The organism is Methylobacterium currus (genome assembly GCF_003058325.1).
GTDB lineage: Bacteria > Pseudomonadota > Alphaproteobacteria > Rhizobiales > Beijerinckiaceae > Methylobacterium > Methylobacterium currus.
In genome coordinates this window covers 3747478-3803733 of record NZ_CP028843.1, presented here as the reverse complement: position 1 = coordinate 3803733, position 56256 = coordinate 3747478, and the positions used below count along the sequence as shown (strand labels likewise).

At 71.2% G+C, this 56256-nt stretch carries 50 protein-coding genes, 2 tRNA genes and 2 pseudogenes (1 of these 54 only partly in view); 27 read left to right on the top strand and 27 right to left on the bottom strand.

Annotation, left to right across the window (positions count from 1 at the left end; genetic code table 11):
• The 7 genes from tolB to ruvB form a co-directional block, all read right to left on the bottom strand.
• On the bottom strand, positions 1–1238 hold the 5' portion of the coding sequence (gene tolB / locus DA075_RS17740; RefSeq protein WP_099954335.1) for a Tol-Pal system beta propeller repeat protein TolB. It extends 103 nt beyond the left edge of the window; 1238 of the gene's 1341 nt are visible here — the first part of the coding sequence; its start codon is at positions 1236–1238; the stop codon falls past the left edge of the window.
• Between the two features lie 45 nt (positions 1239–1283).
• A complete protein-coding gene (gene tolA, locus DA075_RS17735) occupies positions 1284–2816 on the bottom strand; it encodes a cell envelope integrity protein TolA (protein WP_099954334.1) in 1533 nt (510 codons plus the stop codon).
• Between the two features lie 19 nt (positions 2817–2835).
• Positions 2836–3279, bottom strand: a complete 444-nt coding sequence (locus tag DA075_RS17725) for an ExbD/TolR family protein (RefSeq protein ID WP_099954333.1) — start codon at positions 3277–3279, stop codon at positions 2836–2838.
• Between the two features lie 31 nt (positions 3280–3310).
• Complete coding sequence (gene tolQ / locus DA075_RS17720) at positions 3311–4027, bottom strand: protein TolQ (RefSeq protein WP_099954332.1); 717 nt, start codon at positions 4025–4027, stop codon at positions 3311–3313.
• 184 nt (positions 4028–4211) lie between these two features.
• Positions 4212–4616 (bottom strand): tol-pal system-associated acyl-CoA thioesterase, encoded by a 405-nt coding sequence (gene ybgC / locus DA075_RS17715; protein WP_099956654.1) that lies wholly within the window; start codon positions 4614–4616, stop codon positions 4212–4214.
• A 268-nt stretch (positions 4617–4884) separates the two neighbouring features.
• Entirely contained in the window at positions 4885–5832 is a 948-nt protein-coding gene (locus DA075_RS17710) for a metallophosphoesterase (RefSeq protein WP_099954331.1), read from the bottom strand.
• Positions 5825–6871, bottom strand: a complete 1047-nt coding sequence (gene ruvB / locus DA075_RS17705; protein ID WP_099954330.1) for a Holliday junction branch migration DNA helicase RuvB — start codon at positions 6869–6871, stop codon at positions 5825–5827. The genes DA075_RS17710 and ruvB overlap by 8 nt, the downstream gene beginning before the upstream one ends.
• 143 nt (positions 6872–7014) lie before the next feature.
• Here ruvB and chrA point away from each other — a divergent pair, with 143 nt between their 5' ends.
• Complete coding sequence (gene chrA / locus DA075_RS17700; RefSeq protein ID WP_232388569.1) at positions 7015–8403, top strand: chromate efflux transporter; 1389 nt, start codon at positions 7015–7017, stop codon at positions 8401–8403.
• 9 nt (positions 8404–8412) lie between these two features.
• On the opposite strand, the pseudogene DA075_RS17695 reads toward chrA, so the two are convergent.
• A pseudogene (locus DA075_RS17695) lies at positions 8413–9066 on the bottom strand (glutathione S-transferase family protein).
• A gap of 346 nt (positions 9067–9412) precedes the next feature.
• Between DA075_RS17695 and DA075_RS17690 the strand changes: the two are divergent.
• The gene (locus tag DA075_RS17690; protein WP_099954328.1) at positions 9413–10642 is read left to right on the top strand and encodes a polyhydroxyalkanoate depolymerase; all 1230 of its coding nucleotides are present in this window, start codon (positions 9413–9415) and stop codon (positions 10640–10642) included.
• Between the two features lie 320 nt (positions 10643–10962).
• Entirely contained in the window at positions 10963–11262 is a 300-nt protein-coding gene (rpsU, locus tag DA075_RS17685) for a 30S ribosomal protein S21 (protein WP_099954327.1), read from the top strand.
• A 100-nt stretch (positions 11263–11362) separates the two neighbouring features.
• Here rpsU and DA075_RS17680 read toward each other — a convergent pair whose 3' ends face one another.
• Complete coding sequence (locus DA075_RS17680; protein ID WP_099954326.1) at positions 11363–11743, bottom strand: response regulator; 381 nt, start codon at positions 11741–11743, stop codon at positions 11363–11365.
• Positions 11744–12231: 488 nt separating this feature from the next.
• On the opposite strand from DA075_RS17680, the gene DA075_RS17675 reads away from it, so the two are divergent.
• Complete coding sequence (locus DA075_RS17675) at positions 12232–13023, top strand: class II glutamine amidotransferase (RefSeq protein ID WP_099954325.1); 792 nt, start codon at positions 12232–12234, stop codon at positions 13021–13023.
• 873 nt (positions 13024–13896) lie between these two features.
• Positions 13897–15138, top strand: coding sequence for a glycosyltransferase (locus tag DA075_RS17670; protein WP_244936180.1), 1242 nt, complete (start codon positions 13897–13899; stop codon positions 15136–15138).
• A 212-nt stretch (positions 15139–15350) separates the two neighbouring features.
• Here the strand turns inward: DA075_RS17670 and DA075_RS38540 are convergent.
• A pseudogene (locus DA075_RS38540) lies at positions 15351–15584 on the bottom strand (methyl-accepting chemotaxis protein); the annotation flags it as partial.
• The gene (locus DA075_RS36640; protein WP_099954323.1) at positions 15557–16036 is read right to left on the bottom strand and encodes a hypothetical protein; all 480 of its coding nucleotides are present in this window, start codon (positions 16034–16036) and stop codon (positions 15557–15559) included. The gene DA075_RS36640 and the pseudogene DA075_RS38540, both read right to left, overlap by 28 nt.
• Positions 16037–16106: 70 nt before the next feature.
• Between DA075_RS36640 and DA075_RS36635 the strand changes: the two genes are divergently transcribed.
• The gene (locus tag DA075_RS36635; protein WP_099954322.1) at positions 16107–16310 is read left to right on the top strand and encodes a hypothetical protein; all 204 of its coding nucleotides are present in this window, start codon (positions 16107–16109) and stop codon (positions 16308–16310) included.
• Positions 16311–16501: 191 nt separating this feature from the next.
• Here DA075_RS36635 and DA075_RS17650 read toward each other — a convergent pair whose 3' ends face one another.
• From DA075_RS17650 to DA075_RS17640, 3 genes are all read right to left on the bottom strand, one after another.
• Positions 16502–17992 carry a carboxypeptidase M32 gene (locus DA075_RS17650; RefSeq protein WP_099954321.1) on the bottom strand — a complete coding sequence of 497 codons (1491 nt, stop codon included), beginning with the start codon at positions 17990–17992 and terminating at the stop codon, positions 16502–16504.
• Between the two features lie 469 nt (positions 17993–18461).
• Positions 18462–19217 (bottom strand): AprI/Inh family metalloprotease inhibitor, encoded by a 756-nt coding sequence (locus tag DA075_RS17645; protein ID WP_099954320.1) that lies wholly within the window; start codon positions 19215–19217, stop codon positions 18462–18464.
• An 18-nt stretch (positions 19218–19235) separates the two neighbouring features.
• Positions 19236–20192, bottom strand: a complete 957-nt coding sequence (locus DA075_RS17640) for a 2-hydroxyacid dehydrogenase (protein ID WP_174800099.1) — start codon at positions 20190–20192, stop codon at positions 19236–19238.
• A 277-nt stretch (positions 20193–20469) separates the two neighbouring features.
• Here DA075_RS17640 and DA075_RS17635 point away from each other — a divergent pair, with 277 nt between their 5' ends.
• The 10 genes from DA075_RS17635 to DA075_RS17590 all read left to right on the top strand — a co-directional run bounded on the left by DA075_RS17635 (position 20470) and on the right by DA075_RS17590 (position 29256).
• Positions 20470–21561 carry an ABC transporter ATP-binding protein gene (locus DA075_RS17635; RefSeq protein ID WP_099954319.1) on the top strand — a complete coding sequence of 364 codons (1092 nt, stop codon included), beginning with the start codon at positions 20470–20472 and terminating at the stop codon, positions 21559–21561.
• Between the two features lie 91 nt (positions 21562–21652).
• Positions 21653–22963: an ABC transporter substrate-binding protein gene (locus DA075_RS17630; RefSeq protein ID WP_099954318.1), complete on the top strand. Its 1311-nt coding sequence runs from the start codon at positions 21653–21655 to the stop codon at positions 22961–22963.
• A 304-nt stretch (positions 22964–23267) separates the two neighbouring features.
• Complete coding sequence (locus DA075_RS17625) at positions 23268–24212, top strand: carbohydrate ABC transporter permease (protein ID WP_099954317.1); 945 nt, start codon at positions 23268–23270, stop codon at positions 24210–24212.
• A 16-nt stretch (positions 24213–24228) separates the two neighbouring features.
• The gene (locus DA075_RS17620; RefSeq protein ID WP_099954316.1) at positions 24229–25119 is read left to right on the top strand and encodes a carbohydrate ABC transporter permease; all 891 of its coding nucleotides are present in this window, start codon (positions 24229–24231) and stop codon (positions 25117–25119) included.
• Positions 25120–25339: 220 nt separating this feature from the next.
• On the top strand, positions 25340–26755 hold the full coding sequence (gene leuC, locus DA075_RS17615) for a 3-isopropylmalate dehydratase large subunit (RefSeq protein ID WP_099954315.1): 1416 nt from the start codon (positions 25340–25342) through the stop codon (positions 26753–26755).
• Between the two features lie 110 nt (positions 26756–26865).
• A tRNA-Leu gene (locus tag DA075_RS17610) sits at positions 26866–26950 on the top strand.
• A 221-nt stretch (positions 26951–27171) separates the two neighbouring features.
• The gene (locus DA075_RS17605; RefSeq protein WP_244936178.1) at positions 27172–27672 is read left to right on the top strand and encodes a hypothetical protein; all 501 of its coding nucleotides are present in this window, start codon (positions 27172–27174) and stop codon (positions 27670–27672) included.
• Between the two features lie 328 nt (positions 27673–28000).
• A tRNA-Leu gene (locus DA075_RS17600) sits at positions 28001–28085 on the top strand.
• Positions 28086–28257: 172 nt separating this feature from the next.
• Entirely contained in the window at positions 28258–28458 is a 201-nt protein-coding gene (locus DA075_RS17595; RefSeq protein WP_099954314.1) for a hypothetical protein, read from the top strand.
• Positions 28459–28584: 126 nt separating this feature from the next.
• The gene (locus DA075_RS17590; protein WP_099954313.1) at positions 28585–29256 is read left to right on the top strand and encodes a glutathione S-transferase family protein; all 672 of its coding nucleotides are present in this window, start codon (positions 28585–28587) and stop codon (positions 29254–29256) included.
• Positions 29257–29290: 34 nt separating this feature from the next.
• Here DA075_RS17590 and DA075_RS17585 read toward each other — a convergent pair whose 3' ends face one another.
• From DA075_RS17585 to fliL, 5 genes are all read right to left on the bottom strand, one after another.
• A complete protein-coding gene (locus DA075_RS17585; protein WP_099954312.1) occupies positions 29291–32719 on the bottom strand; it encodes a tetratricopeptide repeat protein in 3429 nt (1142 codons plus the stop codon).
• Positions 32720–32891: 172 nt separating this feature from the next.
• Positions 32892–34007: a MotE family protein gene (locus DA075_RS17580; RefSeq protein WP_244936176.1), complete on the bottom strand. Its 1116-nt coding sequence runs from the start codon at positions 34005–34007 to the stop codon at positions 32892–32894.
• The gene (locus DA075_RS17575) at positions 34004–34603 is read right to left on the bottom strand and encodes a DUF6468 domain-containing protein (RefSeq protein WP_099954311.1); all 600 of its coding nucleotides are present in this window, start codon (positions 34601–34603) and stop codon (positions 34004–34006) included. The genes DA075_RS17580 and DA075_RS17575 overlap by 4 nt, the downstream gene beginning before the upstream one ends.
• 41 nt (positions 34604–34644) lie before the next feature.
• Entirely contained in the window at positions 34645–35859 is a 1215-nt protein-coding gene (gene fliM, locus DA075_RS17570) for a flagellar motor switch protein FliM (RefSeq protein ID WP_099954310.1), read from the bottom strand.
• Between the two features lie 185 nt (positions 35860–36044).
• Entirely contained in the window at positions 36045–36560 is a 516-nt protein-coding gene (fliL, locus tag DA075_RS17560) for a flagellar basal body-associated protein FliL (RefSeq protein WP_099954308.1), read from the bottom strand.
• A 277-nt stretch (positions 36561–36837) separates the two neighbouring features.
• Here fliL and flgF point away from each other — a divergent pair, with 277 nt between their 5' ends.
• Genes flgF through flgH form a run of 4 tightly spaced genes read left to right on the top strand, consistent with a single transcriptional unit; the run spans position 36838 to position 40194 of the window.
• On the top strand, positions 36838–37584 hold the full coding sequence (gene flgF / locus DA075_RS17555) for a flagellar basal-body rod protein FlgF (protein ID WP_099954307.1): 747 nt from the start codon (positions 36838–36840) through the stop codon (positions 37582–37584).
• Positions 37585–37599: 15 nt separating this feature from the next.
• Complete coding sequence (gene flgG / locus DA075_RS17550; RefSeq protein WP_099954306.1) at positions 37600–38391, top strand: flagellar basal-body rod protein FlgG; 792 nt, start codon at positions 37600–37602, stop codon at positions 38389–38391.
• Positions 38392–38399: 8 nt separating this feature from the next.
• Positions 38400–39446, top strand: a complete 1047-nt coding sequence (flgA, locus tag DA075_RS17545; protein ID WP_099954305.1) for a flagellar basal body P-ring formation chaperone FlgA — start codon at positions 38400–38402, stop codon at positions 39444–39446.
• Positions 39447–39456: 10 nt separating this feature from the next.
• Positions 39457–40194, top strand: coding sequence for a flagellar basal body L-ring protein FlgH (flgH, locus tag DA075_RS17540; protein WP_099954304.1), 738 nt, complete (start codon positions 39457–39459; stop codon positions 40192–40194).
• 385 nt (positions 40195–40579) lie between these two features.
• On the opposite strand, the gene dksA is transcribed toward flgH, so the two are convergent.
• From dksA to DA075_RS17515, 4 genes are all read right to left on the bottom strand, one after another.
• On the bottom strand, positions 40580–40999 hold the full coding sequence (dksA, locus tag DA075_RS17530) for an RNA polymerase-binding protein DksA (protein WP_060847286.1): 420 nt from the start codon (positions 40997–40999) through the stop codon (positions 40580–40582).
• A gap of 159 nt (positions 41000–41158) precedes the next feature.
• A complete protein-coding gene (locus DA075_RS17525) occupies positions 41159–42190 on the bottom strand; it encodes a hypothetical protein (protein ID WP_164712373.1) in 1032 nt (343 codons plus the stop codon).
• Between the two features lie 13 nt (positions 42191–42203).
• A complete protein-coding gene (locus tag DA075_RS17520) occupies positions 42204–43580 on the bottom strand; it encodes an MBOAT family O-acyltransferase (protein WP_099954303.1) in 1377 nt (458 codons plus the stop codon).
• Between the two features lie 180 nt (positions 43581–43760).
• Positions 43761–44177 (bottom strand): flagellar assembly protein FliX, encoded by a 417-nt coding sequence (locus DA075_RS17515; RefSeq protein ID WP_099954302.1) that lies wholly within the window; start codon positions 44175–44177, stop codon positions 43761–43763.
• Between the two features lie 239 nt (positions 44178–44416).
• Between DA075_RS17515 and DA075_RS17510 the strand changes: the two genes are divergently transcribed.
• Genes DA075_RS17510 through DA075_RS17500 form a run of 3 tightly spaced genes read left to right on the top strand, consistent with a single transcriptional unit; the run spans position 44417 to position 46424 of the window.
• On the top strand, positions 44417–45538 hold the full coding sequence (locus DA075_RS17510) for a flagellar basal body P-ring protein FlgI (RefSeq protein WP_099954301.1): 1122 nt from the start codon (positions 44417–44419) through the stop codon (positions 45536–45538).
• Positions 45539–45598: 60 nt separating this feature from the next.
• Complete coding sequence (locus DA075_RS17505) at positions 45599–45961, top strand: rod-binding protein (RefSeq protein ID WP_099954300.1); 363 nt, start codon at positions 45599–45601, stop codon at positions 45959–45961.
• Positions 45954–46424, top strand: coding sequence for a hypothetical protein (locus DA075_RS17500; protein ID WP_099954299.1), 471 nt, complete (start codon positions 45954–45956; stop codon positions 46422–46424). Before DA075_RS17505 ends, DA075_RS17500 begins: the two co-directional genes overlap by 8 nt.
• Positions 46425–46539: 115 nt before the next feature.
• Here DA075_RS17500 and DA075_RS17495 read toward each other — a convergent pair whose 3' ends face one another.
• A complete protein-coding gene (locus tag DA075_RS17495) occupies positions 46540–46878 on the bottom strand; it encodes a porin (RefSeq protein WP_099954298.1) in 339 nt (112 codons plus the stop codon).
• 266 nt (positions 46879–47144) lie between these two features.
• Positions 47145–48350 (bottom strand): iron-containing alcohol dehydrogenase, encoded by a 1206-nt coding sequence (locus tag DA075_RS17490; protein WP_099954297.1) that lies wholly within the window; start codon positions 48348–48350, stop codon positions 47145–47147.
• 314 nt (positions 48351–48664) lie between these two features.
• Here DA075_RS17490 and DA075_RS17485 point away from each other — a divergent pair, with 314 nt between their 5' ends.
• The 4 genes from DA075_RS17485 to DA075_RS17470 all read left to right on the top strand — a co-directional run bounded on the left by DA075_RS17485 (position 48665) and on the right by DA075_RS17470 (position 51983).
• Positions 48665–49876, top strand: a complete 1212-nt coding sequence (locus tag DA075_RS17485; RefSeq protein WP_099954296.1) for an ABC transporter substrate-binding protein — start codon at positions 48665–48667, stop codon at positions 49874–49876.
• 14 nt (positions 49877–49890) lie between these two features.
• Positions 49891–50481 (top strand): glutathione S-transferase family protein, encoded by a 591-nt coding sequence (locus tag DA075_RS17480; RefSeq protein ID WP_099954295.1) that lies wholly within the window; start codon positions 49891–49893, stop codon positions 50479–50481.
• Between the two features lie 112 nt (positions 50482–50593).
• Entirely contained in the window at positions 50594–51526 is a 933-nt protein-coding gene (locus DA075_RS17475; protein WP_099954294.1) for a LysR substrate-binding domain-containing protein, read from the top strand.
• A gap of 4 nt (positions 51527–51530) precedes the next feature.
• The gene (locus DA075_RS17470; protein WP_099954293.1) at positions 51531–51983 is read left to right on the top strand and encodes a CCDC90 family protein; all 453 of its coding nucleotides are present in this window, start codon (positions 51531–51533) and stop codon (positions 51981–51983) included.
• Between the two features lie 378 nt (positions 51984–52361).
• Here the strand turns inward: DA075_RS17470 and DA075_RS17465 are convergent, their stop codons facing one another.
• On the bottom strand, positions 52362–54158 hold the full coding sequence (locus DA075_RS17465) for a hypothetical protein (protein ID WP_099954292.1): 1797 nt from the start codon (positions 54156–54158) through the stop codon (positions 52362–52364).
• Positions 54159–54172: 14 nt separating this feature from the next.
• Positions 54173–56044 carry a flagellar hook-associated protein FlgK gene (gene flgK, locus DA075_RS17460; RefSeq protein WP_099954291.1) on the bottom strand — a complete coding sequence of 624 codons (1872 nt, stop codon included), beginning with the start codon at positions 56042–56044 and terminating at the stop codon, positions 54173–54175.
• Positions 56045–56256 lie beyond the last annotated feature (212 nt).

The window sequence follows — 56256 nt, the reverse complement described above, 5'->3', positions numbered from 1 at the left end:
TTGCCGCCGGCCTGGCCGCCGGGATCGCGGAAGAAGATCAGGTACTGGCCGTTCGGCGCCCAGGTCGGGCCCTCGTTGTGAAACCCTTCCGTCAGCACCCGCTCCCCGCTGCCGTCGGGCTTCATGATGCAGATCGAGAACGAGCCCTTCCGCTGCCGCGTGAAGGCGATGTAGTCGCCCCGCGGCGACCAGGCCGGCTGCGAGGCCGAGCCGTCGCCGAAGGACAGGCGGCGCGGATTCGAGCCGTCGGCGCCCATGATGTAGATCTGCTGCTGGCCGCCGCGGTCGGATTCGAACACGATCTCGCGCCCGTCCGGCGAGAAGGACGGCGAGGTGTCGATGGCGTTGGCGTTGGTGATCCGGGTCTGCGCCTTGGAGGCGAGGTCCATCACGTAGATGCTGGCATTGCCGCCGTCCTGGTCGCTCATCACCAGGCGGCGCCCGTCCGGCGAGAAGCGCGGGCTGGTGCTCATCTCGGCATTGGTCGGGATCACCTGCCGGGAGCCGGTCGAGAGGTTGATCACCTGCACCCGCGGCTGCTGGCCGGTGACCTGGGACATGTAGGTGATGTCCTGCGTCGAGGGCGAGTAGCGCGGCGCCACCACCGAGGCCTCGCCGCTCGTCAGGTAGCGCACGTTGGCGCCGTCCTGGTCCATGATGGCGAGGCGCTTGCGGCGGTGCTCCTTCGAGCCCGATTCGTCGACGAAGGCGACGCGGGTGTCGAAGAAGCCGCCGATGCCGGTGATCTTGGTGTAGACCGCGTCCGAGATCAGGTGGCCCATGCGGCGCGCATTGGCGCCGTCGCCCGCATATTGCTGGCCGATCATCTGCTGGCCCGACAGCACGTCCCACAGGCGGAACTCGGCCTTGAGCCGGCCCGACCCGTCGCGGGTGACCCGGCCGGTGACCAGGCCCTGCACGCCGGTGTCCTTCCAGGCGGAAAAATTCGGCGCGGCGTCGAAATTCGGGTTCTCGGGGAAGCGCGCCTTCTCGACCGGGGTGAAATAGCCGGAGCGCTTCAGGTTGTTGGTCACGATACCCGACAGGGTCGGGCCGAGGCTCGGATCGCCGGAGAAGTCGGCGATGGCGATCGGCATCGGCTGGAAGGCGCCGCCGGGCCCGATGCGCAGGTTGAGCTGCGCCTGCGCGGTGTCGGGGAAGCCCGAGACGAGGCCGGCGGCGAGGCACAGCCACAGGACAGCGGCGAGCGCGTGACGCAATCGCGAGGGGGAGTGCATGGAGGGGACGTCCGTCGTGGGGTGAAGCAAGCGGCGTGAGGATCGTCAGGCCCGCGGCAGCTCGAACTCCGCGTTGATGACCCGCCAATCGTTGTAGAACGGGGCGTACTGGGACGGGATGCGGAACGGCGCGCAGCGCCGCACAGCCCGCACCGCGGCCTCGGCGATCGAGCGATCGACCGCGCTGCCGCCGGCCCGCAGGATGCGCGGATCGGTGGTGAGGGACCCGTCGGGGTTCAGGCGGATGTCGAGCTGCGGCAGCACGATGCCCTGCGCGGCGCCGGGGGGCGCGGAGTAGCAGCGCTCGATCTGCTGCTGCAGCAGGCCGACCAGGGCGTCGCGCTGGCTCGGGTTGAGGCGCTGCGACGTGCCGGTGGCGGCGCCGAGGGCCGCGGTGCGCTGCACCTCGCGGCCGGTGGCGCCGGTGGCGTGCGAGGGTCCGTGCGCCGCCAGCACGTCGCGGATCGCGCCCGAATTGAACTTCTCGGCGAGCTCGGCCTGGCGCCGGGCCTTGGCCTCGGCGGCGGCCTTGGCCTTCGCGTCCGCCACGGCCTTGGCCTTCGCGGCGGCCTCGGCCTTCGCCTTCGCTTCCGCGGCGGCGTGGGCCCTGGCGTCGGCCTCCGCCTTGGCCTGGGCCTTCGCCTCGGCTTCCGCCTGGGCCTTGGCCTCCGCTTCGGCCTTGGCTTCCGCGCGCGCCTTGGCCTCGGCCTGAGCCCTGGCCTCGGCCTTCGCCTTGGCGTCCGCCTGGGCCTTGGCCTCGGCACGGGCCTTCGCCTCGGCCTCCGCCTCCGCCTTGGCTTCCGCACGCGCCTTCGCCTCGGCCTCGGCGCGAGCCTTGGCTTCGGCCTTCGCCTTCGCGGCGGCCTTGTCGGCAGCCGCCTTCTCGGCCGCGGCCTTGGCCTCGGCCAGTTCCTCGCGCCGGATCGCCTCGGCCTCGGCCTTCTCGGCGGCAGCCTTCTCGGCAGCGGCTTTCGCCGCGGCCGCAGCCGCCTTCTCGGCCGCCGCCTTGGCGGCAGCCTTCGCGGCTTCCTTTGCGGCTTCCTTGGCAGCCTCGCGAGCCGCTTCCTTCGCGGCTTCCTTCGCCGCCTCCTTGGCCTCGCGCTCCGCCTCGGCCTTGGCTTCGGCGCGCGCCTCGGCCTCCGCCTTGGCCTTCGCGGCGGCGGCCTTCTCGGCATCGGCCTTCGCGGTGTCGGGGCGCGCGGGCGGCATCGGGGGCGGCTCGGGCTGCTCGAGGGCCGGGCGCAGGGGCGGCACCGGCATCTCCTCGGCGTTGGCGACCTTCATCTCCGGCGGGCGCGTCGGGGGCGTCGGGACGTTGGTCTTGGCCTCGCCGGGGTCGTTCTCCTGCTGCTTGTCGGCGACCCGGTCGGCGCGCGGGCTCTTGGCCGGGGCCTCGCCGTCGCGCTGGCCCTTGGTCAGCTCCGAGAACTGGTTCTCGGTGATGACCTCGACCGGCACGCCCTCCTCGGCCTGCGGCAGCACGTGCGAGGCGGCGGCGAACAGCGCCAGCCCGATCAGCACCACGTGCGCGCCGGCCGAGACCCAGACGCCGGGCTCGGACCTGTCGAAGGGAAACACCACGGAGAACCCCGCCCTACTAACGCTGGTCGGGCTCGGTCACGAGGGCGACCTTCTTGAAGCCGCCGCTCGTCACGATCGCCATCACCTGGGCGACCCGGCCGTAATCGACCCGCTTGTCGCCGCGCACGAAGACCCGCTCCTCGAAGCCGTCCTTGGCGGTGGCCGAGAGCTTGGAGACGATGGTGTCGTCGGAGAGCTCGTCCTCGCCGAGGAAAACCTGGCCGGTCTGGCGGATCGAGAGGGTGACCGGCTTCGAGTCCTGGTTGAGCGGCGCCGCCTTGGTCTGCGGCAGGTCGAGAGGCACGCCGACGGTCATCATCGGCGCGGCGACCATGAAGATGATCAGGAGCACCAGCACGACGTCGATGAACGGCGTCATGTTGATCTCGTTGATCGCGCCGCCCCGCCGGCCGCGCCGACGGCGCCCGCCGCCCTGTGCCGCTCCGGAGGCCATGCCCATCTGGCTCAATCCTTCCTCAAAGGTCGCGGGGTCAGGCCGCCAGCGCCATGCGCTCGTCGATCTGGCGCGACAGGATGGCCGAGAACTCGTCGGCGAAGCCCTCGAGACGCCCCTGCGACTTCGCCACCGAGGCCTGGAGCTTGTTGTAGGCGAGCACCGCGGGGATCGCCGCGAACAGCCCGATGGCGGTGGCGAACAGGGCCTCGGCGATGCCGGGCGCCACGACCGCGAGCGAGGTGTTCTTCGAGGCGGCGATCGACGTGAAGGCCGTCATGATGCCGAACACCGTGCCGAACAGGCCGATATAGGGGCCGGCCGAGCCGATCGAGGCGAGGAACAGGAGGCGCGATTCGAGGCGCTCGACCTCGCGCTGGATCGTCACGTCGAGCACCTTGTCGATGCGCTGGCCGAGGCTGCGGATCGAGCGGCCGGAGCCCTCGTAGGAGCGGCGCCACTCGCGCATCGCGGCGACGAACAGGGCGGCGAGCCCGGTCGCCGGCTTGTCGTTATAGGCGCGAAAGAGCTCCTCCAGCGGCCGGCCGGACCAGAACTCCTCCTCGAAGGCGTCCATCTCCGCCTTGGTGCGGCGAAAGAGCAGCGTCTTGTCGATGATGATCGACCAGCACCAGATCGACGAGCCGAGCAGGCCGAGCATCACCACCTTGACGACGAAGTGGGCCTGCCAGAACAGGCCGAACATCGTGATCTCGGCCACGGGCATCGCCTGGGCGGCGTCGGCGGGATTCATGCGGTTTTCCTCGCGTCCCGGGCCGATGACGGCCCTCGGGCACTCCAACCGGGATCGGGGCTTTTCGTATGGTGGTTCGATCGCGCCCGAATCTGTCGAAAGTATGGGCCGCCGCTCCGCGAAGAGCTTTTGCCCGTCGCGAGTTAAGCCCCCGGCAGGGTTAAGGAATGGTGAGCGCGACCGCTCAACGTCGGGCGAGGGTCCGGCGCAGGGCTTCCGGCAGGCGCACGGCGCGGCCCTCGCGCACGCAGGCCACCACCACCTCGGCCCGCACCAGGGTCTCGTCGCCGCGGCGCACCTCCTGGTCGAGATGCATCGAGGCGCCGCGCAGCTCGCGCGTCGCGGTCAGCACCGTCAGCGCGTCGTCCATGCGGGCGGGCTTGAGGTAGTCGAGGCTCATGCGCCGCACCACGAAGACGAGGCCGTCCGCCTCCCGGTGCAGGTCGGACTGGTCGCCGGCGAGCCCGCGCAGCAATTCGGTCCGGCCCCGCTCCATGAAGCGCAGGTAGCTCGCGTGGTAGACGAAGCCGGAGAAATCCGTGTCCTCGTAGTAGACGCGCACGGGAAGGGCGTGGGCGTCCGGGGGCATGGTCTTCTCTGTGTCGGTCACGCGGCGATCGTCCTCTTGCTCGGAGCCTGTTCGACGAGTCCTGGCGGTACCGCGAAAACCGCGACGATCCCACCCTCAACCTCATCCTGCGCTGCGACCGAGGGGAGCCTCCAAGGCGGGCTCCAGGGATCGCAGAGACGTCCGGAAGCCTCCTTCGAGACCCACTGCGTAGGCACCTCAGGATGAGGGCGTGGGTCGGATGACAGATGCCCGTCGCTTCGCGCAGACTCTCCCGTCGGACGACCTGTCAGACGGCGGCCTCCGCCCCCAGCTCCACCATCACGATCTCCGGCGGCACCCCGAGGCGGATCGGCGCGATGCTCAACCCCAAGCCCCCGGAGATCACGAGGTCGCTCGCCTCGCGGACATGGCCGTAGACGTAGCGGCGGGGGTAGCGCGAGGGCACCACCGGCGACCAGCCGAAGAGCCGCACCTGCCCGCCATGGGTGTGGCCCGACAGGGTCAGCGCCACCCGGGCCGGCACCTCGGCGAAGATGTCGGGCTCATGCGCCAAGAGGATCATCGGGGCGCCGTCCGGCACCGCCGCCAGGGTGGCGGGCAGGTCGTGCAGACCGACCCGCCCACGAGCGGTCCGGCGCCGAACCGGCAGCAGGGCGAGCTGGTCCTCGAGCCCGGCGAGCCAGACCGGGCCGGCCCGGGTCGCCAGCGGCAAAGCCTCGTTCGACAGGACCCGGATACCGTTCCGGGTCAGCGCCGTGCCGGCCTCGGTCGGGCCGGCGCCGCGGCGCAGGGCGGCCGGGTCCTCCCACCAGTCGTGGTTGCCGAGCACCGCGTAGACCCCGAGGGGAGCCGTGAGGCCGGCGAGCACCGGCGCCCATTCGGCCGCGGGAATGTAACGCGTGACGTAGTGCTGGCCGGCCACGAAATCGCCGACCAGCACCACGAGGTCGGCCCCGAGCGCGTTGGTGGCCGCGACGATGCCGGCGATGCGCTCCAGGCTCATCCAGGGGTCGCAGGCATGGATGTCGGTGAGGACGGCGATGCGCAAGGAGAGCCCCGCCGGCCAGGGCGCGGCGGGGTTGGGCTTGATCGCGTAAGCCGTCACGACCTGCCGGAACGGCTCGATCCCGGTGGCGTAGGCGCCGGTGCTGATCCCTGAGAGCGCGACGGCGCCCGCTCCCTGGAGCACCCGGCGGCGGGTGAAAAGGCGGTACCCCCTCCCCTCCTCACGCATCCTCGTCCCCGGTGAACAGCCCGAACTGCACGCTGGGATCGCGGTTCGGCTCCGGCAGGCCGAGATGGCGGAAGGCGTGGGCGGTGAGCACCCGGCCGCGCGGCGTGCGCTGCACGAAGCCCTTCTGGATCAGGTAGGGCTCGATGATCTCCTCGATCGCGTCGCGCGGCTCGGAAAGCGCCGCCGCGATGGTCTCGACCCCGACCGGCCCGCCGTTGAACGAGTGGGCGATGACGTTCAGGTACTTCCGGTCCATCGTGTCGAGCCCGGCGGGATCGACGTCGAGGAGCCGCAGCGCCCGGTCGGCGATGGCGCGGGTGATGGTCGGCGCATCCTCCACGATGGCGAAGTCGCGCACCCGCCGTAAGAGCCGCCCGGCGATGCGCGGCGTGCCCCGTGCCCGCTTGGCGATCTCGTTGGCGCCGTCCGGCGCCATGCCGATGCCGAGCACCCGGGCGCCGCGGCTGACGATGAGTTCGAGCTCGTCGATGTCGTAGAATTCGAGCCGGATCGGGATGCCGAACCGGTCGCGCAACGGGGTGGTCAGCAGGCCCGCCCGGGTGGTGGCGGCGACCAGCGTGAATTTCGGCAGCTCGATCTTCACCGAGCGGGCCGCCGGCCCCTCGCCGATGATGAGGTCGAGCTGGTAATCCTCCATCGCCGGATAGAGGATCTCCTCCACCGCCGGGTTGAGGCGGTGGATCTCGTCGATGAACAGGACGTCGCGCTCTTCCAGGTTGGTGAGCTGCGCCGCCAGGTCGCCGGCCTTGGCGATCACCGGGCCGGAGGTGGAGCGGAAGTTCACCCCGAGCTCGCGGGCGACGATCTGGGCCAGCGTGGTCTTGCCGAGGCCGGGGGGGCCGACGAACAGCACGTGATCGAGAGCCTGGCCGGTCTTCTTCGCCGCGTCGATGAACACCTGGAGATTGGCGCGGGCCGCCTTCTGGCCGGTGAAGTCGGCGAGGCTGAGCGGCCGGATCGAGGCGTCGGTGTCGTCCTCGCGGCGCTCGGGGGTGAGGAGGGCTTTGGGCTTGCTCAAGCGGGACCTGACGGGCTCTCACGGACGGCGCGAGGCCGGCGGCACCCGCATCCCGGATGTAATCGCTGGGCTCTGTCGCACAACGCGACCGATCGCGCTACGCTGCGGCGCAACCCGATCGGAGAGCCGACCCCGTGACGACGCTGGAGCCCGCGGCGGGCGCCGCCGCGCCCGACCTGGACCAACCCCGGCCCGTCACCCTGGCCGAGGCCCTGCCGGTCTGGCTGCGGGTCGCCGCCCTGTCCTTCGGCGGCCCGGCCGGGCAGATCGCGGTGATGCACCGGGTGCTGGTCGAGGAGAAGCGCTGGATCTCCGAGAACCGCTTCCTGCACGCGCTCAATTTCTGCACCCTCCTGCCCGGGCCGGAGGCGCAGCAGCTCGCGACTTACGTCGGCTGGCTGATGCACGGGCCCCGCGGCGGCCTCCTCGCCGGCGGGCTGTTCGTCCTGCCGGGCCTTGTCGCCATCATGGCCCTGAGCTGGATCTACGTCCTCTACGGCCAGGCCGGCCCGGTCGCCGGGCTATTCTTCGGCCTCAAGGCCGCGGTGCTCGCCATCGTGCTCGAGGCGGTGCAGCGCATCGGCCGGCGGGCCCTGCGCGGCCGGGTGATGACCGGGCTCGCCGCGGCGGCCTTCGCCGGCATCTTCTTTCTCGACGTGCCGTTCCCGCTCATCGTCGTGGCGGCGGGTGTGATCGGCTTCCTCGGCGGCCGGGCCGGGCATCCGGCCTTCCGTCCCGGCGGCGGGCACGCCGCGAAGTCCGAGGGCGGCGCCTACCTGTTCGGCGACGACGCGCTGCCGCGCGAGCGCGCGACCTGGGGCGAGACGCTCGCCACCCTCGCCGTCTGGTCGGCGATCTGGCTCGTCCCGGTCGCCGCGCTCCTCCTGATGCTGGGGCCGGACCACGTGTTCTCCCGCATCGCGGTGTTCTTCTCCAAGATGGCGCTGGTGACCTTCGGCGGCGCCTACGCGGCGCTCGCCTACGTGGCGCAGGCGGCGGTGGAGCAATACGGCTGGATGCACCCCGGCGAGATGCTCGACGGGCTCGGCATGGCCGAGACGACGCCCGGCCCGCTCATCATGGTGACGCAGTTCGTCGGCTTCCTCGCCGCCTTCCGGGCACCGGGGGCGCTCTCCCCCCTCGCCGCCGGCACGCTCGGCGGGCTCTTGACCACCTGGGTCACCTTCGCGCCCTGCTTCCTGTGGATCTTCGTCGGCGCGCCCTTCGTCGAGCGCCTGCGCGGCCATCCGGCGCTCGCCGGCGCACTCTCGGCGATCACCGCGGCGGTGGTGGGAGTGATCCTCAACCTCGCGGTCTGGTTCTCCCTCCACACGCTGTTTCGCGAGCTGCGCCTGGTGGCCGTCGGGCCGTTGAAGCTCGACGTGCCGGTGCTCTCGAGCGTCGATCCCTACGCGCTGGCCCTGGCGCTCGCAGCGATCGTGGCGGTGTTCCGCTTCCGGGCCGGGATGATCCCGGTGCTGGGGACTTGCGCGGCGGCCGGGATGGGGTTGCGTCTGGCCGGGCTGATCTGATCCCCGTGCCTAAAACTCCATGTCCAGTTCCTCGATCTCCTCAGGCTCGTCCGCCGCCGCGGCGATCCAGTCCCGCATCAGGTCCCAGTCCATGATCCGGTCGCGATAGGCGGCGCAATCGGGCGGCAGGGCGACGCCGTAGGTGACGAAGCGGGTTCAGACGGGGGCGTACATCGCGTCGGCCACCACCGGCCGGTCGCCGAACAGGAACGGCCCCCCATGGGCCGTGAGGGCCTCCTGCCAGATCTCGACCACCCGGGCGATGTCGGCCTGGGCGCCGCCCCAGAGCGTGAAGTCGGTGTACCGGGCGCGCAGGTTCATCGGCAGGGCCGAGCGCAGGTTGACGAAGCCGCCATGCATCTCGCCCGAGATCGAGTGCGACCAGGCGCGGGCGGCGAGGTCGTCGGGCAGGAGACCGGCCTGCGGCCGCACCTCGGCGAGATACTGGGCGATGGCGAGCACGTCCCAGACCCGCACCGCCCCATGGGTCAGCCGCGGCACCAGGAACGAGGGCGAGAGATGCAGCAGCTCGGCCCGGCTCGCCGGATCGCCGGACAGCACCTCGACCGCGAGGTCGAGCCCGGCCATGCGGCAGAGCAGCCAGCCCCGCAGCGACCAGGACGAGTAGTTGCGGCTTGAGATCGTCAGCGTCGCCTCGGCCATGCCGTCCTCCCCAGGCCGTCGTCGCGCGGCCCGCCTGCCCCAGGATTCCCGATCCGGCGATCCAAGACTCGTGCCGAAGACTCCTGCCGAAGACTCCTGCCGAAGATTCGTGCCGAACGGCATTCAGGTTGATCGAAGCCGGCGCGGCCGCGCGGGGCGCAATCTTCGCACAAGTCGCGCGGATCCAGACTGCCCCGCGAGTGACTTGGCACGAGGGTCGCATCCCGCGAGCGGGGGTTTGGCGGCCGCGTGTCGCGGGAAGCCCGGTCGCGGGAGGAGGACGCCGTGACCGACGCTTGCCGGCGGGCCGCACCCCGCGCGTGTCCGTGAGGGAGAGCCCGGGCCGATGCTCTACGATGCCTTCGAGGTCCAGTCGGACGCAGCCAGCGTCACCCGCGCCTGGGGGCGGGCGCTCCACGAGGGCACCACGCCCTGGACGAAGGGAGGCTACGGCGCGCCGGCGACCTGGATCGCGGCCGCCGCCCGGATGATGATGCGGGCCGGCCTCACCCATGCCCGGCCCTCCTACGGGATCGAGGCGGTGCGGATCGGCAACCGCACGGTGCCGGTGGCCGAGGAGCCGGTGCTCTCGACACCCTTCGGCACCCTCCTGCGCTTCCGCAAGGACCTGGTCAGCGAGCAGCCGCGGGTGCTGGTGGTGGCGCCCCTGTCAGGGCATTTCGGCACGCTGCTGCGCGGCACCGTGCGCACCCTGCTCACCGACCACGACGTCTACATCACCGACTGGCACAATGCCCGCGACGTGCCGCTGGGCGCCGGCCGCTTCGGCTTCGACGATTACGTCGCCCACCTGGTGCGCTTCCTGGAGGCGATCGGCGAGGGTGCCCACATCGTCGCCGTGTGCCAGCCCTGCGTGCAGGCGCTCGCCGCCGCCGCCGTGATGGCCGAGAGCCGCAACGCCGCGCATCCGGCGAGCATGACCCTGATGGCCGGCCCGGTCGATACGAGGATCAACCCGACCAAGGTCAACGAACTCGCCACCTCGCGGCCGATCGACTGGTTCGAGCGCAACCTGATCGCCACCGTGCCGCGCCGCCATGCCGGGGCGGGGCGGCGGGTCTATCCGGGCTTCATGCAGGTGGCGGCCTTCATGTCGATGAACGCCGCGCGCCACATGCACGGCCATCTCGACCTCTACTGGCACCTCGCCGAGGGCGAGACCGCCAAGGAGGCGCAAGCGAAGGCCGCGCAGATCGAGACTTTCTACGACGAGTATTTCGCCGTGCTCGACCTCGCGGCGGAGTTCTACCTCGAGACGGTCAAGACCGTGTTCCAGGATGCGACCCTGGCGCAGAACAAGCTGACCTTCCGCGGTGCGCCGATCGACACGAGGGCGATCCGCAAGACCGCCCTGATGACGGTGGAGGGCGAGCGCGACGACATCTGCTCCGTCGGCCAGACGGTGGCGGCGCAGGATCTGTGCACGGGCCTCAAACCGTTCCGCAAGCGCCACCATCTCCAGGCCGGCGTCGGCCATTACGGCGTGTTCTCCGGCCGCAAGTGGGAGGGCCAGACCTACCCGCTGGTGCGCAGCTTCATCCAGGCCAACGCTTGACCCGTCCGGGCGCCGGCCTAGATCCGATGCCCCGTCGGCGCGAGGCTCGTTCCGGACCCGCAGCCGCTCAAATTTCGGTCAGGCAGCCACTCCCCGGTTGGAAGTCGCGGCGGAGTGGTGTAAGGCCCCGATCAGGTGCATACCGTGCGCCGACAGCTTGCGCCGGGCTCCGGTGCGACCGCGATGCGACCTAAGCCCCTCCCGGCCTTTCCAGGTCCGGACCCTGGGGCGCGTCTCGGTTGGCCGGGCAGGCAGCCATCCGGGCGCGTTCCGCGCAAGGTCGGCCACGATTCTGGATTTAGACAAGAGGACATACACCCTTGCAGGTACTCGTTCGGGACAACAACGTCGATCAGGCTCTCCGCGTCCTCAAGAAGAAGATGCAGCGCGAGGGCATCTTCCGCGAGATGAAGCAGCGCAAGGCTTACGAGAAGCCGTCGGTGCGCAAGGCCCGCGAGAAGGCGGAAGCCGTGCGCCGCGCCCGCAAGCAGGCCCGCAAGACCGCCATCCGCGAGGGCCTGATCGCGGCGCCGAAGCCGAAGCCCCGCGTCGGCGCTCCCCGCCGTCCGGGCCTGGCCCCCTCCACGGCCCCGGCTGCCACTCCGGCCGCCTCCGCGTAAGCGACCTAAGCAGCGACTTGCCGCACCCCGCCTCCTCCCGGCGGGGCCCCCGACCAGACGTGAGCCCGACGCCGAGAGGCGTGCGGGCTCTTGTCGTTCGTCAAGCCGCGGCAGAGGCGGCGCGTTCGGCCTCGACCAGCACGTCGAGGGGCCGCCAGGGCTTCTGCATGTAGACGGCGTGGTCCGGCACAGCCTGCGCCGCCCCCGGCCGCGACGTCACCACCAGGCGCACGTCGGGCCAGTCCCGCTCCACCGTGCGGGCGAGGGTGGCCCCGTCGATCTCGCCGGAGAGCTGCATCTCCGTGAACAGCAGCGCGACCTCGGAGCCGTGCTCGCGCATCACCGCCAGCGCGTCGGCGGCGCTGTCGCAGGCGATCACGTCGAGATCGGTCTCCTCCAGGATCGCGGCGGCGAAATCCCGAACGGACTCATCGTCCTCCACCACGACGGCGATCGGCGCGGTGGGTGCTGCTCTGCCCATGAAGCCTCCTGTTATGTCTTGAGGGTCTTGTTGATTCCCGGGTCCTCGTGAGTGCTCGGGATTGATGCGGAGCCGATCGGCCGCCCGCCGAATCGCCGCGACAGCCCCGATGCCGATGCAGGGGGGACGAGCGGGGTCGAAGGGACGGGAAACCGGGCGCAGCGTGACACGCGTGCCGGAACAAGGACGCAACTCAGCGACGCGAACACGCTCGCGTGAGCATCAACGACTCAATCCTGACATTGATCCCGGCAAAAGGTCTACCCTCGCCGGGGCAACCGATGCGCCATGCGCATGCCGCCCCCTTCCCTTACGCCATTGCCCACGCCTTGGGCATGCGTGTTGGGCATAAGAGGAACTTTCGTGCATGGTGCGGTGCATTAACGAGCTGTTCACCCTCTCGGCCGGAATGTTACCGTTCGATGAAGGCGGCGGACGAGGCACGGCCCGGGGCGGGACCGGCACCCGCCGCGGGAGGTGAAGAGCCGATGTGCCGCTTCCTCGCCTACCACGGCGATCCGGTCTATCTCGACGAGCTGGTCTGCGCGCCGACCCATTCCCTCGTGCATCAGTCACTGCACGCGGCGGAGGCCCAGACCGAGACCAACGGCGACGGTTTCGGCATCGGCTGGTACGGCGACCGACCCGAGCCGGGCCTCTACCGTGACGTTCGGCCGGCCTGGTCCGACGAGAACCTGCGCAGCCTCTCCCGGCAGATCCGCGCCCGCACCTTCTTCGCCCATGTCCGCGCCTCGACGGGCACCGCGACCACTCGGGCGAACTGCCACCCCTTCGCCCATGGCCGCCACCTGTTCATGCATAACGGCCAGATCGGCGGCTATCCGCGCATCCGGCGGCGGCTGGAGGCGATGATCCCGGACGGGCTCTACGAGTCGCGCCAGGGCACCACCGATTCGGAGGCCCTGTTCCTCCTCGCTCTCGCGCACGGCCTCGACAAGGACCCGGTCGCCGCCATGGCGGCGAGCGTGTCGGCCGCCCGCGGCCTGATGCGCGAGGCGGGGATCGACGAGCCCCTGCGCTTCACCGCCGTGCTCACCGACGGCGAGACCCTCACCGCCTATCGCTGGGCCTGCGACGGCCGCCCGCCGAGCCTGTACTGGCGCGAGACCGGCACCGGCCTCGCGGTCGTCTCCGAGCCGATCGACGGCCTGCGCACCGGCTGGTCCGAGGTGCCGAAGGGCGGCACGCTCCTCGCCCGCCCGGGCCAGCCGGTGCGGGTGGCCGGGCCGGAGGAGACGGGACTGCGCGCGGCGGCCTGAGGGCCTGCCCGCTCCAAAGCTCCCGCCGTCACCGCTCCGGACGGCGTGACGAAGCCGGGACAGGCCCGGACCGCGCAGCCGGGCCACCCGGCACGCGCATCGCCTCATGCGCATGGCGACCCCGATACCGGATCGAGGCGATCGACGCAGGGTCGCGGCCGGAGGATGGCATCGACGCCGCCCGGCCTGCGGCACGAGGTGCCGGCGCCCAGGGCCCTTGCCACCGAACCCGTCACCGTTCAGCGCCGGTCGCCTAAGGCCGCGGCCGAACCCGACCGCGCGAGCGATCCTCCGCAGCCCTCGACGACCGGCCGCATCGGCGTTGCGACGCACGGCTCCGACCGGATTGTCCAGGGACCTCCCCGCCGACCAGGCCGACGCGGACGCCGTCCTGTCCCGTTCGCACAGGCCCGTCCGGAGGATGGACAGGGCGCGGATCTCGCCCTCGCCCCGAACCGCCCTGCGGCGAGCCGATCCCGACAGCCCTGCCGCCTCCTCACCGGCGACGCTGCAGCAGCAAGCCCTGCGCCCGCCGACCGGGCGCTCGCATCACTGCATCTGCCACCATGTGCATGAAATTGTACCGGCGATATCTTTCTTTATATACAAACCCAACATTCAATAATATTTTTCGTGTTATCTCATGTATTCTGGCAAGATGCCGAAAATTTATGCTGCACCTTATCTCTGAATAGAAATATCTGATCGTCGCTCGGCCTCTCACGCGCCGAACGTCGCAGAGAACCACGGACCGTCAGGCGCAGCATCGAGGCGCAGGAGCGGATGACCATCGTCGAGAGACAGGAGTGGCTCGTGCCGTCTCGCCGAACGGCCGATGGCGGGACGGCTCCCTCGCATGACAGGACGCCGCGCGTGTTCCTCGCGGCTCTGGGCACCCACGGGGACGTGCTGCCGGTCATCGCCCTGGGCGCGGCGCTGCAGGCGCGGAATCACCCGGTACGGATCGCGGCGCCCGCGCATTTCCGGCCGCTCGCCGCCCGCGCAGGTCTCTCCTTCCATCCCATCGGCACCGAGGCCGATTTTGCCCGGGCGATGAGCCAGCCGGACCTGTGGCACCCGGTCCGCGGCGCCCGGGCGATGCTGGAAGCGGTCGTGGAGGCGGTCGAGCCGACCTATCGCTGGCTCGAAGCCGAGGCGCGGCCCGGCCTCGACCGGGTGGTCGCCTCCACCCTGGCGCTCGGGGCGCGGGTGGCGCAGGAGCGCCTCGGCCTGTCGCTGACGACCCTCCACATGATGCCGATGCTGGTCGAGAGCCGCTTCGCACCGCCACGGCTGCCGGGCCTGCCCCTGCCCCGTCTCGTGCCGGCCCGCCTGCGCCACGATCTCGGCCGCGGCGCGGACCGGTTCGTCCTCGATCCGGCCGCCCTGCCGCCGCTCAACGCCTTCCGGGCCGGGCTCGGCCTCGCCCCGGTCAAGCGCCTGCGGCATTGGTGGCATAGCCCCGAACAGGTCCTGCTCGCGGTGCCGGACTGGTATGCTCCGCCACAGGCCGACTGGCCGGCGCAGATCACCCAGATCGGCTTCCCTCTGGCCGACACCTACGGCGACGACGCCGGCCTGGCGCCCGACCTCGGGGCCTTCCTGCAGGCCGGGCCGGCGCCTCTCGTCTTCACCTATGGCTCGGCGATGGCCGGCGCCCAGCCGTTCTTCGCCACCGCGGTCGCGCTGTGCCGGCTGTCGGGGCGACGCGGGATCCTGCTTTCCGGCCGGGCCGACGAGATCCCGCGCGACCTGCCGCCCGGCCTGTGTCACGCCGCCTACGCGCCGCTGAGCCGGCTGCTGCCGTCCTGCGCGGCGCTGATCCATCATGGCGGGGTCGGCACCGTGGCGCAGGCCCTGGCGGCGGGCTGCCCGCAGCTGATCGTCCCGGTGGCCTTCGATCATGCCGACGAGGCCCAGCGGGTGGCGCGTCTCGGAGTCGGCGCCTCGCTTTGGCGCTGGCGCTTCACCGCACGGCGGGCGCGGCGGGTGATCGACGGCCTGCTGGGCTCAGGCAGGGTGGCGAGGGCCTGCCGCGAGGTGCAGATGCTGGTGCGGTCGGAGAACGGCGTCGCGCAGGCCTGCGAGGCCATCGGCGGCTCAAGGGGGAACTGATACCGCCGCGCCTTCGAACGGGCGCCGGCGCTGATGCGCCGGACACCTTCGCATCGACACGTCGATGCGAAGGTGCGTAGGTATGACGGGCCAGTCCTCACGCCGCCCGCACCTCGCCGAGGAACGCCGTCACCGATTCGGCCAGCAGGGCCGAGTTCTGCGCCAGGAGTCCGGCCACGGCCCGGACCTGATCCGATTGCGCGGCGCTCGCCAGCGAGGCGGTTCGTCTCCGCCACCGCGTCGATGATCGCGCCGATCTCCTCGGCGGTGTGTCGGGTCGCGCCCTGGATCGCGGCGATCCGGGCGGCGATCCGGTCGGTCGCCACCGCCGTCTGGCCGGCGAGCGCCTTGACCTCGGCGGCCACCACCGCGAAGCCGCGTCCCGCCGTCCCGGCCCGGGCCGCCTCGGTCGCGGCGTTCAGCGCCAGGAGGTTGGTCTGCTCGGCACCGCGACCGCGAGATCGCCTGCGGTGAGGGACTGCATCGTGCGGCGCAAGGCCTGGAGCGGGTGCTGCACCTGCGTCAGGCTTACCCGGACCGCACCCGCAACGGCGACGACGAGGCCGAGGGCCGGCACCGCGACCAGGGCCGCCTCCCGGCGCCGCGCACGGGCCACGCTCCCGCGCCGCTCCTGGAGCCGCGCGAGCACCGCGTCGCCGAGTTCGAGGATCCGGGCCACCATCCGCTGGCGGCTCGCGATCGTCGCCGGGTCGGCGGCCTGGATCTGCGCCGCCTTCGGCGACAGCGTCCGGCCGAGCTCCGCCGTGTCGCGCTGGTAGGCGAGGAATTCCCGAAGGGTCAGCGAGAGCGTCCGCGCCTCGCCCTCGTCGAGAGAGGGCGCGAGCGCGGCGAAGAAGGCCGGGCGCTCGGCCTCCACAGCGTCGAGCGCCGCCCGCAAGGCCCCGGAACCGCTGCCTGGCCTCGGCGGCGTCCTCGGCCGCCCCCAGGGCCTGCACCGTCACCACCACGTGCTCGATGCCCTGCGCGAGGATGCGCGTGCGGAGCGCTGCCTCCCAGGCCGCCTCGACGGCGCCCGCGCGGCCCTGCTCGTTCTGCGAGAGGGAGATCGCGAAGGCGGCGATGCCGGCGGCGACCAGGATCGGCAACCCGACGACGAGGCCGAGCTTCTTGCCCAGGGTGAAGGGCATGGGATGCACCAACAGGCGATCTGACGATGCATCCATAGGACGACGGAAGCTGACGCAGCCTTAGATTTAACCGCCCAACTATCCTCGTCGTGTCTTTATGATCATGAGATGACATCCAGCCTTGAATCGGCCGAATGCGCGATGATTCATCGCGCGACTCCGCTCCATGGGCCAAGACCCACGGAGGCAGGCCGATCGGCGACGGGCGGGGCCGGTCACGCCTCCAGGTAACGCCGGCGCAGATGGCCGAGGAAGATCTCGGCCGAGAGCGGCCGCCCGGTCGCCGCCGTGAGGATCTCCTGCGTCCCGAGCGCGCTGCCCTTGCCATGCACGTTCGCCCGCAGCCAGCCGACCAGCGGCGCGAAATCGCCCCGCGCCAGGCCGGGGCGCAGGTCCGGCTCGGCCCGGCAGGCGGCGTCGAAGAGCTGGGCCGCCATCATCGCGCCGAGCGTGTAGGTCGGGAAGTAGCCCCAGGCGCCGCCGGGCCAGTGGATATCCTGCAGGCAGCCCTGGGCATCGTCCGGCACGGTGAGCCCGAGGAGCCGGTGCATCCCCTCGTTGAAGGCGCCCGGCAGGTCGCCGATCTCCATCTCCCCGGCGATCAGCGCCCGTTCCAGCCGGGTGCGCAGCAGGATATGGGCCGGATAGGTGCATTCGTCGGCATCGACCCGGATGAAGCCCGGTGCGACCCGGGTGTAGTTCCGGTAGAGGGAATCGGCCTCCCAGGCCGGGCCGGTGCCGCCGAAGGCCTCCCGTACCAAGGGCGCCAGATAGGCGACGAACTCGCGGCTGCGGCCGGCCTGCATCTCCAGGGTGAGCGACTGGCTCTCGTGCAGGCTCATGCCGCGGGCGGCGCCGACCGGCTGGCGGCGCCAGGCGGCGGGGCGGCCCTGCTCGTAGAGGGCGTGGCCGGTCTCGTGCAGCACGCCCATCAGGGCGCGGGCGAAATCGGCCTCGTCGTACCGGGTGGTGATGCGCACGTCGTCGGTGGCGCCGCCGCAGAACGGGTGCAGGCTGACGTCGAGCCGGCCCCTGGTGAAGTCGAACCCCGCCGCCCGCATCAGGGCGAGGCCGACCTGGCGCTGGGTCTCGACCGGGAACGGCCCCTCCGGCACCGGGGCCGGGCCCCCCGCCGCCTGGCGCGCCCGCGCCTCGGCGATCAGGCCCGGCAGCTCGGCCTCCAGCACCGCGAAGAGGGGGTCGATCGCCGCCTGGCGCAGGCCCGGATCGTAGCTGTCGAGAAGGGCGTCGTAGGGGGAGAGACCCAACGCCTCGCCCTTCGCCCGGCCGATCTCGCGCTGGAGCCGCAGGACTTCGGCGAGGTCGGGCCGCAGCAGCGCGAAATCGCTGGTGCGGCGGGCCTCGCGCCAGGTCATCTCCGCCCGGGACACCGCCCGTGAATTCGCCTCGACGAGGTCGCGCGGCACCGCCGCGGCGTGGGTGTAGGCCCGGCGCATCTCGGCGAGGTTCGCCTGCTGCCAGTCGTCGACGCCGTCCTCGTCGGCGGCCGCCGCGAGCCGGTCGGCGGTGCCGGGATCGGTCAGGAGGTCGTGGGCGAGGCCGCGCAGCACCGCGATCTGGTCGCCCCGCCCCTCGGCCGCCCCGTCCGGCATCAGCGTCTGGGCGTCCCAGCCGAGGATGCCGGAGGCGTCCTCGAGGGCGCTGATGCGGGCGAAGGTGGCTTCGAGGGTGCGGTAGGCCTGCATGGGATCATCCGGTCGCTGTCGCGGGTCTCCCCGGTTGTCCGACGGCAGGCCGTGCCCTGGCAAGGACCCGGTCGGCGACGGCTGCCCCCTGACACGGGGACGTCTGGCCGGATCCCGCAAGCGATCCGTCGACAGGATCGCAGCATGACGTCCGCACGATCAGCCTCGTCGTCGATCACGCCGGCAGCGACGGCCCGGTCGCACGGGACGCGATCCCCGTCCGGTCCGCGGGACACGCCCTCCCTCTCTCGCAGAGTCGGTTCGCGCTGTGGTTCAGGTCGGAGGAAGCGACAGCCGAGAACCGGGAGCAGGCAAGTCGAAGCCCGATGCTACGGTCGTGACCTCGACCACGCACCGCCACCCCGAAGCCGTCCTGGATGCCCTCGCCACCCGCGATGAAGCCAGGGCGTCCATCCGCTGACGGCGTCGCCCGGAGCCGGATTCGAGGATTCCGGAACCGCCCTCCCCCTCACGGCTCCACCCGCCGCAGCACGAAGGTCGTCCCGATCTCCGGGTCGCGGCGCCAGCGCCCCTCCCCCACCGGGATCAGCTCGACGCTGTGGCCGCGCCGCGCGACCAGGGTGAGGCGGCCGGCCTCGTAGTGCCAGGCGGTGGGATCGAACAGGGCGAGGCCCGGGTCGCGGCAGCCCTCCTGCACCTGGGCGGCGTCGGCCCTCAGCATGACCCGGCAGACATCCTTCTCGACGAAGCGGTCGAGGGTATAGAGGCCGGTGACCGCCGCCGCGGTCGCGGGGGCGCCGGCCCAGCTGTCGCGTGACGCCTCGCGCGCCGACGGGAGGGTCGAGAGCGCCGCCTGCGTCACAAGCGGCGTCTCGGGGGCAGCGGGTCGTGCCCCGGCCTGAGCCAGGCTGTAGCGCTCGCCGCTGCCGCTTTCCGCGCTGCGGATGCCCTCGCCGTCCGGGCCCGCGAAGGCCAGCACCGGCTGGCCCTCCCGGTCGAGGAGCTGGATCAGGCCGCCCTCGAAGCGCCAGCCGGCGATCCCGTTGACCACCGGGAGCGCCCGCCGGCAGCCGGCCGGGAAGCGCAGGGCCTGGCCGACCGGGCCGGGCTCGGCGGCCAGCATCAGGCCGCAGCGGCGGAAGCTGCCCTCGAGGGCGAGCTCCCACGGCCCGGCGGTATCCCGGGCCGTGCCCGCCTCCTGCGCCGCCGCGCCTCCCGTCCAGGCGAGGAGACCGAGGACGGGCAGGAGACGGCGCAGGCGCATGGACGTGGCTCTCGAAGGTCAGGCCTTCCAGGGGGTCTCGGCCACGGGCGTCACCGGACCCTTGCCCTGGAACCAGGAGGTCAGGTTATCAACGACGAGCTGCCCCATTGCGTTGCGCGTGTGGTGCGACGCGGAGCCGACATGCGGCAGCAAGACCGCATGCTCCTGCGCGATCAGGGCCGCGGGGACCTTCGGCTCCTCGGCGAACACGTCGAGGCCGGCACTCTGGATCGTGCCGTCGGCGAGCGCCGCGGCCAGCGCGTCTTCATCCACCAGCGTGCCGCGGGCGACGTTGATCAGCACGCCCTCCGGACCCAGGGCCTCCAGCACCTCGCGGCCGATCATGTTCTTCGTCTCGGGGCCGCCGGGTGCGACCACCATCAGCACGTCGCAGGCCTTCGCCATCTCGAGGAGCGAGGGGAAGTATTCGTAAGGGACGTCCGCCTGCCTGGTTCGGCCATGATAGGCGATCGGCAGGCCGAAGGCGACGAGGCGGTGGGCGATCGCCCGGCCGATGCGGCCGAGCCCCAGGATGCCGACCTTGCGCCCGCGCAAGGTGCCGGTGAGCGGATAGGGCTTCTCCAGCCACTTGCCCTGGCGCAGGTAGCGGTCGACCTGCGGGATCTGCCGCACGGTGGCGAGCAGCAGGCCGACGGCGAGGTCCGCCACCTCGTCGGTCAGCACGTCGGGCGTATTCGTCACCATCACGCCGCGCCGGCCGCAGGCCGCCGCGTCGATCGTGTCGTAGCCGACGCCGAAATTGGCGACGATCTCGAGCTTCGGCAGCCGGTCGAGCAGCGCATCGTTCACGTGGACATGGCTCGCCGCCATGCCGCGGATCTTGGGCCCGACCTCGTCCAGGAAGCGCTCCTTGTCCTCGGCCTTGTCGCCGCGATGGAGGGTGAAGAGCCTCTCCAGGCTGTCGGTCACCAGCGGCATCATCGGCCGCATGATCAGCACGTCTGTGGACTTCAAGCCCGTCTCCCGGTCGTTTCCCGCGCATCCGACGATGGACGCATGGCGAGGGCGCTTGATCTTGCGCCCCGCGCGCCCGATGATGGCCGCCAACACGAGAGGCGGCAAGCCAGGCCGCCCCGTTCTTACGGGTCGAGGAAACAACCCAGATGAGCGCCAGACGCCCGACTGAGGGCCCGCCTGTCGTGTGTTCGTCGTCTGCCTGTGGCAGCGCTGCCGTTCCGGTTCGCGCGTCGCGCGCGACCCCCTACTGAATAGACACGACCACGAGGAGCCGATGGCCGGGCTGGAAATCAGGAACGTGCGCAAATCGTTCGGGGCCACCCCGATCCTGCACGGCGTCTCGATCGACATTCAGGACGGGGAATTCGTCATTCTGGTCGGCCCGTCGGGCTGCGGGAAGTCGACCCTTCTGCGCATGATCGCGGGCCTGGAGAACATCACGGCGGGCGAGATCCGGATCGGCTCGCGCGTCGTCAACGCGGTGCCGCCCAAGGAGCGCGACATCGCCATGGTGTTCCAGAACTACGCGCTCTACCCGCACATGACGGTGAAGGACAACATGGCCTTCTCGCTGAAGCTGCGGAAGGCCGCCAAGGAGGAGATCGAGAGCCGGGTCGGCCGCGCCGCGGCGATCCTCGGCCTGGAAAAGCTCCTCGACCGTTATCCGCGCCAGCTCTCCGGCGGCCAGCGCCAGCGCGTCGCGATGGGGCGGGCGATCGTGCGCGACCCACAGGTCTTCCTGTTCGACGAGCCCCTGTCGAACCTCGACGCCAAGCTGCGCGTGGCGATGCGGGCCGAGATCAAGGAATTGCACCAGCGACTGCGCACCACCACGGTCTACGTCACCCACGACCAGATCGAGGCCATGACCATGGCCGACAAGATCGTGGTGATGCATGACGGCGTGGTCGAGCAGATCGGCGCGCCGCTCGATCTCTACGACCGGCCCGACAACATGTTCGTCGCCGGCTTCATCGGCTCGCCGGCGATGAATTTCCTGAAGGGGAAGGTGGCGGGCGATTCGTTCCGCAGCGACAGCGGCCTGACCCTGCCGCTGCCGACCCGCGGCGCGCGCCCCGCCGACGGCATGCCGGCGGTCTACGGGCTGCGGCCGGAGCATGTCCGCCTCTCCGAGGGCGGCGTACCGGTGGAAGTGGCGGTGGTGGAGCCGACCGGTTCCGAGACCATGGTGCTGGTGCGCCCACCGGGCGGCGGGGCCCAGGACATCTCCAAGGAGGTCGCCCGCGACATCGCCTGCGTGTTCCGAGACCGGATCGGCGCCGGCCCGGGCGAACGGATCAACATCACGGCGGATCCCGGCCTCGTCCACCTGTTCGACGCCGAGAACGGCCGTCGGCTGAACTGACGACGCGACACCGGCCGGCGGAGCGGGACGCCATCCCGCCGCCAGCCGCACTTCACCAACATTACACGATCATCCCGGGAGAGACGCCACGATGTCAGCCTTCGATCGTCGCCAAATCCTCAAGGGGGGTGCCGCCCTCGGCCTCGCCTCCGCGGCCGGCCTGGAGGGCTTCGCCCGCGCCTGGGCGCAGGAGAACCAGTGGAAGCCCGAACAGGGCGCCTCGCTGAAGCTGCTGCGCTGGAAGCGCTTCATCCCCTCCGAGGACGAGGCCTTCATGCGCCTCGTCGACGCCTTCACCAAGGCGACCGGCGTGCCGGTGAGCGTCACCAGCGAATCGTTCGACGACATCCAACCCAAGGCCTCGGTGGCGGCCAATACCGGGCAGGGCCCGGACATGGTGTGGGGCCTCTACTCCTTCCCGGCCCTGTTCCCGTCGAAATGCATCGAGGTCGGCGACGTCGCCGACTACCTCGGCAAGAAGTACGGCGGCTGGCTGCCCGCGGCCGAGGCTTACGGCAAGGTCAAGGGCAAGTGGATCGCCATCCCGATGGCGTTCAACGGCGGTTACCTCAACTATCGCATCTCGGCCATGAATAAGGCCGGGTTCACGAAGTTCCCGGACGACCATGCCGGCTTCCTGGAGCTGTGCAAGGCGATGAAGAAGAACAACACGCCGGCCGGCTTCGCCCTCGGCCACGCCACCGGCGACGCCAATTCGTGGATCCACTGGGCTCTGTGGTCGCACGACGCCTACCTGGTCGACGCCAACGAGAAGATCGTCATCAACTCGCCGGAGACCGCCAAGGCGCTCGAATACGTCAAGGCGCTCTACGAGACCTTCGTGCCCGGTACGGTGTCGTGGAACGACTCGTCGAACAACAAGGCGTTCCTGTCGGGCGACCTCTATCTCACCAACAACGGCATCTCGATCTACGCCGCGGCGAAGAACGAGAAGAAGGACATCGCGGCGGACATGGATCACGCCGCCTATCCGGTCGGCAAGTCCGGCAAGCCGACCGAGTTCCAGCTCGCCTTCCCGATCCTGGCCTACACCTACACCAAGGCGCCGAACGCCTGTAAGGCCTTCATGGCCTTCGCGCTCGAGGCCCAGAACTACAATGCCTGGCTCGAGGCGTCGCAGGGCTATCTCTGCCACCCGCTCAAGGCCTACGCCAACAACCCGATCTGGACCGCCGACCCGAAGAACAAGGTCTTCGGCGAGGCCTCGACCCGGACGCTCGCCGCCGGCGGCCTCGCCCCGGTGAGCGAGAAGGTGGCCGCCGTCCTTGCCGACTTCGTCGTCGTCGACATGTTCGCCTCCTACTGCACCGGCCGCGAGGACCTGAAGAGCGCGATCCGGACGGCCGAGAGGCAGGCGCAGCGGATCTTCCGGTCGGCCTGACGGTCGTGTGCATCCCCCTCTCCCCGCGGGCGGGGAGAGGGCCTGGGGATCGAAGGTCCCACTCCCGGTCAGGGGATGCAGCGAGGCGGCAGCCGAGGGTGAGGGGGTGCTTCCGGAGGAGTCTCACCCGTCGAGACCCCCTCGCCCTTGCTCCGGCTTCTCCTCTCCCCGACGGCGGGAAAGGAGAAGCCCGCGCTTTCTTTGGCTCTGCGTGAGTTTGTCGGATCAGGGGACATCCCCGCACAATGCCCTCCCCTCTCGGGATGGGCTCTCAACACAACAAAACACCCGGAGGAGGCTCCCCGTGGCCGACATCGCCCTCGCCCGCCCCGCCGCGGCGGCGCCCACGACCGGTTCGGCCTGGAGCCGGCTGCGGACCAGCCGCGGCTGGCTGGGCTTCTGGTTCATGCTGCCGGCAGCCGCGATCCTGCTGCTGTTCCTGGCCTATCCCCTCGGCAAGGGCATCTGGCTCTCGCTCACCGACACCCGGATCGGGCGCGGCGGCAACTTCGTCGGCCTCGAGAACTACGAGTGGCTGTGGGACGACAGCGTCTTCTGGCTCTCGGTGTTCAACACGCTGCTTTATACGGGCTTCGCCTCGGTGGCGAAGTTCGGCATCGGCCTCTACCTGGCGCTGCTCCTCAACAAGCGGCTGCCGTTCAAGGCGCTGATCCGCTCGATCGTGCTGATCCCCTTCGTCGTGCCGACGGTGCTCTCGGCGCTGGCGTTCTGGTGGATCTTCGACAGCCAGTTCTCGATCATCTCGTGGTCGCTGCGCCATCTCGGCCTGCTCGACCGCAACATCGACTTCCTGGGCGATCCGACGATGGCGCGGATCTGCGTGACCTTCGCCAATATCTGGCGCGGCGTGCCGTTCATCGCCATCACGCTGCTGGCCGGCCTCCAGACCGTGTCGCCCTCGCTCTACGAGGCGGCGACGATCGACGGCGCCACGCCGTGGCAGAATTTCCGCCACATCACCCTGCCGCTGCTCACCCCGATCATCGCCGTGGTGATGACCTTCTCGGTGCTGTTCACCTTCACCGACTTCCAGCTGATCTGGGCGATGACCCGCGGCGGCCCCGTCAACTCCACCCACCTGATGGCGACCCTGTCCTACCAGCGCGGTATCCTCTCGGGGAATCTCGGCGAGGGCGCGGCGATCGCCACCGCGATGGTACCGTTCCTGATCTTCGCCATCGGGATCTCGTGGTTCGGCCTCCAGAACCGCAAGTGGCAGACCGGCTGAGAAGGAAACATCAACAATGGCCGCGACCACGACCGCCGACACCCCCGACAACAGCGAAGGCATGGCCTATCTCGACACGCTGCCGAAGCGCGTCGTCACGGTCTACCTGCCGCTCTTCGTCATCCTGGTGGTGCTGCTCTTCCCGTTCTACTGGATGGCCTTGACCGCCATCAAACCGGACGACCAGCTCATCGACATGGAGACCTACAACCCGTTCTGGGTGGTCTCTCCGACGCTCAAGCACATCTCGAAGCTCCTGTTCCAGACCAACTATCCCCTGTGGCTCTGGAACACGATGATGATCTCGGTGGCCGCCACCGTGCTGTCGCTGTTCGCCAGCGTGCTCGCGGCCTACGCGATCGTGCGGATCCGCTACAAGGGCGCGGTCGCGGTCGGCGCGGCGATCTTCCTCGCCTACCTGGTGCCGCCCTCGATCCTGTTCATCCCGCTCGCCACCATCATCCAGGCCTACGGGCTCTACGATTCGCCCTTCGCCCTGGTGCTGGTCTACCCCACCATCCTGATCCCGTTCTCGACCTGGCTCCTGATGGGGTACTTCAAGACCATCCCCTACGAGCTGGAGGAATGCGCGCTCATCGACGGGGCGAGCCGCTGGCAGATCCTGCTCAAGATCATCCTGCCGCTGGCGGTGCCGGGACTGATCTCGGCCGGCATCTTCTCGCTCACCCTGTGCTGGAACGAGTTCATCTACGCCCTCACCTTCCTGTCCTCGACCCAGAACAAGACCGTGCCGGTGGCGGTGGTGAGCGAGTTCGTCGACGGCGACATCTATCGCTGGGGCTCGCTGATGGCGGGCGCCCTGGTCGGCTCGCTACCGCTGGTGATCCTGTACTCGTTCTTCGTCGAGCACTACGTCTCGGCCATGACCGGGGCGGTGAAGGAATAACGCCACCGGCGCCCCCGAGACGCCGCGCCCGGGGGCGCCGCTCACGTCGACGGACAAGTCTCCGCATGCCTGCGGCCGACGCATCCCCTTGCGGCGCCGTGGGGTCTACCCGTCGGCCGATGAGACGGTTACATGACGGGTCCCGGGCCCGAACGCCGCGCGCCCGGCCTCTCCGTCAGGTCTTGGTGACAAGGCAACAAACCCCAAGGTCACACTCCCAATGACTGCCCCTCGCACCCTCTACGACAAGATCTGGGACGACCACGTCGTCGATCGTCAGCCGGACGGCACCTGCCTCCTCTACATCGACCGTCACCTCGTGCACGAGGTGACCTCTCCCCAGGCCTTCGAGGGGCTTCGTCTCGCCGGGCGCCGGGTGCGCCACCCGGAGAAGACGCTGGCGGTCGTGGACCACAACGTCCAGACCTCGGACCGCAGCTTCGGCATCGAGGATCCCGAGAGCCGCACGCAGATCGACACGCTGGCCGAGAACGTCCGCGAGTTCGGCATCGAGTATTACGACGCGCTGGATAAGCGGCAGGGCATCGTCCACATCATCGGGCCGGAGCAGGGCTTCACCCTGCCGGGCCAGACGATCGTCTGCGGCGATTCCCACACCTCGACCCACGGCGCCTTCGGGGCGCTCGCCCACGGCATCGGCACCTCGGAGGTCGAGCACGTGCTCGCCACCCAGACGCTGATCCAGAAGAAGGCGAAGAACATGCGCGCCGTCGTCGACGGGCGCCTGCCCGCCGGCGTCACCGCCAAGGACATCATCCTGGCGATCATCGGCGAGATCGGCACCGCCGGCGGTACCGGGCACGTGCTGGAATATGCCGGCGAGGCGATCCGCTCCCTCTCGATGGAGGGCCGGATGACGATCTGCAACATGTCGATCGAGGGCGGCGCCCGGGCCGGCATGGTCGCCCCCGACGAGACCACCTTCGCCTACATCAAGGACCGGCCGAAGGCGCCGAAGGGCGAGGCGTTCGAGAGGGCGGTCGCCTATTGGCGCAACCTCGTCTCGGACGAGGGCGCGCATTTCGACCGCGAGATCCGGCTCGACGCCGCGAACCTGCCGCCGATCGTGACCTGGGGCACGTCCCCCGAGGACGTGATCTCGGTCCAGGGCCGGGTGCCGGATCCGGCCCAGATCGAGGACGAGAACCTGCGCTCCTCCAAGGAGAAGGCGCTCTCCTACATGGGCCTGATTCCGGGCCAGAAGATCACCGACATCGCCCTCGACAAGGTGTTCATCGGCTCCTGCACCAACGGCCGGATCGAGGATCTGCGGATCGTCGCCCGGATGGTCGAGGGCAAGAGGATCCACCCGAACGTCAGCGGCATGGTGGTGCCGGGTTCGGGCCTGGTGAAGCAGCAGGCGGAGCAGGAAGGCCTCGCGAAGATCCTGATCGAGGCCGGCTTCGACTGGCGCGAGCCGGGCTGCTCGATGTGCCTGGGCATGAATGCCGACCGCCTGAAACCCCACGAGCGCTGCGCCTCGACCTCGAACCGCAACTTCGAGGGCCGCCAGGGCCACAAGGGCCGCACGCACCTCGTCTCCCCGGCGATGGCGGCCGCCGCCGCGATCGCGGGCCACTTCGTCGACATCCGCGAGTGGCCCGCAGGACTCTGAGACGTCGCGCCTGCGCTGGGTCTCTCGAAACGGCGGAGTTCGGCGTTGACGCCGGCTCTGCCGCCGACTAAACGACTGACACCGGGGCGCCGCCAAGGCGGCGCTTTCGGGCCCAGGTGGCGGAATTGGTAGACGCGCTGGTTTCAGGTACCAGTGGTGCAAGCCGTGGAGGTTCGAGTCCTCTCCTGGGCACCAACACCCTTCAGTGGTGTTGATGCCGCCTGCGAAGCGACAGGCTCGCGGATCGATCCGGATCCGATCGGCAGATCTGAGACAGCCACCGTCGGATCACACAATCTGCTGTAGAGAGAGGGTGCGTCGATAGCCGGTCAGCCGATCGACGGCAGCCGGCAGGATCCCGGATGGCACTGATCGATCGCTAGGTCGCGAACCCGGATTTCAGCGAGCGGCACAGCTTGCGCGTGCGCGCCTCCGCGGACGCCATCCTGGCGGCCGTGTCCGCCTACAGGACGGACAGCGATCCTGTCTTCCGGCGGACGATCGCCCTGCGCGAATGGCCGATGCGCGTCGCTGGCCGCCTCGCGCATCCGCGGAGCGAGGCGCCGCCGCCTTTCGGCATCGACAACTTCACCCTGATGGAGGGGGGAAGCCGCGAGATCGTCTACGGCCTCGCCGGACGCTTCTGGCGACCCGACTTCGATCTGGTGCCGCGGGCGGATGGCCGCGACCTGCTCGCGCTGAACGAGCCGGGACTGGCGAAGCTCGCCCTCAATTTCGCCGTCGACCCGACGAGCGAGGATTTGACGAAGGAAGACGTGACGATCCTGTCCACGGAAACCCGGATCGTCTGCGTCGACCGATCCGCACGACGGCGTTCCGCACCTGATACCGCCGCGCCTTCGAACGAGTCCGTTCGAAGGCGCGGCGGTATTACTGGTACCTCATTCGTCCCGTGAGCGGCGTGATCCGCCAGCGCACTCTGCGCGCCATCCGTGAGGCGAGCGAAGCCGCTCACCCGGCCAAGGTGGCGTGAACGGCACCTTACGGCTCCGGCGCACCGGCGAGGCTGTCGGCCCCATCCGGACGGTTGGTCGAAGTCTGCCCGATCCCGACCTGCCCCCGCGCACTCCTCCCAAAGCCCCGACTCCCTGGTGGTGCGGCGCGATGGTCGGGCGAATCCCGAAAACGGCCCCCTCCCCTCGTGGAGGGCACTCAATCCCGTTGACGCCGCCCCCTCCGCCCTTTAAACGACCCTAACCGCGGCGCTGCCAAGCAGCGCTTCGGGCCCAGGTGGCGGAATTGGTAGACGCGCTGGTTTCAGGTACCAGTGGTGCAAGCCGTGGAGGTTCGAGTCCTCTCCTGGGCACCAACACCCTTTGATGGTGTTGATGCCGGCCCTGAGCAGGGCACGACCTGATCTGGCCTTGAACCTATCCTGATTTCCTAGACGTCAGAGTCGCCGCAGGGCTCGACAACGGTTGAGGATGTCGAACCGGACCATGCCGCCCCGCGTTGGGCTGCGCCCACCGGAGGAGACGCCCATGCCCGGCAGCCGCGACGACCTGCTCACTGCCCGACCGCACCTGACCCGTCGCGACGAGGACAAGGCGGCCGCCAAGGCCGGCGTGACCCCGGCCGATCACGATGCCGCCCGAAAAGCCGACGCCCTCGATCCCGGCACCAGCACGACCGGCGACGAGCCGCGGCCCCGGCCCGCCCCGGCGGGCGAGGGCGAGGTCTGATCCGCCTCCCGAGCTGCGCGAACGTGGGGAGGACCTGTCCGGGATGGGGCAGCTCTTGCCGTCGCCCGGACGGACACCGCTGCGCGTGTTAGATCTCCCCGCGTCCGATGCGGAGACCTCCCGCCCGTGAGTCACTATCGCCTTCACTACTTCCCCGAATCCGGCAACAGCTACAAGCTGGGGCTGATGCTGACCCTGTGCGGCGAAACATTCGATCCGGTCTGGACCGATTTCGGCGCGCGGGTGACCTGGACGCCGGAGTGGCGGCGCGCGGTCAATCCGATGGGCGAGATCCCGGTGCTGGAGGATGACGGCGAGAGCCTGACTCAGACCGGCCCGATCCTGCTGCGGCTCTCCAACCGCTACGGTCGCCTCGGCGGCGAGGGCGAGGCCGAGCGGTTCGAGGTGCTGCGTTGGCTGTTCTGGGACAACCAGAAGCTCTCCGCCCACATGGCCACCTACCGCTTCATGCGCACCTTCAGCCGCCGGGCCGATCCGGCGGTGCTGACATACTTGCGCGCACGGGTGGACGACTTCCTGGGCATCCTCGCGCAGCAGGTGGAGAGCCGCGCCTTCGTCATCGGCGATCGGGCGACCGTCGCCGACCTGTCGCTCTGCGCCTACCTCTCCTACCCGGCGGACGAGACCGGCTACGACCTCGCGGTGAGCCATCCCGCGGTTCATCTCTGGCTGGGTCGGATCGCGGCCCTGCCCGGCTGGCAGGCGCCCTACGACCTCCTGCCCGGCCGTCGGCTGCCCCGCTTCGACCGTCCGGACGGCGCCGAGCCCGGGCGGTAGCGCCGCCGCGATCCCCGGACGCCCGAGCCGAGCCTCAGCCCGGCGACGGCCCGCCGGCGCCGCGCGCCTCGGGCGTGGGGGCAGCACCCTGGGCCGGGTTCCCGTCCGGGCTCGGCTTCGGCCGCTCCGGCGCGGCGCTCTCGGGGTAGCGGGCCCGGTAGGCGCGCAGGAAGTCGGTCAGGGTCTCGGCGCTGGTCGCCTGGCGCACGAGGCTGCGGAACGCCGCGGTACCGGAGGCGTTCGGCGAGGCGACGAGGCCGAAGGTGCGGGCGTCCGGGCTCTCGGCCATCTTCGCGGTGAATTTCGAGCGCAGGCGGTCGAGGCTCAAGGTATCCTCCGCCAGGGCGTAGCCGATCGCCGCCCGCATCACGTCGCCGCGCTCGGCATCGGTCAGGGGGCCGGGCTCGCGCCAGCGGGTGCCGAGCAGGGACTCGTGCGCCTCCCCGGCCTCGCGCCAGCGCCGCGCGCTCCACAGGATGTCGCCGCGTAAATGCGCCGCCTCCGGGGTGGTGTTGCCGTCGAGCAATTCGAGGGCGAGGTCGGTGCGCGAGAGGTCGGAGAGGGCCCGAACCTCGAGCAGCAGGCGCGCGTCGCGGATCTGCGCCGGCAGTTCCGGCAGACGGGTGTTCTGCAGCACCTTGAGGGCCTTCAGCGGCTCGCCCTCCATCAGCCGGACGGTCGCCAGCCGTGCTGCCACGCTCGCCCGCGCCGCACCGGTGAGGCGGTTGTCGACCTGGTGCTGGAGCAGCTCGCCGGCGGCCTCGAGGAGGTCGAGGGCGACGAGGCGGTCGGCGAGACGGCGCACGATCTCGTCGCCCTGGCGGCCGACCGGCGTGAATTCCTTGAAGTCGTAGAACAGCGCCAGGGCCTCGATCTTGCCCAGGCTGTCGCCCCGGTCCGACAGGAACAGGGCGGCGAACAGGGCCACCGTGTCGTCGTGCAGGCCGCGGGTCACCGGGTGGTCGGGGAAGAGGCGGTTGGCCTTGCGGGCGGTCGCGAAGGCGTCGCGCCAGCGGCCGACGCCGGCATAGAGCCGGCCGAGCCGGGCCAGGGCCTCGGCCTCCGCCTCACCGTGCCAGGTCAGGATCAGGCGCTCGAGGCGGTCGATCGCCGCCTCCGGCGTCATCGTGCCGGTGGCCCGCCCGAGATCGACCCCCCGCAGGGTCGCCTCGGCGGCGATGGCGGGCGCGCCGGTCTCGGCGATCTGCTGATAGGTGCGGCGGGCCTCGCCGTCCTGGCCGATCGCCTCGGCGAAGCGCGCCTTGTAGAAGGCCAGCCGGTCGCGGGCCTGCGGCGCATCGGCGAGGGACGACACGGCGGTGAGCGCCCGCTGGGCGAAGGCCGGGTCCTTGGCGTCGAGGGCGGCCTGTACGGCCGACAGGTAGAGCTGCACCTGCAAATCGTCCGGATAGGCCTCGATCAGCGGCATGCCGGCCTTGAAGGCGGTGATCGCCGCGGCGCTGCGCCGGCCGCGCGCATCGACGACGCCGCGCCACAGCCGCAGCTCGGGGTCCAGCGCCCGCTTGCCGTCGGGGGTGAGGAAGCCCGCCGCCCGCGCGTCCTGGTCCAGGCGCAGGGCGGCGATGGCCGAGAGGAGCCGCACCGGCCGCTCGGCCGCGAGCGCCGGATCCTCCCGGACCGCGAGGGCCAGCACGCCGGCGGCCTCGGCCGCGAAGTCGTTGGCGAGGAGGACCCGCACGAGGTCGAGCCGCGCGGCGGAGCGGGCCGGCCGCTCGGCCGCGGCGGCCGCGGCTTGCGCGGCGCGGATGCGCGCGCGCACGTCGCCGCGCTGGTCCTCGCGCCAGCGATCGGGCTGCACCAGCAGGGCGGCGGCCTGGGCCGCGGCTTGGGCGGCCTCGGGCGTCTCGACCACCGTCGGCGAGACCGCCAACCCGCCGGGACGGGTGATCGTCACCTCGGCGAGGCCGGGGCGCACGGCGAGGTCGTCCGCCGCCGCCAGCACGGCCACGCCCTGGCGGCTCGGCAGCAGCTCGAACTCGACGAACCGGCCACGCTTCGGCAGCCCGGCGATGCGCGGGCCGCGGGCCGTCGCCACGGCGATGCGCTCGCCGTCGCGCTCCAGCCACAGCGCGCCGCCGGGGCGCGACAGCGGCACTGCCACCGCGGGCTTGCCGGTGGGATCGGCGCTGCGCTGCGGCGCCAGGATGTCGCCCCCTGGCAAGCTGGTATCGCCAAGCACCAGGTCCCAGCCCTGCCCCTCGCCGGCCGCGAGCTGGGCGATCATGCCCGAATCGAGGCGCAGGCGCAGGACCGTGAAGGCCCCCTCCGCCCGCGGCCCCTCGGTGACGCTCGCCGGCGCCCCCGCCGGCAGCGACGGCAGGGCGATCGCGGCGGTGCTCTCGAACACCAGGGTGGCGATTCCACCGCGCTCGAACAGGGCTGCCGGCGGCCGGGCGGCGAACGGGAAGGCGATCCGCAGCCCCTGGCCCGCCCGGGCGACCCGGGCCTGGACCGGGCCCGCGGACGCGGCCGGCTCCGCCGGGGCGGGCGCGGGCGCCTCCGCCTGCGGGCGGGCTTCGACCTGCGGGCGCGGCTCGCTCGGGGACGGGGCCTCGGCCCGGGCCGCGGGAACCGGCGACGGGTCCGGCATCGCGGCCACCGGCTTCCTGTCCTCCGGTTTCTTGTCTTCCGGCTTCTTGTCTTCCGGCCTCTTGCCCGCCGGCTTGACGAGATCGAGGACGTAGGACTCGTCCTCGCGGTAGCCTTCCGCGGTGAAGCCCTCGGCGAGCGTCAGGGTCAGGCGGGCGGCTTCCATCCCGGCCTCGGCCGCGAGCGCCGCCGCGGCCGGCCGCAGAGCGGCGCGGGCCTCGGTCGATTCGATCGTGTAGGCGCCGGGGATGCGCAGGCGAACCTCGGAGCCGGCGCGCTCCATCTCCACCTCGGCCTCCCGCGGCAGGCGGACCGAGAGGCGGGTCAGGGTCGGCAGATGGGCCACTTCGAGGCGCAGCGGCGTCGTGCGCCGGGCCCGGACGGCGTCGCGGCGCAGGCGCTCGCTGAGTTCCTCGGCCCGGCGGGACAGGTCGGCCAGCACCTCCGGCGGCAGGCCCGGCGGCATACCGGTCCAGCCCTCGGGCATCAGGTCGATGAAGACCCGCTCACCCGCCTCCAGCACGTTGACCTTGTACGAGGCCTGGAGCGCGACCCGCAGGCCCGCGCCGTCCGGATCGCGGCGAACCTGCGCCACGTAGGCCGGCATCTCGGCGGCCAGGCGCTCGCGCTGGCCGGTCACCGGCTCACGGAAGGCGACCACCAGCACGCCGCCGGTGACCTTGGCGGTGACCTTCACCCCGTGGTCGAAGGTGAGCGCGATGCGCCCGAAATTCTGCTGCTCGCTGCCCTGGATCGCCACGAGCTGCGCCGCGTCGGCCGTGCCCGCGCCGACGGTCAGCGCCGCCAGTGCGATCAGTGCCGCTGCGCGGCGGCTCCTGCCCGTCGAACCCATCGCATCCGCCCGATAACCCTTAAGCCGGTACCATGCCGCCACAGGGCTAATGAGCACTTAATCCCCAAGGGCAGACGCAAGGGGCAGACGCAAGGGAAGGGCCGGCGCAGGGGAGCCGACGCGCGGCCGCCGCGCCTTCGGGCGACGGCGCGGCCCGGGGGCCGACGGGGCGTCAGCGCGCCCCGTCGATCGCCGGCAGCTCGCCGGGCGGCAGGCCCGGGGCGGCGGAGGCGGATTTCGGCCCGCCGGCGCCGCGGGCGCGCTGGGCGAGCGCCACGGTCAGGCGCTCGGCCGCCTCGGGCTGCATCACCGCCAGCACCTCGGCCATCTTGCGCGGGTTCATGCCGACCACCACCGGGACCAGCACCTCGAGCTTCAGCCGGTCGAAGACCCGGGCGGCCTCCTTCGGCTTCATCGTCTCGTACATCGTCACCAGGGACTTGAGCCCCGCGGCCTCCGCCTCGGCACGCTTGGCCGCCGCGTCGTCGCCCTTCTGCTCCAGGGTCTTGAGGTCGTTGATGCGGGTCTCGAGCTTGCGCTCGGCATTCTCGATCAGCTGCTCGCGGGTCTCGAGGTCGCGCGAGCGCTGCTGCAGGGCCTCGCGCCGGGCGCCGAGCTTCTCGAGGATCGCCCGCTCGGAGGACGCGACCGGCTCGGCGGCCGGCCGGCGCGACTCCGGCGGAGGGGAGGCGGTCGCCGGCTCCTTCGGGGCGTCCTTCGACGCCTCCTTGGGCGAGAGCGACCCGGTGACCGTCGGGTCGAGGGGCTCGTAGCCGGAGCGGGCATGGACCAGGAACTCGGCGAAGCGGGCGCCGGTGGACGGCCCGGTCTCGAGGACGGCGAGGACCTTCAGCAGCAGGAGCCCCGACGCCGCCACCGCCACGGCATCGACGACGCGCAGGCGGATCATCGGCCCGCGCCAGACCGGATTCGCCAGCAGGCGCTGAACCAGCACGGCGAGGGAGGGAGGGGGCTGCGGGACTCGGGCGGGGAGCGTGCCGGCGGGCTGGGCAGCGCCGGCTCCTGTGGCCTTGGCCGCCGCGGGCTTGGCCGCCGCCGCGGGCTTGGCCGCTGCCGCCTTGGCCGCTGCCGCCTTGGCCGTCGCAGCCTTGGCCGTCGCAGCCTGGGGTGCCGCGGGGTCGGCTGCCGCGGCATTGGACGGCGCGGCGGCTGTGGATGGCGCGGCGGCTTGGGTCGCGGCGCCGGCCATGGCGACGGTGGGGCCGCCGGCCAGGGCTTCCGCCAGGGGCAGCCCGGAGAGGCGACGCAGGAGCAGCGCGAGGGTCATGCGGCCTGGGCCTGCAGGCGGCTCAGGGCCCGCTCGCTGAGGGCGCGGGCGGCGGCGGCGGCGGCGCCGAGGCGCTCGCCGGTGGAGACCGGCGGCGGAACGGGGGCCACGGGTGCGGCCGAGACGGGGGCCGCGAAGATAGGGGGTGCGGCGGGCTGGGGCGCAGAGAGCGGCGCCGTGGGACTCTGCTGCACGGGCTCGGCCTGCGCGAAGGCGGCCTGGACGGCGGGCTGGGCCGCCGCATCCGGCATCTCGCCGGGCACCGCCGCCCGGGCCTGGGCGACGATGCGGCCGATGCGCGACAGCACCTCGTCGCCGGCCTGGAGCTGGGCGGCGAGGTCGGCATTGGTGCGCTCGGCCAGGCGCAGGCGCTCGGCAAGGGTGCGGTCGCACTCGGCCAGCGTGGTGCGCAGGCCGGTGATCGCCCGCTCGGCGGTCTCGGTCGCCACCATCAGGTCGCCGATGGTCTGGCGCATGGCGGTCTCGTCGCCCTTGAGGCGCGTGATGCGGCGGCCGAGGCCGACCGAGGTGACGATGCAGGCGACGAGCAGGACCGACACCAGCAGGTCGGCCAGGATGCTGATGATCAGGCTCACGAAACGGCCTCGCTGCGGGGAGTGATGGGGGACATGCGGCCCTAGCCGTCCTTGCGGTTCTGCATCGAGGCTTCGAAGGCCGCGAGGGTGGTGCGGGAGCGTCGCAGGGGACGGGTCACCTGCACGGCGATGCTGTCGTCGAGACGGCCGATCCGCCCTTGCGTCATCGCCCAGTCGCCGCAGCGCAGGGTGATGAGGTCGGTGGGCTTGGCGTCGAACATGATGGTGTCGCCGACCTCGAGCGACAGCACCCGGCGCAAGGGGAGCGACATCTCGTGCAGGACAGCCTCGACCGCGACGTCGGCCTGGTAGATCTCGGTGGCGAGGTGGCTCTCCCAGATGTGGTCGCGGCCGAGCTTCTCGCCCATGAAGCTCTGGAGCAGCAGGTCGCGGATCGGCTCGATCGCGGCGTAGGGGAAGAGGATCTGGAGCAGCCCGCCGCGGCCCTCCATGTCGAGCTTCAGGTCGATCAGGATCGCGGCGTTGGCCGGCCGGGTAATGGTGGCGAAGCGCGGGTTGGTCTCGATCCGGTCGATGAGGAAGCGCACCGGCGAGAGCGGCTGGAACGACGCCTCGAGGTCGGTCAGGATGATCTCGACCATCCGCCGCACCAGCTGCATCTCGATCGGCGTGAACGGCCGCCCGTCGAGGCGGATGCTCGAGCCGCCGCGCTTGCCGCCGAGAAGGAGGTCGAGGGTCGAGTAGGCGAGGTTCGACTCGACCGTCACGATGCCCGAATTCTCCCAGGCATCGGCCCGGAAGACGCCGAGCAGGGTCGGCAGCGGGATCGCGTTCAGGTAGTCGCCGAAGCGCACCGAGGTGATGTTGTCGAGCGTGACCTCGACGTTGTCCTGGAAGAAGTTGCGCAGGCTCGTCGACAACAACCGGATCATCCGGTCGAAGACGATCTCGAGCATCGGCAGGCGCTCGTACGAGACGACGCCCGAATCGACGATGGCCCGGATGCCGCCCGCGCCCGAGGCCGAGAGCTCCCGCAGCGAGAAGCCGAGGACCTGGTCGATCTCCTCCTGGTTCAGGATGCGGTCGTTGCCGGCGAGCTCGGGGAGGTTCTCCGTCTCGCTCTCGTCGATCATGTTGGCCCATTCGGCCGCCATGTCGCTCGATTGGGCGGCGGTGCCCTGCTCCGCCAGCGCCGCGCCCCATTCCTCGGCGAGCGAGGCGTCGCCGCCCCCGCCCTGCTCGATCAGGGCCGCAGCCCAGTCGTCGTCGTCGATGGTGTCGTCAGGTCCGGCCACGGAAGCACCAAATCCCGCTCGAGGATGGTAATACCAACGGCCGTTGAAAACGACCTTTGGCTCCACTCTCGAATTTTCGCCAAGTCTTTAGCCTGAAATCGAAAATTCGAGATGGGTCGACGGCCTAATCGATCTCGGCTTGCCCGATATCGAAGTTGATGCGCCAGCATCTTGGGCCGTTGGTATTATTGGATGACGAAGTCCTTGAAGAGCACCGCGTCGACCTTGGCGGGGTAGACCGCCACGTTGACCCGGCGCAGCAGCTCCTCGCGCAGGCGATAGGTGCCGCCGGCGGCCTCGAAGTCGCCGACGCGCAGATCGCGCACGAAGACCTGGAAGGTGTCCTCGACCCGCGGCATCAAGGGCTGGATCTCGGAGGCCACCTTGGCGTCCCGCACCTCCAGGGCGACCTTCAGGCGCAGGAAGCGCGCCTGGGTCTGCCCGGGCTCGGGCATCAGGTTCATGGTCATCTCGCGGACATCCATGAAGGCCACCGGCAGCTTCTGCTCGGCGGCCGACTTCTCGGCCTGCGCCGCGCGGCTGCGCATCACCATGTAGCCGCCGCCGCCGCCGGCCGCCAGCAGCAGGATCGCGGCGCCGACGATGATCAGCCGCCTCCGGCCCTTGCCGGCGGGGACCGCCCCATCCTCGCCCTCGCCGTCGCCCTCCGGCACCGGGGCCTTCTTCGGCTTCCTCGCCATCGCCCGCCGTCCAACCCTTGAAAATCCGTCACCGGACCGTTGCCAGAGAGTGTGCGAAGACGGTTAACGCCGCGTTAAGGCGGCAATTTCTGCCCGGTCGAACTTGCCGGGTCGGCACGGAACGCCCGGCTCGGGCGACGCCCGCGATTAACCAAGCATTTGCCATAACTGCGGAAATCCCCGCGCCTCGGCCTGGCACGGAGCCTGCGATCATCCTTGCGGGTCCGCCGCTGGGGAGCGGGGTGGCCCTCCACCACGCATCGTCGGGGAGTAGCCGGTGCAGAATGCTCAGTTGATCGGGCTCTCGTCCCAGATGGCCCTCGGGCGCGAGATCGAGGTCATCGCCAACAACATGGCCAACGTCACCACGACGGGCTTCAAGGCGCGCTCGACGCGCTTCCAGGAATACCTGATGCCGAAGGCGAGCGCGGAATCCTTCCGGCGCCCCGACCGCAAGCTGTCCTACGTGATCGATGCGGCGACGCCCCTCGACCTCACCCAGGGACCGATCGAGCCGACCGGCAACCCGCTCAACGCGGCGATCCGCGGCGAGGCGTTCTTCGCGGTGCAGACGCCGCAGGGCGAGCGCTACACCCGCAACGGCGCCTTCGAGATGAACGCGCAGGGGCAGATCGTGACGAGCGACGGCTACGCCGTGCTCGGCGACGGCGGCCCGATCCAGATCGGCCAGCAGGAGACCGGATTGGCGATCGGGCCGGACGGCACGGTCTCGACCAACCAGGGCACCCGCGGGAAGCTGCGCCTCGTCACCTTCGCGGATCCGCAAGGCCTGACGAATGCCGGCTCCAACCTCTATTCGTCGAGCACCCCGGCCCAACCGGCCGGCCCTCAGGGGCGGATCGAGCCCGGCTCGCTCGAGCGCTCGAATGTCCGCCCAGTCCTGGCGATGACCCGGATGCTGGAGGTGAGCCGGGTCTACCAGCTCGTGTCCGACACGGTCTCGCGGCTCGACTCGATGCGCGGCCAGGCGATCCAGCGCCTCGCCGACGTCGGCAACGCGTAAAGGGGAGCCAAAACGATGCGCGCGCTCTACGCTGCCGCCACCGGCATGGCGGCCCAGGAACTCAACGTCCAGGTCATCTCGAACAACATCGCGAACCTGCGCACCACCGGCTACAAGCGCCAGCAGGCGCATTTCCAGGATCTGCTCTACCAGAACCTGCGCCGGGCCGGCACCGCGACCTCGGACCAGAACAACCAGCTGCCGGCGGGCCTCGCCCTCGGCTCGGGCGTGAAGACCACCTCGACCGCCCGGGTGATGTCGCAGGGCACCCTCACCTCGACCGAGAAGACCTACGACATCGCGGTGCGCGGCGAGGGCTTCTTCCAGGTCACGATGCCGGACGGGCGCACCTCGTATACCCGCGACGGCTCGTTCGACCTCGACTCGCAGGGGCAGATCGTCACCCGCGAAGGCTACCTGATGAACCCGAACATCACGGTGCCGAACAACGCCACCGGCGTCACGATCAGCGCCTCGGGCATCGTGCAGGCGACGATCCCCGGCCAGACCGCGCCGCAGAATCTCGGCCAGATCCAGATGGCCCGGTTCGTCAACAAGGTCGGCCTGGAATCGATCGGCGACAACCTGTTCGTCGAGACCCTGGCCTCCGGGCCTCCGATCACCGGCAATCCCGGCACCGACGGGTTCGGCAACCTGCAGCAGAGCTACCTCGAAGAGGCCAACGTCAACGCGGTCTCGGAGATCTCCTCGCTCATCGCCGCGCAGCGCGCCTACGAGATGAACTCGAAGGTCGTGACCGCCGCCGACCAGATGCTCTCCACCACCTCGCAGATGTTCCGCGGATGAGCGCCCCGATGATCGACCCCGCTCCCGCCCACCCTGAAGCCCGCCGCGCGCTGCTCGGGCCCGGCATCCTCTCGCGCACCGCCCTCGCGCTCGTGGCGCTCGGCCTCCTGACCCTGCCGGTCCTCGCTGAAGCGCCCCGCCTCGCCCTCAAGGGCGACATCACCGCCGAGCGCGACGTGATCACGCTGGGCGACCTCGTCGCCGGGGCGCCGCCGGCTCTCGCCCAGAAGGCGCTGTTCCGGGCCCCGGCGCTCGGCACCTCCGGCACGATCCAGGTGCGGCGCATCGTCGAGGCGGCGGCCGGGCTCGGGCTCGACGCGCCGGAGAGCGGCGGCCGGCTCCAGATCTCGGTCCAGCGCGCGGCCCGCCGCATCGCAGGTCCGGAGATCGAGGGCGCCGTGAAGGCGGCGCTCGCCAAGTTCCGCGGCCTCGATACCGGCTTCGTCACGGTGGCCTTCGAGGGCGACGCGCCCGTGCTCACCGTGCCGCCGGACCTCGACGCCGCGGTGACGGCCCAGGAGGTGACCTACGATCCCCGCAGCCGCCGGGTCTCCGCCCTGATGGTGGTGGGCGAGCGCCAGGCCTCGCTGCGGGTCTCGGGCCAGGTGGTCGAGATGGCCGACGTCGCCGTGCTGACCCGGGCGATCAACCGGGGCGAGACGCTGTCGGCCCCCGACATCACGGTCGAGCGCCGCCCGCGCGAGGGCCTGCCGGCCGACAGCGCGGCGGATGCGGCGGCCTTCGTCGGCCAGGTGGCCCAGAAATCCCTCGGTGCGGGCACCGCCCTGCGGGCCGGCGAGCTGAGCCGGCCGGACCTCGTCGCCCGCGGCGAGGCGGTCACCATCGTGTACGAGACCCCCGGCGTGGCGCTGGCGCTCCGCGGCCAGGCCCGCGAGGGCGGCCCCCTCGGGGCGGTGATCGGGGTGATCAACCCGGTCTCCAAGAAGGTGATCCAGGCCACCGTGATCGGCCCCGGCCGCGTCACCGTGGCGCCGATCGTGCCGGTGGCGGCGGCTCCGGCCGCCCCCGCCCGGCTCGCCTCGGCCCGGCCGTGAGGAGGCCACGATGACGGTCACCCGCCTCGCCCTCCTCTGCCTCTCGGGCGCGCTGCTCGCCGGCTGCAACACCGTCGACCGGCTCACGAATATCGGCGCGACGCCGGCCCTCTCGGCGATCGAGGACCCGACCGCGCAAGCGGGCTACCGCCCGGTCCGGCTGCCGATGCCGGACGTCCAGCCGGTCTCCTACGCGTCGAACTCGCTCTGGCGCACCGGCTCGCGCGCCTTCTTCAAGGACCAGCGCGCCGCCAAGGTCGGCGATCTCGTCACGGTGAAGATCAACGTCACCGACAAGGCGAACCTGAACAACGAGACCAAGCGCTCGCGCTCGAACAGCGAATCGTTCGGGATGCCCAACGCCTTCGGCCTCGAATCGAAGACCAAGCTCCTGGCCGGCATGGATCCGGCCAAGATGCTGACGACGGATTCGACCACCACCAACGACGGTGCCGGCTCGGTGCAGCGCGCCGAGACGGTGACCACCAACGTGGCGGCGATCGTCACGCAGGTGCTGCCGAACGGCAACCTGGTGCTGGAAGGCCGCCAGGAGATCCGCATCAACTTCGAGGTGCGCGAGCTGATCGTCGGCGGCGTGGTGCGGCCGGAGGACATCGAGTCCGACAACACCATCGATTCGAGCAAGATCGCCCAGGCCCGCATCGCCTATGGCGGCCGCGGCCAGATCACCGACGTGCAGCAGCCGCGCTACGGCCAGCAGTTCCTGGACATCGTGCTGCCGTTCTGACGAACGGGACGTTCGCGCGAACGGGGTCGTTCGCCCCGAATGGCCCGTGAAGAATCCCGCACCGGGCGGCACGCTCCCCCCTTGAGCCACCCGGACGCGGCGCGGCCCCGGCACTCCCGCCGGGGCCGCTCTCGTTTTCGATGCCGACAGGATGGAGCGCTTCGGTGCCAGCGCGTGAACCCTCCCCCCTCTGCGGGGGAGGGTGGCCCCCGCATCAGCAGGGGCCGGGAGAGGGGAACCCCGATTCCGGAGAAGTCGCGACCGTGATGACGGGCGCACACTGGATCAACGTCGCGCTGCCCCTCCCGGCGGCACTTCGTTCGCCACCCTCCGGGAGGGTTCAGAGCCGGCGAGCCTTGATGGGGCCGTTGGAGCCGAAGCCCCCTCAATCGTCCCGGTACACCCGCTCCCGGCGCTCGTGGCGCTCCTGGGCCTCGAGCGACAGCGTCGCGATGGGCCTGGCCTCCAGGCGCTTGAGCGAGATCGGCTCGCCGGTCTCCTCGCAATAGCCGTAGGAGCCGTCCTCGATCCGTGACAGGGCCGCGTCGATCTTGGCGATCAGCTTGCGCTGCCGGTCGCGGGCCCGCAGCTCGATCGCCCGGTCGGTCTCGGACGAGGCGCGGTCGGTCAGGTCGGGGTGGTTCTCGTTCTCGCTCTGCAGCGCCACCAGGGTGTCCTGGGCCTCGCGCAGAATGTCTTGTTTCCAGCCCTGGAGCTTGCGGCGGAAATACTCCCGCTGACGCTCGTTCATGAAGGGCTCGGCGTCATTGGGGGCGTAGCCCTCCTCGATCACGATCTTCGCCATCGCGCCCCTCGGAAAATCGCTGTTGTCCTGACCGCAGCCGTCGTCATGGCCGCGACCCACTTGGCGCAGCCCTATAATAGAGGCTGCACGACATCACAATGTCTCTCCGCGGCAGGCAAGGACCGGACCAGGGGACGGGGACGGCCTGCTGCAAACGTGTCACGGTCGTGGCGCATCTGCACCCGCCGCAGCCCCGTCCCGCAGGGCCGCGACGATGTCGGCCTCGAGGCGGCGGGCGAGGGGCTGGCGGTAATGGCTCGCATCGAAGAACAGGGTGGGATCGTGCAGCTCGGGCCGGTCGCCGGACCAGTCGACGACGCGGCCCCGCGGGGCGACCGCGCCCGCCAGCGCGGCGCGGCAGGCGGCTTGCGCCGCCGCCCGGGGCGTGCCGGGCCGGGGCTGCGTCGCGGCAAAGACCGGGGGGAAGACCAGGACCAGCGCCGTGTCCGGCCTCAAGCGCTCCGCCAGGGCGCGCAGGGCGGTGGCGGCGGGGAAGTCGGGCCCGCCCTCCCCCGGATCGGGATCGGCCGGGGCCAGCCGCGCGCGGGAAGCGACCCGCTCCGGCATGTCGGGATCGCCGAGGTTGAGGTAATCCGGCTCGTAATCCCAGTAGCCGTCCGGCGCGGCCCGGCGCGGGGCCGAGCGCATCGCCCAGCCGATCCGGTTGACGATCTCCCCGACGACGCGCACCCGCAGGAGGCCGCGCAGGTACCCCGCCCAATCCTCGGCGAGGAGCCAGGCCGGGAAGGGCCGCTGCATCGGCAAGGCCGGGTCGCCGGTGCACCAGAACGCGTCGGCCCCGATCACCAGGGCCCGCGCCTGCGGGTGGTGGCGCAGGAAATAGTCGGCGACGAGGAGCTGCTCGCCCGGGCCGGTGCCCGGCACCGAGAGCTGGACGAACGGGATCCCGGTGGCGGCGCGTAAGGCCGCCGGCTTGATGAGCTGGATGTGCGAGTTGCCGACGACCGCCGCCGTGAAGGCGGGGTCGCGCCCCCGGCTCGCCGTGGCGGTGCGGGGCCCTTGCGGGCGCACGCCGTCGCGGTCGAGGAGCCGGGGCCGGCCGGTGTCGTAGGGGTCGACCGCCAGCGCCAGCGCGAGGTACCCGGCGAGCAGCAGCCCCGCCGCGACGACGAGGCGGACGGAGAAGCGGCGCCACGCGGCCTCGGTCTCGCCTGAGGGATCAGCGCGCATCGGATCGGCCCCCTCAGAACTGGAAATAGATGAACTCGTAGTTGGCGTCGTCGCCGATGCGCAGCAGCACTGCGACGAGGAGCACCGCGAAGGCGATCGCCAGGGCCGGCCGCGGCGGCAGGCGGTGGACCGCCGCCCAGGCGGTCGGGCCGACGAGCGCCACCAGGGCGGCGGGCACGAAGGCGCGCCACTTGAAGCCGTGGCCGACCGGCGCGAGGCCGAACAGCCCTTTGAACACCGCGAGGGCCGCCTCGAAGCTGGTGGCGCGAAACAGCACCCAGGTCAGCGCCACGAAGGCGAAGGTCAGGGCCCAGCCCAGCAGCGCCGGCATCGGCAGCCCGGCCCGGCGCCACACGGTGCCGGCCCCGAGGCCGGCACCGTGCGCCGCCCCCCAGGCGACGAAGGTGAGGCCGGCGCCGTGCCACAGGCCGCCGAGCGTCATGGTGGCGAAGAGCGCGGCGATCTGGACGCCGAACCCCCGGCGGTTGCCGCCGAACGGGATGTAGAGGTAGTCGCGCAGGAAGCGCGACAGCGTCATGTGCCAGCGCCGCCAGAATTCCCGCAGCGACGTGGCACGGTAGGGCACGTCGAAATTCTGCGGCAGCACGATCCCGAACAGCAGCGCCAGGCCCAGAGCCATGTCGGTATAGCCGGAGAAATCGAAGTAGATCTGGAACGTGAAGGCGAGCGTGCCCTGCCAGGCCTCCGCCACGCTCACCCCCTTGCCGGCGGCGGCTGCCTCGAAGACCGGGTTGGCGTAGGCCGCCAGCGGATCGCCGAGGAAGACCTTCTTGGCCAGGCCGATGCAGAGCAGCATCAGGCCCCGCCCGATCCGCTCGGCGGCGTCCGGCCGGGCGTACGGCTTCTCGTCGAACTGGTGGAGGATCTCGCTCCAGCGCACCAGCGGGCCGGCGAGCACCTGGGGGAAGAACGCGATGTAGAGGGCGTAGCGCGTCAGGTCCATCGGCGGCGCCCGGCCGGCGCGCAGGTCGGTCAGGTACATCACGTGGTGGAAGGTGAAGAACGAGATGCCGAGCGGCAGGGCGAGGCTCGGCCGCGGGAGGTCGTGCAGCCCCGGCAGCACGGAGGCGAGACCGGCCAGGAACCCCGCATACTTGAACAGGGCCAGCACCGCGAGGTTGGCGGCGATGGCGAGCGGGATCAACAGGGCGGCCCGGCTCCGTCCGAACCAGCGCGCGACGAGCCAGTTCAGCCCGATCGACGCCACCAGCAGCGGCACGAAGCGCGGGTCCCACCAGCCGTAGAACACGAGCGAGAGGAGAACCAGCAGCGGCAGCCGCAAGCCCGGCCGGTGCAGGGCCACGAGCGCGTGGAGGATGAGTGCGACCGGCAGGAAGCCGAGGAGGAACGGGAAGGAATTGAACAGCATCGCGGGCGACGTGGCGCGGGTCTTGCGGCGACACCAAGGCCGCCCGTCTTCAAGCGGGCGCCGTTGTGGGCGAGCGGGGGTGACGCGTCAACGGCGCGGGGGGCTCCCCCCGGCCAGGCACGCCTTGGCGGCGACCACCAGGACGCCGGCCCCCGTCTCGCTCCACAGTGCGGCGGCTCGTCACCCCCCCACCATCCCGAGCTTCGCCAGCTCCACCTGCGCCCGCAATTCGATATGACCGATGAGGTCGTCGAGGCGGGGGTCGCCGGTGGCGCCGTTGCGCTCGGCGAGGCGGCCGGCGATGGCCTGCAGCTCGCTCGCGGCGACGCGGCCGCCGAGCAAGGCGGCCTTGAGGCGGTCGAGGGCGTCGAGGAGGTCGTGGCCGCGCTTCGTCGCCCGGCGGCGGCGGTCGGCGGCGACCTCGTCCTGGCTCTGGAGGGTCAGGATGGCGCTCAGATTGGCGAGCGGCATCGCGCTGCCGGCGCTGGTCGGCCCGCGCGCACCATCCAGGTCAAGGGTGAACACGCCACCTGCCGGCAGGGTGCGCGCGCCGGCTCCCGACAGGGGAGCGGCCGCGAGGCGGGTGTCGACGCGCATGGGATCTGGGTCCGGGTCACAGGGTTCTCTGTTCGCGCCATGAACCTCGCCCCGGTATGGTGAATGCGCCGTAAACGAGGCGGCAGATCTTGCCGCCGGGGCGAAAACGACCGGGTCCGGATCGCCCGCCGGCAGCTCGGGCGAGAAACGGATCGGTAACCTTACCAGAGACTTACGGGCGATCCGGGGGCTGGCACGGTCCTGGCAATTCGGTTGTCCGAGTCTCGGAAACCCCCGCCATGCGCCTTCGCCTCCTCGCCCTCGCGTTCCTCTCCTGCGTTCTGCCCGTCCTCCTCCTGGCGTCCGGTCCCGCCCTCGCCCTGTCGCGGGTGAAGGATCTCGCCAGCGTCGAGGGCATGCGCAGCAACCAGCTCATCGGCTACGGCATCGTCGTCGGCCTCAACGGCACCGGCGACACGCTGAACAACGCGCCCTTCACCAAGCAATCGGTGCAGGCGATGCTGGAGCGGCTCGGCGTGAACACACGGGGCGCCACCATGCGCACCGCCAACCTCGCCGCCGTGATGGTGACGGCCAACCTCCCCCCCTTCGCCGCGCAGGGCACGCGGATCGACGTCACGGTGTCGTCGCTCGGCGACGCCAAGTCGCTCCAGGGCGGCACGCTGCTCGTCACGCCGCTCCTCGCCGCCGACGGGGAGGCCTACGCGGTGGCGCAAGGGTCGCTGGCCATCGCGGGCTTCCAGGCCGAGGGCGACGCGGCCAAGATCACCCGCGGCGTGCCGACCAACGGCCGCATCGCCAACGGCGCGGTGATCGAGCGCGAGATCGCCTTCAAGCTCAACGAGCAGAAGTGCCTGCGCCTCTCGCTGCGCAACCCCGACTTCACCACCTCGAAGCGCATCGCCGCGGCGATCAACGACTTCATGGGCGCCGACACCGCCGAGCCGACCGACCCCTCGACCGTCACCCTGCAGGTGCCGGCGCGCTACCAGGGCAACATGATCCGGCTGCTCACCGAGGTCGAGCAACTGAAGGTCGAGCCCGACCAGACCGCCCGGGTGGTGATCGACGAGCGCTCCGGCATCATCGTGATGGGCCGCGACGTGCGGGTCTCCACCGTGGCGGTGGCCCAGGGCAACCTCACCGTCACCATCACCGAGCAGCCGCAGGTGAGCCAGCCGGCGCCGTTCTCCAACGGCGAGACCGTGGTGGTGCCGCGCACCGCCCTCAAGGTCGATGCCGGCGAGAAGAACAAGCTCGCCCTGGTCAAGGAGGGCGTGACCCTGCGCGAATTAGTCGACGGGCTCAACGCGCTCGGCATCGGCCCGCGCGACCTGATCTCGATCCTCCAGGCGATCAAGACCGCCGGTGCGCTCCAGGCCGACATCGAAGTGATGTGAGGCGGGCGCGCCCGCCCCTCCCCTGCCCTTCCTCCTTCCGAACCCGAGGTTTGAACGCCGATGCTTCCGCTCGCTCCCCTCGCGGCCTCCGCCGGACTGGCGGTCGGCCAGGCCCTCGCCGGGGCCGCCTCCTCCGGCCTGTCGGCCCTCACCGGCACCGCGACGTCGCCGGCGGGCAACACCGCCAAGATGAAGAAGACCGCCCAGGACTTCGAGTCGATGTTCCTGGAGCAGAGCCTCGACGTGCTCAACCGCTCGCAGGGCACCGACGGGCCCCTCGGCGAGAACGGCACCGGCGGCGGCGTCTACCGCTCGATGCTCAACAAGGAATACGCCCAGTCGATCGTGCAGAGCGGCGGCGTCGGCATCGGCGACCAGGTGATGCGCGAGATGCTGCGGCTGCAGGGGGGCGCCCATGGCTGAGGCCGCCCGTCCCGCCCCGGTCGCCGACGCCGCGGCCGCCGAGCGCCTGGTCGCCGAGACGCTGACCACCATGCGGGCGCTCGAAACCCTGCTCGGGCGCGAGAGCGACCATATCCGGGTCGGGCGCCTCGCCGAGGGCCTGGCCGAAGCGCCGCAGAAGACGGCGCTCGCCGGCGCCTATCTCCAGAGCCTCCAGACGGTGAAGGCCAACGCCGTGGCGCTCGCCCGCTTCGCGCCGGACGGCCTCGCGGCGCTCCGCGAGGCGCATGGCCGCTTCTCCGAAGCGGTCGCGGCCAACCAGGCGGTGCTGGCCACCGCCCGGGCGGTCTCGGAGAGCCTGCTGCGCAACCTCTCGACGGAACTCACCCGCAGCGCCGAGCCCAAAGGCTACGGCAGCGGCCCGGCCCCCTCCCCCTACGGCCGTCGCCGCAGCCCGCCCCTGGTTCTGTCGCGCAGCCTGTAGGGGCGAAGCAGAGTTGCCCCGTGCAACTCTGTTTCGCTTCTTGTTTTCGCCTCATTTCGATCGCCGGACCGGCGACCGCTTCGGCACCGGTCGTCCGCGGCCGGCGGAATGTCGCTTAGCGGCCGGTGCCGAGGCGGATGAAGGCCCGGGCCGGACCGAACTCGGTCTCCGTCCGGGTATCGATCGCGACCCGGCCGGAGGCGCCGACGACGCCCCGGCCCGCCCCGTCGAGCGTGAGCCCCGGCCGGGCCGGCACCGGCGTGCCGGCCTCGGCCCGCACCCGGCCGCTGATCCGCAGGCACGGGCCGCCGGGAGTGAGGCGGGTGAAGCCGGGGCCCTCCTGCGGGCAGGCCTCGGGCGCCTTGGCGATGGGCAGGTCGCGCAGGTCGAGCGCCCGGGCCGGCAGGGCCGCGCAGAGGGCGGCGGCCGCCAGGATCACCGATGTCGTGCGCATGAGCCCGCCCTCCCGTTCGGCGTGGAGAGAAGCATGGCGGGCGCGGGTTGCGCCAGGGCATGGGGGACACGCCCGCGGCGGACGTTCGCAGGCTCGACCGCGGCACAGGTCCGACCCGCGACCTGGTGCTGAGAGCCGGTTTGACCGGTCATGTCCGTCGATCCGGCACACAGGCCGACATCTGCCGGCATCATCCCGGGCCTCGCCGAGGGGCGGGAACCCGGGACGACGCAGAGGATTTCAAATCTGTCCGGTGAACCGGACGTTCACCCCACGCACCGCTCAAAAATCTCCTCCGCCTGCCTCACCGTCATCTTGCGCGCCGCCGGGCTCGCGATGATCGTGCGGTCATGGGCGCTCGCCGGGTCGAAGTCCTTCGCGGCGATGCCGGCATAGAGGCCCGGCACGGCGCGCAAGGCCATCTCCCGCACCCGGTCGCGGGGCAGTTGCTCCGGGGTGAAGCGCTCGGGGAAGCCGATATCGGCGTAGAGCGCCCGAACGGCCTCGGCGCAAGCCGCGATCATCTCCTGGCGCGACAGGCCGGCCGTCTCGACCTCCAGCGCCTCGGCGAGCGGGCGCACCTTGGCGGGCAGCACCGCGAGGTTGAAGGCGATGACGTGCGGCAGCAGCACCCCGACGCCGTAGGGATGGGCCAGGTCGAGATGGCCCTCGAGCGGCAGCGAGAGGGCGTGACCGTGACCGAGCCGGGCGTTGCCGCAGGCGATGTTGGCCATGCAGGAGGCGACCAGGTTGTCCTCCCGGGCGCGGTCGTCGTCGGCATTGATCGAGGCCCGCAAGGAGGCGGCCTGGAGCCGCACGGCGGCGAGCGCCACCGCGTCGGTGAGGGGCGAGGCGATGCCGCTCAGGTAAGCCTCGACGCCGTGGGTCAGCGCGTCGACCGCCGGCAGCGCCGCGACGTGCATCGGCAGCGAGCGCAAGGTGACGGGGTCGAGGATCGCCGCGTCGGGGAAGCTCAAGGGACCGCCGCCGAGGAGCTTGAGGTGGCGCACCTCGTCCTTGACGATGGTCCATTGCGAGACCTCGGACCCGGAGCCCGCGGTGGTCGGCACCATGATCATCGGCAGCGCCTTGCGGTCGAACTGCCCGACGCCGGTGCACTCCGCCATCGGCTTGTGGTTCGTCGCCACGATGGCGATACCCTTGCCGGTGCACATCACCGAGCCGCCGCCGATGCACACGATTCCGTCGATGCCGTCCCGGCGCACCCGCCCGCCCTGGTCGTCGATATGCGAGCAGCGCGCGTCGATCCCGCACTCGTCGAAGCGCGAGACCGCGATCCCGGCCTCGCCCAGGGCCGCCAGCGCGTCGGCGTGGAACCCCTGCGCCGAGATGACCGGATCGGACACGACCAGCACCCGCGTCATCCGGAGGTCGCGGGCGAGCGTGCCGATCGTGGCGAGCGCGCCGGCGCCTGAGACGATCCGGGTCGGCATGTAGAAGCTGGTGATCATGCGGGCGTCTCCTCGGGAAGCGGGGCGCTTGGTTGCGGGCCCTCGCGATCGTGCCGGGGTGTCGCCCGCCGGCGGGCATCCCGTCCAATACAAAGATCGGGCGCCAGCCATAGGCGGCGACGATGACGGCGCGTCGCACCCCAAGATCACGACACAAGGTCACGCCCTGCCATACCGGGAAACGATGGCGGGGCGATGTGCAAACTATTGGACGGCGACTGCCCCGGGGCGCGATAAACCGGCCATCATCAAGCATCGCTCCGACGTCCCGCGACGGGCGCCAGAAGACCGATGCCATTGTCGAGGAAACGCCCATGTCCGCCACGTCCCCGACGCGACGCCTCGCCGTCGCCGGCCTGCTCGCCACGGCGCTGACCGCACCCGCCCTCGCCGCCGAGACGCCGCTCCGCATCGGCGTGATCGAGGACCTGTCGGGGATGTATTCCGGCAATGGCGGGCCGAACATGGTGCTCGCCGCCACGATGGCGGCGGAGGATTTCGGCGGCAAGGTGCTGGGCCGGCCGATCGAGGTGATCGGCGTCGACCACCAGAACAAGCCGGATATCGGCTCGGGCCTCGCCCGCCAGCTCGTCGACCAGCGCGGCGTCACCGCCTTCGTGCTCGGCGGCGCCAGCTCGGTGGGCCTCGGCGTGCAGGCCTATGCCAAGGAGCGCAAGATCACCACGATGGTGACCGGCGGCTACGCCTCGCAATTCTCCGGCCCCGGCTGCTCGCCCTACGGCACCCAATGGGTGCCCTCGACGGGCGAGCTCGCCAACGCGGTGGCGGGCGCCGTGGTGCAGAGCGGCGGCAAAACCTGGACCTTCATCACCGCCGATTACGTGTTCGGCCACGGCCTCGCGGCGGATGCCGGCAAGGCCGTGAAGGCCGCCGGCGGCAAGGTGGTCGGCGAGATCCGCCATCCGCTCGGGGCCACCGACCTCTCCTCGCAGCTGATCCAGGCCCAGTCCTCCGGCGCCGACGTGATCGGGCTCGCCAATGCCGGGCCGGACCTCGTCAACACCATCAAGCAGGCGCGGGAATTCGGCATCACCTCGAAGGTGGTGGCGATGCTGGTCTTCACCAACAACACGGTGGCGCTCGGCCTCGACGCGGCGCAGGGCATCCGCATGGCGGTGAACTTCTACTGGGACGCCAACGAGGCCAGCCGCGCCTGGGCCAAGCGCCTGATGGCCCGCAACGGCAACGTGGTGCCGACCATGGGCCATGCCGCCGCCTATTCGTCGGTGCGGCACTACCTCCGGGCCGTCGAGAAGGCCGGCACCGACGAGGCCGGCGCCGTCAACAGGGCGATGAAGGAACTGCCGATCGACGACGGCTTCTACGGCAGCCCGCGCATCCAGGCGAACGGCCGGGTGGTGATGGACATGATGCTCGTCGAGGTGAAGAGCCCGAAGGACTCGACGAGCAAGGCCGATCTCTACCGCGTCATCGAGACGATCCCCGGGGACAAGCTGTTCACCCCCGCCGACAAGAGCGGCTGCCCCCTGACCACCGCCGGCTGACCGGAGCCCCCGCGATGAAGCTCTACGCCAACCCGACCTCGCCCTTCGTGCGCATCGTCCGCATGGCGCTCATCGAGAAGGGCCTGAACGAGGGTGTCGACACCACCTTCGTCGATGCCTGGGCCGACGACCCGGCCTTCCTCGACGCCAACCCGGCCGGCCGCGTGCCGACCCTCGTCACCGACGACGGCGCGCGGCTGACGGAAGCGCTCTTGATCCTCACCTATCTCGACGCGATCGGCACGACGCCGTCCGTGCTCGCCGGCGGGCCCACTGCGCTCTCGGCCGCCGGACTCGCGATCGGGGTGTTCGACGCCGCGGTGGCGGTCATCATCGGCCGCAAGTCGGCGCCGGATTTCGACGCCGGCCTCGTCGGCAGGAAGCGCTTCCGTACGATGCACGAGGGGTTGCGGCGCCTCGATGCGGCGTTCGCGGAGCACCGGACGTCGTTCGGCCTGCCGGCGATCGCCGCGATCACAGCCCTCGACTACCTGGTGTTCCGCTTCCCCGACCACGACTGGCGCAGCCTCTGCCCTGAGGTCGCGGCCTTCCGCGACGCACACCAGGACCGTCCCTCGGTGCGGGACACCGTGCCGCGCGGATAAGCCCCTCCCATCGCGCCCCATGCGGTCCCCCCGAACCTCGTCTATCGTAGGGCTGACGGACAGGAATCCGGCAGCACCGGCGGGAACCGGGGATCAGGGGGGAACCGGCGCGATGGAGCTTCGCCATCTTCGCTACTTCGTCGCGGTGGCCGACGATCTCAGCATCACCCGGGCGGCGGAGCGGCTGAACATCGCGCAGCCGGCGCTCAGCCACCAGATCAAGAGCCTCGAGAACGAGGTCGGCACCGCCCTGCTCCAGCGCCTGTCGCGCGGGGTGGCGCTGACCGAGCCCGGCCGCGCCTTCGCGGACGATGCTCGGGCGGTGCTCGCGGCGGTCGATGCGGCCAAGACCCGGGCCCGGCGCATCGCCACCGGCGATGTCGGCCAGATCCGCATCGGCTTCACCTCCTCGGCCTCGTTCCATCCCGTGGTGACCGGAGCGATCCGCGACTACCGCAGCGCCTATCCGGACGTGCAGATCGAGCTCGTGGAGGAGACGACCGCGAGCCTGCTCGCCGCCTTCCGGGCCGGCCGGGTCGACGTCGCCTTCATGCGCCCGGGCGAGGGCGAGGTCGACGACCTCTGGGCCCGTCACCTGTTCGACGAGCCGATGGTGGTGGCGCTGCCGGCCACCCACCGGCTGGCCGCCGAGACCGGCGCGCTGGGCCTGTCCGATCTCTCGAACGAGGGCTTCATCGTCTATCCGCGCCGCAACGGCCGGGCACTCTACGACGGCATCATGGCGGCCTGCGCGGCGGCCGGGTTCTCGCCCCACATCGCCCAGAACGCGCCGCAGCTCGCCTCGGTGGTCAACCTCGTGGCGACCGGCATCGCGCTCGCCATCGTGCCGCGCTCGATGGCGCGGCTGGCCACCGAGGGCGTGCGCTACCGCGAGATCCGCGGTCCGGCCCCGGTGGCGCCGATGACCCTGGTGCGCCAGCCGGCGCCGGAGATGCCGCATCCGCGGATCTTCACGGATCTGGTGCTGGCGCGGGTGCGAGGCGAGGTCGGGGAAGGAGTGGCCTCATCGCCGGAGGCCGTCTGACCGGATGCGGGACCTGCCGCGCCAAGGCTGGCTTCTCCTTTCTCCGGCGGCAGCCTCTCCTCTGCGGCAGGAGGCGCATTCGCCGATATTCGCCTTCGACATCCTGAAGCTCGCCCGCGACCTGCGGGAGAATGCCGCCTTCGCGCCCGAGCAGGCGGAGGGTCTGGCGGCGGCGATTTCCTCGGCCGTTCAGGACAACGCTCCGGCGAAACCAGAGACGGCAGCCGGATTCGTCTCCGTTCGATCGGAGATCACCGTGCTCCGGACCGATCTGAAGATGGCGTTCGCCGCCCTTCGGACGGACGCCTCGGCGTCCCAGACGGACACCAGGAACGAGTTCGCTGCGATTCGATCGGAGATGATGCTCCTCGAGCAGCGCATGGGGGTCAAGCTCGGCGGGACGCTCGCAGCCTTCGCCAGCATTCTCATCGCCGCGATGCGCCTCCTGGTTCACTGACGGCCGGCCCGATCACTTGCGTCGATCGACGCGGCACACAGGTCGACAGCCTCTCTCCGTCATCCCGGGACTCGCCGAAAGGCGGTTACCCGGAATGACGGAGAGAGGCAAAGCCAGTCATCGCGGTCAGATCGGATATTATACCGCCGCGCCTTCGAACGGACTCGTTCGAAGGCGCTGGCTAAGCCCGAATGGGCGCCGATGCGCCGGACGCTTTCGCGTCGACGTGTCGATGCGAAAGCGCGATGGTATTATAGTCCTTTGGATCTGGGGGGCGTCTCTGCTGCCACCCTTCAGAACCGGTCGCCCCGCGTCAGTCCGTCGTTGCGAAGCGGGACTCCGTACGACGACGAGGACCACCGATCCCGCGGAAGATCCTTACAGATAGCTCGTCAGCGACAGCTTCGAGAGCATCGACGTCGCCTGGTAGCTCGCCTGCAACTGCGTCTGCAAGGTCAGGAGCTTGGCCGCCGCCTCCTCGGTCGAGACCGATTCGACGCCGTCCACGGTCTTCTGCAGCACGGCCTTGGTGGCGGTGTTCTGGCTCTTCTGGGTGGTGATCTGGGCCGAGGCGAGACTCAGCTCCGAGGCGATGCCCTGCACCGAGGGCTGGCCGTCGGCGGGCTTGAGCAGGGTCTGCACCCGGGTCGCGTAGGCCTCGAAGCGGGTGCCGTCGGTGTCGGTCGTCTCGAACGGCGTGGTGGCGAGGACCGCGAGGCCGCTCAGCGTGCCGCGGAAGGCCCCTTCGTTGGCCTGGACGCCGATCGCCACCGAGCGGTCGGCGGAGACCGGTACGGTCGCGGTCTGCCGCGGATCGGCGGAGGTGTCGTCGCCCTTGTACCAGATCAGGGTGCGGCCGCTCGGATCGGCGACGTAGCCGGTGGCGTTGCCGGCCGCATCCGTGGCGACCCGGCGCGGGCTCAGGCCCGGCGAGGACGAGCCGGCGAAGAAGTCGCTCACCGCCCGCGTGGCCGAACTCGCCGCGAGGTCGGTCCTGGCGGTGGTGTCGAGCGCGGTGGCCAGCGCCGCCCGGAGGTTGGCGGCGGTGTCGGCCGGGCTCGCGCCGATCGCGAACGTACCGGCCGTCGTGCCGTCCGCGGCGGCCTTCAGGCTCAGGACCTTGCTGGTGCCGTCGCGAAGTCCCACCGTGATCTGCACGCTGTCGCCGGCCTGGAGCCCCGCCCCGACCGTCACGGTCGCGGAAGCCGGGGTGCCGCCCGAGAGAACCGCCGTCGCGCCCGGCGGATTTGCGCTCTGGACGCCGGTGACGGTCTTGCCCGCGAGCGAAGCGGTGAGGTTCCGGGCGCTCGCCGCCGCGTCGGCCCCGATCGCGAAGGTCCCGTCCCCGCCCTGGCCCGCCGCCCGGGCGGTGAGGTCGACGAAGCTCTGGCTGCCGTCCGGGTTCTGGACGCTGACCCGCACGATGTCGCCATCCTTCGGCTGGCTGGCGAAGGACAGGGTGGCGGTGGCAGGGGCCCCCGGCTGGACCGCGACCGCGAGGCCGGCCGGGTTCGAGCTGACGGCGCTCTTGAGGGTGAAGCCGAAATTCGTCCGCACGCCGGGCGACTGGCTCTCCGATAGGCTGACGCTCGGGCCCGCGCCCGAGAGGTCGAGCCGCCCGGTCTTCGGCGAGCCGGCGCCGAGATCGGCGGCCTGGCGCTCGGCCATCACCGTGCGCACGCCGTCGAGGCCTTCCGCCGGATCGCCGTCGAGGATCCGGGCGGCGCTCTCCACCGGTGCCCGGTCGGTGACCCGGCCGCCCAGGATGTACTGGCCGCCGGTGCTCTGGTTGAGGGCGTCGAGGGCGCCGCCGAGGCTGCCCGCCGCATCCTGCTGCAGCATCGAGCGGGCGACGGTGCCGGTGCCGCTGCGGGCGCTGACGAGGCTGCTCCAGGCCGTGGAGCCCAACGTGGCGATCTGCTGCACGCTGGCCGAGGCCAGCCCCACCCGGGTCGCGCCGGTGCCGGCCGCCGCGATGTAGCTGTCGAGGGCGCTGATCTGGGCATGCGCCGACAGGCTCTGGGTGCGCCCGCTGCCGAGGCCGCCATAGGTCTCGGCGGTCCGGCCGCTGCCGATCTGGTTCGAGAGCGTGCCGAGCGTCGTCTTCATGGCGACGAGGCGCTGGGTGTTGAGGTCGGCGGCGGCGGTGCCGGCCGCGAAGGGAGCGATCGTCATCGCGGGCTTTCCTCTTAGATCCTGAGAAGCGTGTCGAGCATGTCGCGGGCGGCCGTCAGCACCCGGGCATTGGCGCTGTAGGCCGTCTGGAGCTGGATCAGCCGGGACATCTCCTCGTCCACGCTGACGCCGGAGTCCTTGGCGAAGCGGCTCTGGGCCGAGGACAGGGCGATCTGCTGGCCCTCGTCGAGCTGCTGCGCCTCGGCGCTGGCCGCGCCGCGCGCGTCGATGACCGACTGGGCGAAGCCGACCACCGTGGCGGAGCGCGGGGCGCTGACGCCGCCGATGCCGCTCGCCGCCGAGAAGGTCAGGGTGCGGCTGGTCAGCGCGTCGGTGAGGTATTGCGGCCGCGCGGTGTCGCCCGAGGCGGTGGCGTCAGCGTAATCCACCAGGGTGGAGGCGTCGGCGGTGACCGCCGGGTTGACGGCGAGGCGCTGGGCGAAGCCGGTCAGGTGCGACCCGCCCTCGAACGAGCCGGTGAACACGCCGTTCCGGGCACCGGCATCGACGAACAGCGCGAGCTGGCCGCGGCCGGTCTTCGTGTCGGTGGCGCTCGTCGGCACGGTGACGGAGGCGCTGGCGCCGGTCAGCGCGAGGCCGGCCGGGTCCGACAGGATCCGCACCGAGCCCGCGGCGCCGCCGGGCGTGCCCGTGACGGTGAAGCCGGTGCCGAGCACCGCGCCGATCTTCGCCGCGAAGGTCGAGGGCCCGCCCGAGATGTCGACCGGCACGACGAGGGCGGTCGGATCGTCGGTGAGGGCGGGATCGATGGGATCGGGCGCCGCCCCGTTCGTCGGCATCAGGATCAGGTTGCGGCTCACTCCCGCGGCGTTGCGCACGCCGAGCGTCACGGCGTTGCCGGCCTGGAGCCCGGTGAGGTCGATGTCGAAGCCGGTGAGCCCGTCGGCGGAGGCCGCCGTGCCGGTGGCCGGGCGGTCGCTCAGCGCCCGCGACAGGCCGGCGGCGAGGTCGTCGAGCTGGCGCTGCGCCTGGACCAGGGTGTCGTCGCGCAACGACACCGCGGCGGCGATCGAGCCGGAGCGGATCGCCCCGGTGGCGAGGAGGTCGATCCTGGCGCCGGCCGGGGTCGTCGCCGTCACGGTGCCGACGCCGCGGGTGCTCGGATCGGCCGAATACTGGGCCTCGGGGCTCAAGGTGCCGCGGCCGTCGAAGGCGAGGGTCGCCGCGGCCATGTGGTCGACCAGCGTGGCGCCCGAGGCGGTGAGCAGGGTGACCGAGCCGTCGCGCTGGTCGCTCACCTGCACGTCGAGATAGTGCGAGAGCGTGTTGATCGCCTGGTCGCGCTGGTCGAGGAGATCGGCCGTGCCGGTCTCGCTCTTCGAGGCGCCGGCGATCTTGCCGTTGAGGCCGGCGATCTGCGACAGGAGCGCGCTCGCCGCGGCGACGTCGCCGCCGAGCTGCGATTCGAGGCCGGTGCGCAGGTCCTGCACCCCTTGGGCGATGCCGGCGACGGTGGTGGCGACCGTCCGCGCGGAGCTCACCGCGCTCGCCCGCGAGGCGGCCGAGGTCGGATCGGTCGTCAGCGCCTGGAGCGACTGCGTGAAGCTGTTCACCACCCCGTCGAGGGCGGCGCTGCTCCCCGGCGTGCCGTAGAGGGCGTCGAGCTGGCCCTGCACCTTGGCGGAGAGACCGGTATAGGACGCCCCCGCGGTCTCGAGCCGCAATTGCTTGAGCGACACCGCGTCGAGGGTCCGGCTGATCGTGCCCGTCGCGACACCGGAATTGCCGAGCGTCGAGACCGGGTTGAGCACGCGCTTGACGTAGCCGGCGGTGCCCGCATTGGCGACGTTCTGCGACACGAGGCCGATCGCCGCCTGCGTCACCTGCAGTCCGGCGGTCGAGGTGTTGAGGGCGTTGAGGGACATCGGTCGGATCCGGGTGAAGGGGTGAGAGCCGGGCCGGGCCGCCGCGCCCCTTTGGGGCTGGCTTGCGCGTGCCGGCATCTCGCGGGCGGGCCGGAACCGGTCGGGCCGCCTTTTGCAGCCGAACGGGCCCGGGGCGGCGGAGCACGAGGACCCGCCGCGTTGCGGACCCGCATCGGCACGCCGACGCGTCGTCCACGGGATGGATGTCCTGT

Bases quoted from the DNA above. Each gene is read 5' to 3' on its own strand.
- ybgC (WP_099956654.1), bottom strand. From the start codon at position 4,616: ATGCCCCCGGACGCCCACGCCCTTCCCGTGCGCGTCTACTACGAGGAC.
- DA075_RS17470 (WP_099954293.1), top strand. From the start codon at position 51,531: ATGCGGGACCTGCCGCGCCAAGGCTGGCTTCTCCTTTCTCCGGCGGCA.
- DA075_RS17515 (WP_099954302.1), bottom strand. From the start codon at position 44,177: ATGCGCGTCGACACCCGCCTCGCGGCCGCTCCCCTGTCGGGAGCCGGC.
- DA075_RS17500 (WP_099954299.1), top strand. From the start codon at position 45,954: ATGGCTGAGGCCGCCCGTCCCGCCCCGGTCGCCGACGCCGCGGCCGCC.
- DA075_RS17710 (WP_099954331.1), bottom strand. From the start codon at position 5,832: ATGCGTGAGGAGGGGAGGGGGTACCGCCTTTTCACCCGCCGCCGGGTG.
- DA075_RS17650 (WP_099954321.1), bottom strand. From the start codon at position 17,992: ATGCAGGCCTACCGCACCCTCGAAGCCACCTTCGCCCGCATCAGCGCC.
- DA075_RS17580 (WP_244936176.1), bottom strand. From the start codon at position 34,007: ATGACCCTCGCGCTGCTCCTGCGTCGCCTCTCCGGGCTGCCCCTGGCG.
- fliL (WP_099954308.1), bottom strand. From the start codon at position 36,560: ATGGCGAGGAAGCCGAAGAAGGCCCCGGTGCCGGAGGGCGACGGCGAG.
- DA075_RS17630 (WP_099954318.1), top strand. From the start codon at position 21,653: ATGTCAGCCTTCGATCGTCGCCAAATCCTCAAGGGGGGTGCCGCCCTC.
- DA075_RS17490 (WP_099954297.1), bottom strand. From the start codon at position 48,350: ATGATCACCAGCTTCTACATGCCGACCCGGATCGTCTCAGGCGCCGGC.
- DA075_RS17585 (WP_099954312.1), bottom strand. From the start codon at position 32,719: ATGGGTTCGACGGGCAGGAGCCGCCGCGCAGCGGCACTGATCGCACTG.
- DA075_RS17595 (WP_099954314.1), top strand. From the start codon at position 28,258: ATGCCCGGCAGCCGCGACGACCTGCTCACTGCCCGACCGCACCTGACC.
- DA075_RS17680 (WP_099954326.1), bottom strand. From the start codon at position 11,743: ATGGGCAGAGCAGCACCCACCGCGCCGATCGCCGTCGTGGTGGAGGAC.
- DA075_RS17495 (WP_099954298.1), bottom strand. From the start codon at position 46,878: ATGCGCACGACATCGGTGATCCTGGCGGCCGCCGCCCTCTGCGCGGCC.
- DA075_RS17485 (WP_099954296.1), top strand. From the start codon at position 48,665: ATGTCCGCCACGTCCCCGACGCGACGCCTCGCCGTCGCCGGCCTGCTC.
- DA075_RS17635 (WP_099954319.1), top strand. From the start codon at position 20,470: ATGGCCGGGCTGGAAATCAGGAACGTGCGCAAATCGTTCGGGGCCACC.
- DA075_RS17690 (WP_099954328.1), top strand. From the start codon at position 9,413: ATGCTCTACGATGCCTTCGAGGTCCAGTCGGACGCAGCCAGCGTCACC.
- DA075_RS17505 (WP_099954300.1), top strand. From the start codon at position 45,599: ATGCTTCCGCTCGCTCCCCTCGCGGCCTCCGCCGGACTGGCGGTCGGC.
- DA075_RS17645 (WP_099954320.1), bottom strand. From the start codon at position 19,217: ATGCGCCTGCGCCGTCTCCTGCCCGTCCTCGGTCTCCTCGCCTGGACG.
- DA075_RS17620 (WP_099954316.1), top strand. From the start codon at position 24,229: ATGGCCGCGACCACGACCGCCGACACCCCCGACAACAGCGAAGGCATG.
- DA075_RS17520 (WP_099954303.1), bottom strand. From the start codon at position 43,580: ATGCTGTTCAATTCCTTCCCGTTCCTCCTCGGCTTCCTGCCGGTCGCA.
- dksA (WP_060847286.1), bottom strand. From the start codon at position 40,999: ATGGCGAAGATCGTGATCGAGGAGGGCTACGCCCCCAATGACGCCGAG.
- DA075_RS17480 (WP_099954295.1), top strand. From the start codon at position 49,891: ATGAAGCTCTACGCCAACCCGACCTCGCCCTTCGTGCGCATCGTCCGC.
- DA075_RS17510 (WP_099954301.1), top strand. From the start codon at position 44,417: ATGCGCCTTCGCCTCCTCGCCCTCGCGTTCCTCTCCTGCGTTCTGCCC.
- flgH (WP_099954304.1), top strand. From the start codon at position 39,457: ATGACGGTCACCCGCCTCGCCCTCCTCTGCCTCTCGGGCGCGCTGCTC.
- leuC (WP_099954315.1), top strand. From the start codon at position 25,340: ATGACTGCCCCTCGCACCCTCTACGACAAGATCTGGGACGACCACGTC.
- flgA (WP_099954305.1), top strand. From the start codon at position 38,400: ATGATCGACCCCGCTCCCGCCCACCCTGAAGCCCGCCGCGCGCTGCTC.
- tolQ (WP_099954332.1), bottom strand. From the start codon at position 4,027: ATGAATCCCGCCGACGCCGCCCAGGCGATGCCCGTGGCCGAGATCACG.
- flgG (WP_099954306.1), top strand. From the start codon at position 37,600: ATGCGCGCGCTCTACGCTGCCGCCACCGGCATGGCGGCCCAGGAACTC.
- flgK (WP_099954291.1), bottom strand. From the start codon at position 56,044: ATGTCCCTCAACGCCCTCAACACCTCGACCGCCGGACTGCAGGTGACG.
- DA075_RS17525 (WP_164712373.1), bottom strand. From the start codon at position 42,190: ATGCGCGCTGATCCCTCAGGCGAGACCGAGGCCGCGTGGCGCCGCTTC.
- DA075_RS17465 (WP_099954292.1), bottom strand. From the start codon at position 54,158: ATGACGATCGCTCCCTTCGCGGCCGGCACCGCCGCCGCCGACCTCAAC.
- DA075_RS17475 (WP_099954294.1), top strand. From the start codon at position 50,594: ATGGAGCTTCGCCATCTTCGCTACTTCGTCGCGGTGGCCGACGATCTC.
- DA075_RS17675 (WP_099954325.1), top strand. From the start codon at position 12,232: ATGTGCCGCTTCCTCGCCTACCACGGCGATCCGGTCTATCTCGACGAG.
- DA075_RS17725 (WP_099954333.1), bottom strand. From the start codon at position 3,279: ATGGGCATGGCCTCCGGAGCGGCACAGGGCGGCGGGCGCCGTCGGCGC.